The 57671-nt window shown below is 50.2% G+C and carries 53 protein-coding genes and 1 riboswitch (1 of these 54 running past the window's edge); of the genes, 34 read left to right on the top strand and 19 right to left on the bottom strand.

The window, feature by feature from the left end:
* The 3 genes in view from MD588_RS16115 to MD588_RS16105 are tightly spaced (each overlapping or abutting the next) and all read right to left on the bottom strand, a layout consistent with a single transcriptional unit that may run on beyond the window.
* Positions 1 to 1235, bottom strand: the start of a protein-coding gene (locus tag MD588_RS16115; protein ID WP_265698491.1) for an efflux RND transporter permease subunit. It extends 1888 nt beyond the left edge of the window; the window shows 1235 of its 3123 coding nt (coding positions 1-1235); the start codon lies at positions 1233 to 1235; the stop codon falls past the left edge of the window.
* Positions 1232 to 2599, bottom strand: coding sequence for an efflux RND transporter periplasmic adaptor subunit (locus MD588_RS16110; RefSeq protein ID WP_265698490.1), 1368 nt, complete (start codon positions 2597 to 2599; stop codon positions 1232 to 1234). Before MD588_RS16110 ends, MD588_RS16115 begins: the two co-directional genes overlap by 4 nt.
* Entirely contained in the window at positions 2586 to 3239 is a 654-nt protein-coding gene (locus MD588_RS16105; RefSeq protein WP_265698489.1) for a TetR/AcrR family transcriptional regulator, read from the bottom strand. The genes MD588_RS16110 and MD588_RS16105 overlap by 14 nt, the downstream gene beginning before the upstream one ends.
* A 576-nt stretch (positions 3240 to 3815) precedes the next feature.
* Here MD588_RS16105 and leuA point away from each other — a divergent pair.
* From leuA to thiQ, 8 genes are all read left to right on the top strand, one after another.
* A complete protein-coding gene (leuA, locus tag MD588_RS16100) occupies positions 3816 to 5366 on the top strand; it encodes a 2-isopropylmalate synthase (RefSeq protein ID WP_265698487.1) in 1551 nt (516 codons plus the stop codon).
* A gap of 2 nt (positions 5367 to 5368) precedes the next feature.
* Positions 5369 to 6457 (top strand): 3-isopropylmalate dehydrogenase, encoded by a 1089-nt coding sequence (gene leuB / locus MD588_RS16095; RefSeq protein ID WP_265698486.1) that lies wholly within the window; start codon positions 5369 to 5371, stop codon positions 6455 to 6457.
* Between the two features lie 25 nt (positions 6458 to 6482).
* Positions 6483 to 7922: a 3-isopropylmalate dehydratase large subunit gene (leuC, locus tag MD588_RS16090; RefSeq protein ID WP_265698485.1), complete on the top strand. Its 1440-nt coding sequence runs from the start codon at positions 6483 to 6485 to the stop codon at positions 7920 to 7922.
* 16 nt (positions 7923 to 7938) lie between these two features.
* Positions 7939 to 8541 (top strand): 3-isopropylmalate dehydratase small subunit, encoded by a 603-nt coding sequence (leuD, locus tag MD588_RS16085; protein WP_265698484.1) that lies wholly within the window; start codon positions 7939 to 7941, stop codon positions 8539 to 8541.
* 156 nt (positions 8542 to 8697) lie between these two features.
* Positions 8698 to 9480 (top strand): DUF547 domain-containing protein, encoded by a 783-nt coding sequence (locus tag MD588_RS16080; RefSeq protein WP_265698483.1) that lies wholly within the window; start codon positions 8698 to 8700, stop codon positions 9478 to 9480.
* Positions 9481 to 9553: 73 nt separating this feature from the next.
* A riboswitch (TPP riboswitch) is annotated at positions 9554 to 9658 on the top strand.
* Between the two features lie 141 nt (positions 9659 to 9799).
* Complete coding sequence (gene thiB, locus MD588_RS16075; protein WP_265698588.1) at positions 9800 to 10753, top strand: thiamine ABC transporter substrate binding subunit; 954 nt, start codon at positions 9800 to 9802, stop codon at positions 10751 to 10753.
* 13 nt (positions 10754 to 10766) lie between these two features.
* Positions 10767 to 12356: a thiamine/thiamine pyrophosphate ABC transporter permease ThiP gene (gene thiP, locus MD588_RS16070; RefSeq protein ID WP_265698482.1), complete on the top strand. Its 1590-nt coding sequence runs from the start codon at positions 10767 to 10769 to the stop codon at positions 12354 to 12356.
* Positions 12356 to 13081 (top strand): thiamine ABC transporter ATP-binding protein, encoded by a 726-nt coding sequence (gene thiQ, locus MD588_RS16065; RefSeq protein ID WP_265698481.1) that lies wholly within the window; start codon positions 12356 to 12358, stop codon positions 13079 to 13081. Before thiP ends, thiQ begins: the two co-directional genes overlap by 1 nt.
* A 62-nt stretch (positions 13082 to 13143) precedes the next feature.
* On the opposite strand, the gene MD588_RS16060 is transcribed toward thiQ, so the two are convergent.
* Positions 13144 to 14520 carry a PhoH family protein gene (locus MD588_RS16060; protein WP_265698480.1) on the bottom strand — a complete coding sequence of 459 codons (1377 nt, stop codon included), beginning with the start codon at positions 14518 to 14520 and terminating at the stop codon, positions 13144 to 13146.
* Between the two features lie 295 nt (positions 14521 to 14815).
* Here MD588_RS16060 and rapA point away from each other — a divergent pair, with 295 nt between their 5' ends.
* From rapA to MD588_RS16045, 3 genes are all read left to right on the top strand, one after another.
* Positions 14816 to 17734, top strand: coding sequence for an RNA polymerase-associated protein RapA (gene rapA / locus MD588_RS16055; protein WP_265698479.1), 2919 nt, complete (start codon positions 14816 to 14818; stop codon positions 17732 to 17734).
* Positions 17735 to 17888: 154 nt separating this feature from the next.
* Entirely contained in the window at positions 17889 to 18596 is a 708-nt protein-coding gene (gene rluA / locus MD588_RS16050) for a bifunctional tRNA pseudouridine(32) synthase/23S rRNA pseudouridine(746) synthase RluA (protein WP_265698477.1), read from the top strand.
* Between the two features lie 74 nt (positions 18597 to 18670).
* Entirely contained in the window at positions 18671 to 19624 is a 954-nt protein-coding gene (locus MD588_RS16045) for a D-2-hydroxyacid dehydrogenase (RefSeq protein ID WP_407676585.1), read from the top strand.
* A 56-nt stretch (positions 19625 to 19680) separates the two neighbouring features.
* Here MD588_RS16045 and djlA read toward each other — a convergent pair whose 3' ends face one another.
* Entirely contained in the window at positions 19681 to 20526 is an 846-nt protein-coding gene (gene djlA / locus MD588_RS16040) for a co-chaperone DjlA (RefSeq protein ID WP_265698475.1), read from the bottom strand.
* A 191-nt stretch (positions 20527 to 20717) separates the two neighbouring features.
* Between djlA and lptD the strand changes: the two genes are divergently transcribed.
* The 6 genes from lptD to apaH all read left to right on the top strand — a co-directional run bounded on the left by lptD (position 20718) and on the right by apaH (position 27561).
* A complete protein-coding gene (gene lptD / locus MD588_RS16035; protein ID WP_265698473.1) occupies positions 20718 to 23078 on the top strand; it encodes an LPS assembly protein LptD in 2361 nt (786 codons plus the stop codon).
* Positions 23079 to 23148: 70 nt separating this feature from the next.
* The gene (surA, locus tag MD588_RS16030) at positions 23149 to 24453 is read left to right on the top strand and encodes a peptidylprolyl isomerase SurA (protein ID WP_265698472.1); all 1305 of its coding nucleotides are present in this window, start codon (positions 23149 to 23151) and stop codon (positions 24451 to 24453) included.
* The gene (pdxA, locus tag MD588_RS16025) at positions 24440 to 25432 is read left to right on the top strand and encodes a 4-hydroxythreonine-4-phosphate dehydrogenase PdxA (protein ID WP_265698471.1); all 993 of its coding nucleotides are present in this window, start codon (positions 24440 to 24442) and stop codon (positions 25430 to 25432) included. Before surA ends, pdxA begins: the two co-directional genes overlap by 14 nt.
* Positions 25429 to 26247 carry a 16S rRNA (adenine(1518)-N(6)/adenine(1519)-N(6))-dimethyltransferase RsmA gene (gene rsmA, locus MD588_RS16020; RefSeq protein WP_265698470.1) on the top strand — a complete coding sequence of 273 codons (819 nt, stop codon included), beginning with the start codon at positions 25429 to 25431 and terminating at the stop codon, positions 26245 to 26247. Before pdxA ends, rsmA begins: the two co-directional genes overlap by 4 nt.
* Positions 26248 to 26353: 106 nt before the next feature.
* Positions 26354 to 26731 carry a Co2+/Mg2+ efflux protein ApaG gene (gene apaG / locus MD588_RS16015; protein ID WP_265698586.1) on the top strand — a complete coding sequence of 126 codons (378 nt, stop codon included), beginning with the start codon at positions 26354 to 26356 and terminating at the stop codon, positions 26729 to 26731.
* An 8-nt stretch (positions 26732 to 26739) separates the two neighbouring features.
* Positions 26740 to 27561: a bis(5'-nucleosyl)-tetraphosphatase (symmetrical) ApaH gene (gene apaH / locus MD588_RS16010; protein ID WP_265698468.1), complete on the top strand. Its 822-nt coding sequence runs from the start codon at positions 26740 to 26742 to the stop codon at positions 27559 to 27561.
* Positions 27562 to 27617: 56 nt separating this feature from the next.
* On the opposite strand, the gene folA is transcribed toward apaH, so the two are convergent.
* The 7 genes from folA to rplU form a co-directional block, all read right to left on the bottom strand.
* On the bottom strand, positions 27618 to 28100 hold the full coding sequence (folA, locus tag MD588_RS16005; protein WP_265698467.1) for a type 3 dihydrofolate reductase: 483 nt from the start codon (positions 28098 to 28100) through the stop codon (positions 27618 to 27620).
* A gap of 17 nt (positions 28101 to 28117) precedes the next feature.
* Complete coding sequence (locus tag MD588_RS16000) at positions 28118 to 28591, bottom strand: threonine/serine exporter family protein (protein WP_265698466.1); 474 nt, start codon at positions 28589 to 28591, stop codon at positions 28118 to 28120.
* Positions 28588 to 29379, bottom strand: coding sequence for a threonine/serine exporter family protein (locus MD588_RS15995; RefSeq protein ID WP_265698465.1), 792 nt, complete (start codon positions 29377 to 29379; stop codon positions 28588 to 28590). Before MD588_RS15995 ends, MD588_RS16000 begins: the two co-directional genes overlap by 4 nt.
* A gap of 170 nt (positions 29380 to 29549) precedes the next feature.
* Complete coding sequence (gene cgtA / locus MD588_RS15990) at positions 29550 to 30725, bottom strand: Obg family GTPase CgtA (RefSeq protein WP_265698464.1); 1176 nt, start codon at positions 30723 to 30725, stop codon at positions 29550 to 29552.
* Between the two features lie 90 nt (positions 30726 to 30815).
* On the bottom strand, positions 30816 to 31742 hold the full coding sequence (locus MD588_RS15985) for a DMT family transporter (RefSeq protein WP_265698463.1): 927 nt from the start codon (positions 31740 to 31742) through the stop codon (positions 30816 to 30818).
* Between the two features lie 64 nt (positions 31743 to 31806).
* Positions 31807 to 32064, bottom strand: coding sequence for a 50S ribosomal protein L27 (gene rpmA, locus MD588_RS15980; protein WP_007467532.1), 258 nt, complete (start codon positions 32062 to 32064; stop codon positions 31807 to 31809).
* Positions 32065 to 32082: 18 nt separating this feature from the next.
* On the bottom strand, positions 32083 to 32394 hold the full coding sequence (gene rplU, locus MD588_RS15975) for a 50S ribosomal protein L21 (protein WP_265698462.1): 312 nt from the start codon (positions 32392 to 32394) through the stop codon (positions 32083 to 32085).
* A gap of 457 nt (positions 32395 to 32851) precedes the next feature.
* Between rplU and ispB the strand changes: the two genes are divergently transcribed.
* Positions 32852 to 33823 (top strand): octaprenyl diphosphate synthase, encoded by a 972-nt coding sequence (ispB, locus tag MD588_RS15970; RefSeq protein ID WP_265698461.1) that lies wholly within the window; start codon positions 32852 to 32854, stop codon positions 33821 to 33823.
* A gap of 131 nt (positions 33824 to 33954) precedes the next feature.
* Positions 33955 to 34146, top strand: coding sequence for a hypothetical protein (locus MD588_RS15965; protein WP_265698460.1), 192 nt, complete (start codon positions 33955 to 33957; stop codon positions 34144 to 34146).
* Positions 34147 to 34224: 78 nt separating this feature from the next.
* Here MD588_RS15965 and mdh read toward each other — a convergent pair whose 3' ends face one another.
* A complete protein-coding gene (mdh, locus tag MD588_RS15960) occupies positions 34225 to 35163 on the bottom strand; it encodes a malate dehydrogenase (RefSeq protein WP_265698459.1) in 939 nt (312 codons plus the stop codon).
* A 375-nt stretch (positions 35164 to 35538) separates the two neighbouring features.
* Here mdh and argR point away from each other — a divergent pair, with 375 nt between their 5' ends.
* The 4 genes from argR (at position 35539) to MD588_RS15940 (ending at position 40485) form a co-directional block, all read left to right on the top strand.
* Positions 35539 to 36009 carry a transcriptional regulator ArgR gene (gene argR / locus MD588_RS15955; protein ID WP_265698458.1) on the top strand — a complete coding sequence of 157 codons (471 nt, stop codon included), beginning with the start codon at positions 35539 to 35541 and terminating at the stop codon, positions 36007 to 36009.
* A 292-nt stretch (positions 36010 to 36301) separates the two neighbouring features.
* A complete protein-coding gene (locus tag MD588_RS15950) occupies positions 36302 to 37270 on the top strand; it encodes a TAXI family TRAP transporter solute-binding subunit (protein ID WP_265698457.1) in 969 nt (322 codons plus the stop codon).
* Positions 37271 to 37405: 135 nt separating this feature from the next.
* On the top strand, positions 37406 to 39982 hold the full coding sequence (locus MD588_RS15945; protein WP_265698456.1) for a TRAP transporter permease: 2577 nt from the start codon (positions 37406 to 37408) through the stop codon (positions 39980 to 39982).
* Between the two features lie 50 nt (positions 39983 to 40032).
* Positions 40033 to 40485, top strand: coding sequence for a universal stress protein (locus tag MD588_RS15940; protein ID WP_265698454.1), 453 nt, complete (start codon positions 40033 to 40035; stop codon positions 40483 to 40485).
* A gap of 68 nt (positions 40486 to 40553) precedes the next feature.
* On the opposite strand, the gene MD588_RS15935 is transcribed toward MD588_RS15940, so the two are convergent.
* Entirely contained in the window at positions 40554 to 41168 is a 615-nt protein-coding gene (locus tag MD588_RS15935; RefSeq protein WP_265698453.1) for a flavin prenyltransferase UbiX, read from the bottom strand.
* A gap of 8 nt (positions 41169 to 41176) precedes the next feature.
* Positions 41177 to 42538, bottom strand: a complete 1362-nt coding sequence (gene mpl, locus MD588_RS15930; protein WP_265698452.1) for a UDP-N-acetylmuramate:L-alanyl-gamma-D-glutamyl-meso-diaminopimelate ligase — start codon at positions 42536 to 42538, stop codon at positions 41177 to 41179.
* A 200-nt stretch (positions 42539 to 42738) separates the two neighbouring features.
* Between mpl and fbp the strand changes: the two genes are divergently transcribed.
* From fbp to MD588_RS15915, 3 genes are all read left to right on the top strand, one after another.
* Positions 42739 to 43755: a class 1 fructose-bisphosphatase gene (gene fbp / locus MD588_RS15925; protein ID WP_265698450.1), complete on the top strand. Its 1017-nt coding sequence runs from the start codon at positions 42739 to 42741 to the stop codon at positions 43753 to 43755.
* Positions 43756 to 43931: 176 nt separating this feature from the next.
* Positions 43932 to 44462, top strand: coding sequence for an inorganic diphosphatase (ppa, locus tag MD588_RS15920; RefSeq protein WP_265698448.1), 531 nt, complete (start codon positions 43932 to 43934; stop codon positions 44460 to 44462).
* An 88-nt stretch (positions 44463 to 44550) separates the two neighbouring features.
* Positions 44551 to 44910 carry a rhodanese-like domain-containing protein gene (locus MD588_RS15915; protein ID WP_265698447.1) on the top strand — a complete coding sequence of 120 codons (360 nt, stop codon included), beginning with the start codon at positions 44551 to 44553 and terminating at the stop codon, positions 44908 to 44910.
* A 52-nt stretch (positions 44911 to 44962) separates the two neighbouring features.
* Here the strand turns inward: MD588_RS15915 and MD588_RS15910 are convergent, their stop codons facing one another.
* The 3 genes from MD588_RS15910 to tamA are packed head-to-tail and all read right to left on the bottom strand — an operon-like array spanning position 44963 to position 50757.
* The gene (locus MD588_RS15910) at positions 44963 to 45313 is read right to left on the bottom strand and encodes a gamma-glutamylcyclotransferase family protein (RefSeq protein ID WP_265698444.1); all 351 of its coding nucleotides are present in this window, start codon (positions 45311 to 45313) and stop codon (positions 44963 to 44965) included.
* 12 nt (positions 45314 to 45325) lie between these two features.
* Positions 45326 to 49078: an autotransporter assembly complex protein TamB gene (gene tamB, locus MD588_RS15905; protein WP_265698442.1), complete on the bottom strand. Its 3753-nt coding sequence runs from the start codon at positions 49076 to 49078 to the stop codon at positions 45326 to 45328.
* Positions 49075 to 50757, bottom strand: coding sequence for an autotransporter assembly complex protein TamA (tamA, locus tag MD588_RS15900; RefSeq protein ID WP_407676587.1), 1683 nt, complete (start codon positions 50755 to 50757; stop codon positions 49075 to 49077). The genes tamB and tamA overlap by 4 nt, the downstream gene beginning before the upstream one ends.
* Positions 50758 to 50967: 210 nt before the next feature.
* Between tamA and msrA the strand changes: the two genes are divergently transcribed.
* Positions 50968 to 51603, top strand: coding sequence for a peptide-methionine (S)-S-oxide reductase MsrA (gene msrA / locus MD588_RS15895; RefSeq protein ID WP_265698439.1), 636 nt, complete (start codon positions 50968 to 50970; stop codon positions 51601 to 51603).
* Positions 51604 to 51629: 26 nt separating this feature from the next.
* On the opposite strand, the gene MD588_RS15890 is transcribed toward msrA, so the two are convergent.
* Entirely contained in the window at positions 51630 to 51839 is a 210-nt protein-coding gene (locus tag MD588_RS15890; protein WP_265698438.1) for a DUF1107 domain-containing protein, read from the bottom strand.
* 320 nt (positions 51840 to 52159) lie between these two features.
* Between MD588_RS15890 and MD588_RS15885 the strand changes: the two genes are divergently transcribed.
* From MD588_RS15885 to MD588_RS15855, 7 genes are all read left to right on the top strand, one after another.
* Complete coding sequence (locus MD588_RS15885; protein ID WP_265698422.1) at positions 52160 to 52711, top strand: YtfJ family protein; 552 nt, start codon at positions 52160 to 52162, stop codon at positions 52709 to 52711.
* 171 nt (positions 52712 to 52882) lie between these two features.
* Positions 52883 to 53107, top strand: coding sequence for a hypothetical protein (locus tag MD588_RS15880; protein WP_265698421.1), 225 nt, complete (start codon positions 52883 to 52885; stop codon positions 53105 to 53107).
* A gap of 45 nt (positions 53108 to 53152) precedes the next feature.
* Positions 53153 to 53800 (top strand): zinc uptake protein ZrgA, encoded by a 648-nt coding sequence (gene zrgA, locus MD588_RS15875; protein WP_265698419.1) that lies wholly within the window; start codon positions 53153 to 53155, stop codon positions 53798 to 53800.
* Between the two features lie 63 nt (positions 53801 to 53863).
* Positions 53864 to 54556 (top strand): ATP-binding cassette domain-containing protein, encoded by a 693-nt coding sequence (locus MD588_RS15870; RefSeq protein ID WP_265698418.1) that lies wholly within the window; start codon positions 53864 to 53866, stop codon positions 54554 to 54556.
* Positions 54556 to 55815, top strand: a complete 1260-nt coding sequence (locus tag MD588_RS15865; RefSeq protein WP_265698417.1) for an ABC transporter permease — start codon at positions 54556 to 54558, stop codon at positions 55813 to 55815. Before MD588_RS15870 ends, MD588_RS15865 begins: the two co-directional genes overlap by 1 nt.
* A 9-nt stretch (positions 55816 to 55824) precedes the next feature.
* On the top strand, positions 55825 to 56307 hold the full coding sequence (locus tag MD588_RS15860; protein WP_265698415.1) for a DUF3299 domain-containing protein: 483 nt from the start codon (positions 55825 to 55827) through the stop codon (positions 56305 to 56307).
* A gap of 229 nt (positions 56308 to 56536) precedes the next feature.
* Positions 56537 to 57472 (top strand): TIGR03899 family protein, encoded by a 936-nt coding sequence (locus MD588_RS15855; RefSeq protein ID WP_265698414.1) that lies wholly within the window; start codon positions 56537 to 56539, stop codon positions 57470 to 57472.
* Positions 57473 to 57671: the final 199 nt, after the last annotated feature.

The following is a 57671-nucleotide window of genomic DNA, read 5'->3' as shown; positions in this document are numbered from 1 at the left end:
GACAGCCCCCGTTCGAGGTGGGCAGCGATTGACTCGGCAATCACGATGGCGTCATCCATCATGATACCGATGGCCATCAGCAACGCGACAAGCGACATAATATTGATCGACAACCCCAGCCCGGCCATCAGAAACAGGCTGCCAAGGAATGCTACTGGCAATCCTGCCGCAACCCAAAACGAATAACGGAAGGTAAAAAACAGCCACATGGTCGCAAACACCAGCACCACACCCTGCCAGCCGTTTTTCACCATCATGGTCAAACGATCCCACAGCACCGATGAGATATCATTGGTCAGGTTCAGCGTTACCCCAGTCGGCGCAACCTTGTTCTCGTCCTCAACAAACCGGACTACCCGCTCTTTGATCCGCAAGGCATCATCGGCCTTGTTCTTGCTGATCTTCAGCAATGCCGACGGCCTGCCGTCAAACAGTACTTTTTGCTCATCCAGTTCAAAGCGGTCAGTGATAGTTGCAATATCGCCCAGCCGCAACAAAGCACCTTCGCTGTCAGCGCCGATCACCGTCTTGGCCAATGTCTCCGGGGTGACCTTCTGCTCATCGAACCGGATCAGCAGGTTTTTCTCAGCCAATTCGATATTTCCGCTGGGTAGCTTGAGGTTCTGACGGGCAAGGCGATCGGCAATATCGCCGACACTCATCCCCAACTGCCGTAATGCCGCTTCTTTCAATTCCACTCGAAGCTGGTGCTCGGAAAAGCCGGCCACATCAACCAAGGACACGCCGTAATCCAGCTTCAGCTTACGTTTAAGCTGTTCAGCATAAGCTTTCAAATCCGGCCAGCTGGTATCGGCACTAATAGCTACATCCACCACTGGTTCGTTCCAGTCCAGCTCACGGACAATCGGAGCCTCGATTTCCGTCGGAAAGTCATTGATCGCATTAATCTGGGTCTGGACGTCCACTAGCATCCGCGACACCACATCACTGCTGGTTAGCTTGAGTACTAACGAGGCCGAGCCTTCCACAGCTTCGCAGCGGGTTTCTTCGATATTCGCCAGACCATCCACCGCATCTTCCATCCGCATACAAATGCTTTCTTCCACTTCCTGTGGCGAGGCACCGGGATAAACCACAGAGGCAATAATATAGGGTGGCGAAAATTCAGGAAAAGTTTCACGCTTGATCTGAGGTAGCGAGACCAAGCCAAAAATCAGCAAGGTCAGCATTAACAAATTGGCCGCTGTCGGGTGACGAGAGAAATACCGGATCATAACGCGGGTTCCTCAGCTACCTGTTGTGTCTTCTCGCCTGGCGCTGCTTGAGAATCCACTTTATTACCGTTTCGGGTCACCACCTGTAGCTCCATACCCGATACCGCAGGCAAAAGATCATTCACAACTAACAACTGCTCGGTGGTGAGTTCCCCGCTGATGGCAACCATCCCATCACGACGGAACAGCACTGTTACCGGCATAATATTCAAAGTGTTGCTATCACTTACCAGGTAAACTTTATCACCATGTAGTGCCCGCTCCGGGATCACCCAGTGCGCATTGGCCTGCCCGGACAAGCGGGCCTCGACAAACATGCCGTTGACCAGCGGTGGCGCACTTTCAGGCGACAGCTGACTATAGTCCTGCTCAACTTCGAGGATCACCCCGACCGTGGCCTGATTGGCACTGACGGTATCGCTGATCCTGGCTACCTTGGCAGGCCAGCTTTGTAAAAAACTGCCACTAGATAACTGGATAGTGGCGGTCAGATCCAGCTGGTCGGCCCGCGGACGCCCGTCGGCATGAGCGGTATACTGAGTCAGGCTTGAGGCCAATACCTGCATATCATGCAGGGCAACCTGAGCATCAATTTCAACCGCATCAATACCATGTGCGATTACCATCGCCTGTTGGCTATTCACCACCTGATTCTGCTCGATATCGACACTGGAGATCCGTGCATCGACCGGAAGAGTAATTACGGTTTTTTCCAGCGAACGCTTCGCCTCAGTCACCCGAGACTGGTTCACCTCCAGCTGCGCCAGCGTAACCTTGCGTTCATTGGGCAGGACAATCAGCTGATTCTCAATATCCTGAACCACTTTCTGGCTGGCAAGGGTATTTTGCTGCTCCAAGTCGACAGCAGATTGTGAGGTCAAGCCCTTGCGACGGAGTTCTTTCTTGCGGGTCAGTTCTTTCTGGCTGATCGCCAGGCGATTTTTTTCGATCTTTAGGGTGGTTTTCAGGTTCAGCTCTTCCTGCGCCAATTTAGCCAGCTGGGCCTGGCTGGAACTGACATCGGCCTCGGCTTGCGCCAGACGTAGCTCGTAATCAAGCGGATCGATCTTAAGCAAGACGGTACCGGCATCCAGCACCCGGCCTTTTTCCAGCCCAGGATGGCGGTAGACCACCTTGCCAGAAACTTCTGCGATAGCCTGCCACTCGACCTTAGGTTTGACCCGGCCAAATCCCGTGACCATAGGCGCCAGCAGCAGTTGCTGCAAACTGATCACATCCACCGGCCGCGCTTTGTTCAAAGCTGGCTTGATGCCAGGTGTCGAGCGTAAATTGACCGCCAGAGCCAGTATTGCAATACCTGCCAGTATGGCCGGAAAGATCAATAAGTTCCTAGTGAGCTTCATCGTTGCTATCGCCTCCCTGCGCTAAAATCCCACGGAGCAGCACATTAACATTGTGCTCGGCAAGCTCCATTAACCACTCTTCATTCAATTCAATGCCTTGAATCCCCAGCAGGGCTGGCGGGGCCAAGAAAGGAAAAACCATCATGCTGATAAATGTCATCCTGGCTTTCACTGGTGACACACCGTCGCGCAAGACGCCAACCTCTCGCATTTTATGGAACATCAGCTGTTCTGCCGGTAGGGAAATTTCACTGAATATCTTTTCCATGGCTCGGCGCTGCAAGTCCCCAGGCTCCATCATCATGGTACGGGCTATCAGCTTCGGCAGATCAGGGGTTGGCGCCATAATACGGTAGTAAGTGCGCATTAACTCCCCGACACTTTCAATATCACCAATATTGATCACCCGCTTAAGCTGAGCCCGGATTGGCTCCAGAGTTTCGCGCAGCATCGTCTCAAACAACCCCGCCTTATTACCAAAGTAATAGCGGATCAGGGCCACATTAACCCCTGCCCGGGTTGCAATCATCCGCGTCGATACCTTGCTATAGGGCAATGCGACAAATAACTTTTTTGCTTCTTTGATTAACCGCTCTCTGGCGTCAGACTCCCCAGCGGGACGTCCTGTTTTTCCAGCCATAACGTCTATCAACACCTTAATTAATCATGTGATTAATAATTTACTCCAGAATAGCGCCTGATCCGCACAATAATTATTCACACTAAATTAATCATTTGATTAATTTAGTCTCAGGTCAAATTTTCTTCGACCAACTGAGACGTACACTGCCACTGTTAACAAAATGGAGCTCAGTTTAATATTCCACCCGAATAATTTACCGCTAGCAATTCACCTCGACGATACCCAATTATCTTGGGGGCTGAATCTGGCAACTATATAAAATCATTTAAAATCAACACAATAACATAGAATGCAAAATAAATATTCAATTAGTGGTTGACGTTTAACCTGTCTATTTGGTATTCATTTGTTAATCAACTTTGTGGATATCATTTAAAAAATGCAAAATCGTTTCTCTCTACTCCTTAGCCTCCTCCTTATCGTGAATAATTCGCGCGGGTAGCTGATGGGTGAGAAACACCACCAAGAATTCAAAAAACCCGCGCAGTCAGCGCGGGTTTTTTCATATTACAGAGCCGGCGCAAGCGGATGCAGTCAACGCCAGAATAGGCAGGCCAACATAAGGAAGTAGCAATGAAAGATCAGGTTATTATTTTCGATACCACCTTGCGCGACGGCGAGCAGGCACTTTCTGCCAGCTTGACGGTAAAAGAAAAGCTGCAAATCGCCTACGCCCTGGAGCGCTTGGGCGTTGATGTGATTGAAGCCGGTTTCCCGGTCTCTTCCCCGGGTGATTTCGAATCGGTGCAGACCATTGCCAAGAACATCAAAAACAGTCGGGTCTGCGCTCTATCCCGTGCCGTTGCCAAAGATATCGATGTCGCTGCAGAATCCCTGAAAGTCGCCGAAGCCTTCCGAATCCACACCTTCATTTCTACTTCCACTATCCATGTTCAGGACAAGCTGCGTCGCAGCTATGATGATGTTATCGAAATGGGGGTCGCCGCCGTCAAACGCGCCCGCAACTACACCGATGATGTCGAGTTCTCTTGCGAAGATGCCGGCCGAACCCCGATTGACAACCTATGCCGGATGGTCGAAGCCGCCATCAATGCCGGTGCCAGTACTATCAATATCCCTGATACCGTAGGTTATACCTTGCCCAATGAATTTGGCGGCATCGTCGCCCAGCTGTTCGAGCGCGTTCCTAACATCGATAAGGCGATTATTTCTGTCCACTGCCATGATGATCTGGGGATGTCAGTTGCCAACTCCATGGCCGCGGTGCAGGCGGGTGCCCGCCAGGTGGAAGGGACGATAAATGGTATCGGCGAGCGGGCGGGTAACTGCTCGCTGGAAGAGATTGCGATGATCATCAAAACCCGGGCAGAGTTCCTGGGGGTACATACCAACATCAAGCACGACGAAATCCACCGCACCAGCAAAATGGTCAGCCAGCTGTGCAATATGCCAATCCAGGCCAACAAGGCCATTGTCGGCGCCAATGCCTTCAGCCACTCCTCGGGGATCCACCAAGATGGCATGCTGAAGAACAAGAACACCTACGAGATCATGACCCCAGAAACGATTGGTCTTAAGAACCAGGCACTAAACCTAACCAGCCGCTCGGGCCGCGCAGCTGTGAAAAGCCATATGGACGCGCTGGGGTATACCGAGAACGAGTACAACCTGGACGAATTATATGCCGACTTCCTGAAGTTGGCCGACCGCAAAGGCCAGGTTTTCGATTATGACCTTGAGGCTTTGATGCATTTTGCCAACCTGCGCGAAGAAGATGATTTCTTCAAGCTGAACTACTTAAGCGTGCAGTCCGGCAGCGTCATGGCGACCACCAGCATCAAGCTTCAGTGCGGTGACGAAGAAAAATGTGAAGCCGCTGTCGGCAACGGTCCGGTAGATGCCCTATACCAGTGCATCTACCGTCTGACAGGCTACGAAATCGTACTGGATAAGTTCGACCTGACCGCCAAGGGCGAAGGTGAAGACGGCCTGGGTCAGGCCGACATCATTGCCAACTACAAGGGCCGTAAGTATCACGGCACCGGCCTGGCGACAGACATCGTCGAAGCTTCCGGTCAGGCCCTGCTTCACGTCATCAACAGTATTTATCGCGCAGACCAAATTGCAGAAATTAAACAAAAATCCCATATGGAGACAGTATAACCATGGCAGGTACATATAAAATCGCCGTTCTACCGGGTGACGGTATTGGTCCGGAAGTCATGCAGCAGGCACACAAGGTGCTGGATGCGGTACAAGAAAAGTTTGGCTTCTCGTTAGCCTGTGAAGAGTTCGATGTCGGTGGCATTGCCATCGACAACCATGGTTGTCCGCTACCTGACTCAACATTGAAAGGATGTGAAGACTCGGATGCGATCCTGTTCGGTTCGGTCGGTGGGCCTAAATGGGAACACCTGCCACCCAACGATCAGCCTGAGCGTGGTGCCCTGCTACCGCTTCGCAAGCACTTCCAGCTGTTCTGCAACCTGCGCCCGGCACAGATCCACAATGGTCTTGAGAGCTTCTCGCCACTACGTGCCGATATCTCCGAGCGCGGCTTCGATATTGTCGTTGTGCGAGAGCTAACTGGCGGGATCTACTTTGGTCAGCCCAAAGGCCGCGAAGGTGAAGGCCCGCAGGAAAAAGCCTACGACACCGAAATCTACCACCGCTATGAAATAGAGCGTATCGCCCGTATTGCGTTTGAATCGGCTCAGCTACGTAACAAAAATGTCTATTCAATTGACAAGGCAAACGTTCTGCAAAGCTCAATCCTGTGGCGCGCAGTCGTTGAAGAAGTCGCGAAAGACTATCCGGATGTCACCCTGAGCCACATGTATATCGACAACGCGACCATGCAGCTAATCAAAGACCCGTCGCAGTTCGACGTCATGCTGTGCTCAAACATCTTCGGCGACATTATCTCCGATGAGTGCGCAATGATCACCGGCTCAATGGGGATGCTACCGTCAGCTAGTCTGAACCAGGATAAATTCGGTATGTATGAACCAGCCGGGGGCTCGGCACCGGATATTGCCGGCAAGAACATCGCCAATCCGGTTGCCCAAATCCTCTCTGCAGCACTGATGCTGCGTTATAGCCTGGGCGAAGAACAAGCCGCCCGCGCGATTGAGCGAGCTGTATCACAGGCACTGGAAGCCGGCGAACTAACGGCCGATCTAGCCGGTGATGCCCCGGCACTAAGCACCAGCGAAATGGGCGACAAAATTGCCGCCTACATCCGCCAAGCATAAGAACGTAACGAGGAGCAATCGAGCAATGTCAAATACCGAGAAAAAAGCGCCCAAGACGCTATATGAAAAAGTATACGATGCCCACGTTGCCGTCGCGGCGGAAGGCGAGACCCCAATACTGTATATCGACCGCCATCTGGTCCACGAGGTAACCTCGCCGCAGGCTTTTGACGGTCTGCGCGAGAAAGGCCGCAAGGTGCGTCAGGTCGGCAAGACCTTCGCTACCATGGATCACAACGTCTCAACCCAAACCAAAGACATCAAGGCCTCTGGCGAGATGGCACGGATCCAGATGGAAACGCTGGCCAAGAACTGTAAAGAGTTCGGTGTCACCCTCTACGATCTGAACCACAAATACCAAGGTATTGTCCACGTCATGGGCCCAGAGCTGGGCATTACCCTACCAGGTATGACTATCGTCTGCGGCGACTCGCACACTGCAACTCACGGTGCCTTTGGCTCGCTGGCCTTTGGTATCGGCACTTCAGAGGTCGAGCATGTACTGGCTACCCAGACTCTGAAGCAGGCCCGTGCCAAAAAGATGAAAATTGAAGTCAAAGGCAAGGTCGCAGAAGGCATTACCGCCAAAGATATCGTTCTGGCCATCATCGGCAAAACCACCGCCGCAGGCGGTACCGGCTATGTGGTCGAGTTCTGCGGTGAAGCCATCACCGACCTGTCGATGGAAGGACGGATGACGGTCTGTAACATGGCGATTGAACTGGGTGCCAAAGCGGGCCTGATTGCGCCGGACCAGACCACCTTCGACTACATCAAAGATCGCAACTTCTCACCGACTGGCGACAACTTCGAGGCCGCTGTTGAATACTGGAAGACCTTGAAAACCGATGATGATGCCGCATTTGATGCGGTCGTGACCCTGGAGGCCAGAGACATCAAACCTCAGGTGACCTGGGGCACCAACCCGGGTCAGGTGATTGCCGTCGATGAGTGCATTCCGTCACCGGATGACTTCAGTGATCCGGTAGAAAAAGCCTCTGCCGAAAAGGCCCTGGCCTACATGGGTCTTGAGGCGGGCAAAAAACTGGCAGACTTCAGTATCGATAAAGTCTTTATTGGCTCTTGCACCAACTCGCGTATCGAGGACATGCGCGCCGCCGCTGCAATTGCCAAAGGGCGCCAGGTGGCACCGAATATCCAGGCATTAGTGGTGCCGGGCTCTGAGCAGGTGAAAGCCCAGGCCGAACTGGAAGGGCTGGATAAGATTTTTATCGATGCCGGTTTTGAATGGCGCCTGCCGGGCTGCTCGATGTGCCTGGCAATGAACAACGACCGCCTGGGGCCTGGAGAGCGCTGCGCTTCCACCAGCAACCGTAACTTCGAAGGCCGCCAGGGCCGTGATGGCCGTACCCACCTAGTCAGCCCGGCAATGGCCGCAGCGGCGGCGTGTGCCGGACACTTTGTTGATATCCGTGAGCTGGATAAAGAAACCGCAACCGCTTAACAGAAGGAACAGAACAATGACAGGTTTTAAACAACATACAGGTTTGGTGGTTCCTTTGGACGCGGCAAATGTCGATACGGACGCAATCATTCCTAAACAGTTTTTACAAAAAGTGACCCGGACAGGGTTTGGCAAACACCTGTTCCATGACTGGCGTTTTCTGGATGATGCCGGCAAGCAGCCCAACCCTGAGTTTGTGATGAACGCTCCGCGCTATCAGGGCGCGAGCATCCTGCTGGCGCGCGAAAACTTCGGCTGCGGCTCATCGCGCGAGCATGCCCCCTGGGCGCTGGCGGATTACGGTATCCAGGTAATGATTGCCCCGAGTTTTGCCGATATTTTTTATGGCAACTCGATCAATAACCAGATGGTACCGGTTCGCCTGACCGAGCAGGAGGTCGATGAGATTTTCCAGTTCGTCGAAGCCAATGATGGCGCAGAAGTCACCGTTGATTTAGAAGCCATGACGGTGACTGCCAACGGCAAGCAGTATCGCTTTGAAATTGATGAATTCCGCCGTCACTGCCTGCTGAACGGACTGGATAACATCGGCCTGACTCTGCAGCACGAAGACAAAATTGCAGAGTATGAGAGCAAGATCCCGGCCTTCCTTGCCTAATACGAAATCAGATAAGTAAGCAAAGACTAACTCACGCCCCGGCCCCGCCGGGGCGTTTTCATTTGCGCTATTACTGCAAGGTTTCCTGAAAGAAAAACTGACAATACAAGGTCATATCACCTAGCCATGACCCACCGAACGCCGCAAGGATTTATGATGCGCATTATATTCACTCTCTTATTACTGTTGGCTTCCGCTCCCGGCAGCACCGCGCCCAAAGCCGACCTCTGGCCCTATTGGCAACAGAGCAATGAAGCCAATACCGCGACCATTGATCACGCACGCTGGCAACGCACGCTGGACAACTACTTGGTTCAACAGCCACAACAAACCCTGTTTCGCTATCGCGCCGTCTCCGACAATGACAAGTGGGAACTGGATCGCTATATCCGCACTCTCACCGCCATCGACCCTCGCCGCTACCGCCAGGATGAGCAGTTCGCCTATTGGGTCAATCTCTATAATGCCCTAACGGTTCAGCTGATCCTGGACAACTACCCAGTGAAATCCATTACCAAGCTCGGGGGCATCTTCAGTTTCGGTCCGTGGGATGGCAAGCTTGTTCGTATCAACGGCCAGCAACTGTCACTCAATGATATCGAGCACCGGATCCTGCGCCCTATCTGGCAGGACGCCCGTATCCACTACGTGGTCAACTGCGCCAGCCTCGGCTGTCCGGACCTGCAGCCGCAAGCCTTTACCGCTTCCAATAGTGAACACTTACTTGAACAAGGGGCCAAGAGGTTCATCAACAGCACTAAAGGCGTGAGAGAGAGAGGCAATAAAGTCCAGCTATCCTCGATCTATGATTGGTATAGCGTGGATTTTGGCACGCAGAGTGATCTGCAACGCCATCTTAATCAATACCGAGTCGGGAAGCCGATACTGCTCAACAAGATCAGCTATGACTACAACTGGACGTTAAATGAAGCAAAATAAGACAGCCACAGCCATCAAACCAGCAGAGGAGTATTACGCTGGCAACCAGCAGCTTAGGAGATTACAATAGCACTCGTTCTCATTGGGGAGCCCTGATACATGGGCTGAGATTGCAACCGCAAGACCCACAGAACCTGAACCAGGTCATGCTGGCGTAGGAATTGAGATAATCTGACCATCACTAACTGTCAATGTTACAGCACGATGCTGAACGCCTTTCTCAACCCTGTGCCGCTCATACGATTATTTTGACTCTTGCAGGAAGCAAGAGTATCAGGAGCGCATAGTGAAAAAATTACTTCCAGTCCTCACACTGTCAATGGCAGCCGGCTCGGCATGGGCTGCAACAGACACACTTACCGTTTATACCTACAGCTCTTTTGCCTCTGACTGGGGGCCGGGGCCGGCAATCGAAAAGGCCTTTGAAGCCCAATGCGACTGTAACCTTGAATTTGTGGCACTGGATGACGGCGTATCAATCCTCAACCGTCTTCGCCTGGAAGGCCGCAGTACCAAAGCCGATATCCTGCTGGGCCTGGACAATAATCTGATTGCCGAAGCCAAGAAAACCGGCCTGCTGGCGACACACAATGTCGATACCAGCAGCGTTGAGCTGCCGAATGGCTGGGCTGACACCACTTTTGTCCCGTACGACTACGGTTACTTCGCCTTTGTTTATGATTCAGAGAAACTTGCCAATCCACCCAAAAGCCTAGCCGAATTGGTCGAGCGTGATGACCTGAGTGTCATCTATCAGGATCCACGGACCTCAACACCGGGCCAGGGCCTGATGCTATGGATGAAGTCGGTCTATGGCGGCAAGACCGATACTGCCTGGCAGCAACTGGCGAAAAAGACAGTCACCGTCACCAAAGGCTGGTCCGAAGCCTACAATATGTTCCTCAAGGGCGAATCCGATCTGGTGCTGTCATACACCACGTCACCAGCCTACCACCTGATTGCCGAGGGTGAGGGAAAATATAAAGCCGCTGACTTTAGCGAAGGCCACTACATGCAGGTTGAAGTTGCGGCCAAGCTGAAAAACAGCGCCAACCAGAAACTGGCCAATCAGTTCATGGACTTCATCTTAACACCTGAATTCCAATCGGTGATCCCAACAGGTAACTGGATGTATCCTGTCACCAAACAAGACCTGCCAAAGGGCTTCGAACAACTAACCCTGCCAGCCAAAGCGCTGGAATTCAGTGCCGAGGAAGTGGCATCGCAGCGTCGAGGATGGATCCGTGAATGGCAGAATGCCCTGACTCAATAATGGCCTCCGACTCTTGAATAACCGCGTTACCCCATTATTGCCCGGCGTTCTTTCTGCCGGGCTGATTGCCGCCCTGGTACTGAGTGCCATTAGCGCACTGATAAGCCAGGCTACAGAGCTCAGTCCACTGCAGATCTGGCGCGATCCATACCTACGCCATGTCACGGGATTTAGTTTCTATCAGGCACTGCTGTCGACCCTGCTCAGCATTATTCCGGCTATACCCACCGCTTATGCGTTATCCCGACGCCGGTTTCCCGGTCGGGAGCTGCTGCTGCGCCTGTTCGCCATGACCTTGGTTCTCCCGGTGTTGGTAGCCGTGTTTGGGCTGCTGACCATTTATGGAAAGAGTGGATTGCTCGCCGAGCTTTTCAAGGCCGCTGATCAATCGTTGCCTTTTTCCATCTATGGCCTCAACGGTATTTTGCTCGCGCATGTTTTTCTCAATTTCCCGCTGGCCACCCGACTGCTATTACAGAGCCTGGAAGGGATCCCTTTCGAACAGCATAAACTGGCCACCCATCTAGGGATCCGCGGCTGGAACAAGTTTCGTTTCATCGCCTGGCCACGATTACGCCAGCAACTACCGCATGTGGTAGGCCTGATCTTCATGCTGTGCTTTACCAGCTTTGCCGTCATTATGTCACTCGGCGGCGGCCCCAAAGCCACCACGATCGAGCTGGCGATCTATCAGGCTCTGCGCTATGACTTCGATCTGGCGGGCGGGGCTATTCTCGCTTTATGGCAAATGCTGATCTGTAGTGGCCTGGTACTGTTTACCCAGCGTTTTGCCAAGCCACTATCCACCTTGAGTGGCTCGACCTCCCAGCAGCAACAGGATCAGTTTGACCACTGGCACGCGAAAGCCTGGGACTGGTTGTGGATCAGCTTTGCCTTATTACTGGTTTTACCGCCGTTACTGGCCGTTGTCGGAGCGGGGTTAAATAGCAAACTGCCAACACTGCTCACCGAACCTGCGCTATGGCAAGCCATTGCGAATTCATTAAAGATTGCCTCACTTTCCTGTATGGCCGCGCTGATTGGCGGGGTGAGCATTCTGCTGACCAGCCGTCATTGGCGTTTGCAGCAAAAGAAATTACCGGCAGATGGTATTGAGCTGCTCGGAACTATCATTCTGGTAACACCCGGCTTGGTGCTTAGTACCGGGATCTTCCTGCTTCTGCGACAATACACCGATGTGTTTGCCGCTGCATTCTGGGTGATCGTTGGCGTCAATGCCCTGATGGCTCTTCCCTACGTGATCAAAACCCTGAGCCAGCCAATGCTACATGTCGCCCAACAGTACAATCCGTTATGCCAGAGTCTCGGCATGTATGGGCTATCCCGCCTGCGCCTCGTTGAATGGCGGGCACTACGCAAACCCATCGCCCAGGCATTGGCCATTGGTTTTGTCCTGTCGCTGGGCGACTTAGGGGCCATCGCCTTGTTTGGCAGCCAGGACTTCCAGACCCTGCCTCTATACCTGTTTCAGTTACTGGGCAGCTACCAGATGGATGCCGCTGCTGTTGCCGCCCTGCTACTGTTACTCCTCAGCCTGGGATTATTTACCCTGGTTGAAAAAATCCTGATCCGGACTCCATGATGCTGACACTGAAACAACTTAGTCACCGTTACGTTCAACCGGGCCATTCGCGCCAGGTTGATAGTATGCAACTCACCTTTGATCTTGAGGTCGATAAAGGCGAAATTGTCGCTCTGATCGGCCCGAGTGGCGCAGGTAAAAGTACCCTGCTCTCGCTGATCGCAGGCTTCCTTCCACCAGATAGCGGTGAGCTTACTATTGCCGGTAAACGCATTGAGCGTCAGCTTCCGGCAGAGCGCCCATTATCGGTATTGTTTCAGGATCACAACCTGTTTCCCCATCTCACCGTATTCGAAAATATCGGCTTGGGTCTCCATCCAGGACTTAAGCTCAGCCGTGAGGACAAAGAAAATATCGTGGTAGCTGCCTCACGGGTCGGGATCCAAAAATATCTCGACCGCTTACCGGAACAATTGTCCGGCGGGCAGAAGCAACGGGTCGCTTTGGCCCGTTGCCTGATCCGAAAAAGACCGCTACTGCTGCTCGACGAACCCTTCTCTGCCCTGGATCCGGCCTTACGCAATGACATGTTGAAACTGGTAAAAAGTCTGGCTAGGGAGCAGCAAACCACCGTCTTGATGGTCACCCACAGCCCGGAAGATGCGCTAAAAATTGCCAGCAAATGTGCCTTTATCGCCGAGGGGAAGATCAAGGTGTTTGGTGATACCAAACAATTGCTGACGGAGCCGGAAGATGAGGCGCTGAAAAGCTATCTGGGATATTAATACCTATCAGTATCAGGAATAACGAGAAACGAGTCTCTAGGAGCTCGTTTCTCAAAGCTAAATTATAGATTCTCTTCCGCAAATTCTGCCAAACGGCTGCGGACCACACCGTTGAGATAAATATTGGCACTGCCCTCGAAGTTCTTAAAACGCTCAACAATATACGTTAAGCCCGAGGTCACCGGAGATAAGTAGCTGGAGTCTATCTGCGCCAGGTTGCCAGAACAGACAATTTTGGTGCCTTCCCCACAGCGGGTAATAATAGTCTTAATCTGTGAAGCGGTTAAATTCTGACACTCATCGAGCAGAACAAAGGCATTCTGGATTGAGCGTCCGCGCATAAAGTTAATTGATTTGAATTGGATATTGGCTTTATCGTAGATATATTTCATCGAGCCGTCAGTACAGACGTCATGTTTGTGTAGCGCTTCCATGGTATCGGTGACCGCCGCTAACCATGGCATCATTTTCTCTTCCTCGGTACCCGGTAAATAACCAATCGATTCGGCAATTTCCGGGGTATTACGGGTAACCAGGATCTTGTCATACATTCCTTTCTCAATCACCTGCTCAAGTGCAGCTGCCATTGCCAGGATAGTTTTACCGCAGCCCGCCGGACCGGTCAGGATCACCAGATCAATGGTCGGATCCATCATGGCATCCAGCGCCATCCCCTGATAGACATTTTTCGGGTGGATCCCCCAGGCCTGCCGATGCATAAGACGTTCCTGACCAATATCCTTCAAGGTCACTGTGCCGCTATCGATAGACTGAACCCTGGCGGCAAAATCCTCGCCCTCGTCCAACAGGTACTGATTAATAAACGGACTATCAAACAGCTCTGACGGCAGGGTATGCAAAGTGGAACGACCGCGATTTTCCGAATGGCACTCTCCCACCCGCTCCCAGAAGTTGCCAGGGAATTTATAGAACCCCTTGGTCAGCAGTTTTACATCATCAATCAATTGATCCGAGCGATAGTCATCGACATGGTAGACCCCAGCACCTTTGGCCCGCAGGCGCATGTTGATGTCTTTGGTGACCAGTACCACCTCCCTGGGTGAATAATGTTTTTGCAGATAGAGCACACCGTTGAGGATCCGGTTATCTCCCGCCTTATCAGCAAAAGCGTGCACGGTTTCGGTGACTTCATAATCGGCAAAAATGGCAATAGTTCCCTGCTCTTTGCCTTGTTTGGCAAATGGGATCCCGGCAGATATTTGTTCAGGAGTCGCATCATGGAAGATATCTTCCAGGGCTCGGATAGCGACACGGGCATCTCTTGCAACATCGCGCTTGCTATCTTTGATGCGGTCTAGCTCTTCAAGCACCGTCATCGGAATGATGACATCGTGCTCTTTAAAGGAATAAATGGCGAGGGGTTCGTGAAGCAGAATATTTGTATCCAGGACAAAAACTTTCCGTTCAACGTCATCCATAGGTACCTCCTTGGTAACAATCAGGTGACAACATGGCTGCCACCTTCCTTTAAGCGTATGCCAATTTACTGTGGTTACTATTAAATACCGGAGATTATTAAATAATTGTGACAAAAATACTTTGACGCATTCCTCTCACTTTCGCCGTGACCTTAATCACAGCATGCAGTAACATTACTCCCCTTTTTACCGGTGCGGATTCTGGCTTACACTTAACTTCAGTGTAGTTCAAAAATGTTAAGGCATCGGCTTAACATTCTCATCAATATCAAATAATTAGAAGGTTTTAACCACTATGCCATTTGCTTTGGGTCAACGTTGGATCAGTGATACTGAAAGTGATCTAGGTTTAGGAACAGTTGTCGCGGCTGACGCCCGTACTGTCACCTTGATGTTCTCTGCCAGTGAAGAGAACCGCCTGTACGCACGAAATGATGCTCCCGTTACCCGCGTAATGTTTAATGTCGGAGATGTGGTTGAAAGCCATGATGGCTGGTCACTGAAAGTCGAACAGGTCGTAGAAGATGGCGGCGTGTTCACCTATGTGGGGACGCGTACGGATACCGAAGAAGAAAATGTTCAGCTACGTGAAATTTTCCTCAGCAACCAAATCCGTTTCAACAAACCGCAAGATAAGCTCTTCGCAGGCCAGATCGATCGCATGGATCGCTTTGCGCTACGCTATCGTGCGCTGAAAAACCAGTACGAACAGCACAAGAGCCCACTGCGTGGTTTGTGCGGCATGCGTGCCGGCCTGATCCCGCACCAGCTATACATCGCCCATGAAGTCGGCCGTCGCTATGCGCCGCGCGTACTGCTGGCTGACGAGGTGGGTCTGGGTAAAACTATTGAAGCCGGTATGATCATCCACCAGCAGGTGTTGTCTGGCCGTGCCGAACGTATTCTGATCCTGGTCCCGGAAACACTCCAGCACCAGTGGCTGGTCGAAATGATGCGCCGCTTCAACCTACACTTCTCAATTTTTGACGAAGAGCGCTGCGTCGAAGCCTACGCCGATTCTGCCAACCCGTTTGATACCGCACAATATGTATTGTGTTCACTGGACTTCCTGCGCAAGAGCCGCCGCCGTTTCGAACAGGCGCTAGATGCCGACTGGGATCTACTGGTTGTTGATGAAGCACACCACCTGGAATGGAGCGAGGACAAGCCGAGCCGTCAGTACCAAGTGGTAGAGGGACTGGCAGAAAAGAGCCCGGGTGTCCTGCTACTGACAGCAACCCCTGAACAGCTTGGCCACGAAAGTCACTTTGCCCGCCTGCGCCTACTGGATCCAGACCGTTTCTACGACTACGAAGCCTTCGTGGAAGAAGAGCGTCAGTACGCACCGGTTGCCGACGCGGTGTCCCGCCTGCTATCAGGTGAAACACTGGACAACGAGGCCAAGAATAGCCTGACCGAACTGTTGCCAGAGCAAGATATCGAGCCAATGCTGCGCATTATTGAATCGCAGAATATTGATGATGAGCAACAGGAAACAGCACGCCATGAGCTGATCGACAACCTGATGGACCGCCACGGTACCGGCCGCGTGCTATTTCGTAACACCCGTGCCGCCATCAAAGGTTTCCCACAGCGTCACCTGAACATGTATCCACTAGCGTTGCCAAGCCAATACCAGACCGCAATGCGGGTGGCCGGCATGATGGGTGGCAAGATGTCAGAAGAACAGAAAGCTATCAAGCTGCTGTACCCGGAAGATATCTACCAGGAATTCGAAGGCGACTCGGCAACGTGGTGGAACTTCGATCCACGCGTTAACTGGCTGCTAGATACGTTGATGGCCAACCGCAACGAAAAAGTGCTGGTGATCTGTTCACGAGCACAGACAGCCCTGACCCTGGAACAGGCGCTGCGTGAGCGCGAGGGGATCCGTGCCACCGTGTTCCATGAAGGCATGTCGATCATCGAGCGCGACAAGGCCGCAGCCTACTTTGCCCAGGATGAAGACGGCGCCCAGGTCCTGCTGTGTTCCGAAATTGGCTCGGAAGGCCGTAACTTCCAGTTTGCCAACCAATTGGTGATGTTCGATCTACCGAACAACCCGGATCTGCTGGAACAGCGTATCGGTCGTCTTGACCGAATTGGTCAACAGCGTGATATCGAGATCCATGTACCGCACCTGCAAGGAACATCTCAGGCGCTACTAGCCCGCTGGTACAATGAAGGCCTGAACGCATTCGAAGAAACCTGCCCAACTGGCCGTGCCGTCTATGATGCCTTCAGTGGTGAACTGATCAGCCTGCTGGCCAGCGACAAACACGATAATGAAGCATTAGACCAGCTGATTGAAAACAGTGCCGACATGCACCGCGAGCTGAAAAGCAAGCTGGAGCAGGGCCGGGACCGCCTACTGGAAATCCACTCCAACGGCGGCGAAAAAGCCCGTGAACTGGTTGAGCAAATTGCTGCCAAGGACGGTGATACCAACCTGGTGACATTCGCGCTTGGCCTGTTTGATACCATCGGCCTAAACCAGGACGATAAAGGCGAGAATGCGATTGTGGTTACCCCGTCAGAACACATGATGGTTGCCAGCTACCCTGGCTTGCCTTATGACGGCTGCACCATTACCTTCGAGCGTGAAACGGCACTGTCGCGGGAAGACCTGCACTTTATCAGCTGGGAACACCCGATGATCCAGGGCGGTATAGACTTGCTGCTGTCTGAAGGTGTGGGAACCACTGCGGTATCGTTACTGAAGAACAAGGCACTGCCTGCGGGTACCCTGTTGCTTGAGCTGGTTTATGTCGTTGATGCCCAGGCTCCTAAACAATCGGGGATCGGCCGCTTCCTGCCACAGACTCCGATTCGTATCTTATTGGATGCCAAAGGCAACAACCTGTCGGCTAACGTTGAGTTTGAAGGTTTTAACCGCCAGCTAAGCCCGGTTAACCGTCACCTGGCCAGCAAGCTGGTTAACTCGGTACAGAAAGACATCCATGTTCTGATCGAACATGCCGAGCAGGCCGTCGCCAAAGAGCTAATCACGGTTCGTGATAACGCTCAAGCCGAAATGGAGACCAACCTGCGTGCAGAACTAGACCGCCTGCAGGCCCTGAAGGCGGTGAACCCGAATATCCGTGACGACGAGCTGGAGCTGATTGAAAACCAAATCCGTGATTTGACAGGCTATATCGCCAAGGCTCAAGTACAACTCGATTCCTTGCGTCTGATTGTCGTCAGCCACGGCTAACCACCGATATTTCTGACATGCGTTCAGAACATTCTCAAGCCGCCGAACAGCCCAGCGCTGTCCGGCGGCTTTTCCATTCTTGTTCCCTATAACCTATAAAAAGCGCTTAATGTGATACTATCGCCCGCTCGATCCCTGTCAGCCAGAACAAAACATGAAACCATTGCCTTTGCTGGACTATAATCCGCCCACAGACCCGTGGCTGGATATTCTCCATCTCGACAACGATATTATTGCGATCAACAAACCGTCCGGGCTGCTATCAAACCCCGGCCGGGATCCTATCCACCATGACAGTGTGTACAGCCGCGTACACAGGGATCACCCTGAAGCGCACCTTGTACATCGCTTGGACATGGCCACATCGGGGTTAATTATGCTGGCTACCAACAAGGACTCGGAGCGCCACCTTCACAAGCAGTTCAGAGAGCGTATGACTGAAAAAGTCTACTACGCCCGGGTATGGGGACACCTTGCACAGGACAGCGGCACGGTTGATCTGCCGCTAATCTGCGACTGGCCGAACCGCCCGATGCAAAAAGTCTGCTTTGAAGACGGCAAGCCCTCGGTCACCCACTACCAGGTGATCCGCCGTGACAACAACAGTACTCTGGTTCGCCTGCGTCCGGTTACCGGACGATCCCACCAGCTCAGGGTTCATATGCTGGCACTTGGCCATCCGATCCTGGGCGACCGTTTCTATGCCCATGATGAGGCAAGAGAAGCGGCGCCAAGACTTCAGCTCCACGCTGCCGAGCTAACCTTTACCCAGCCGACCACCGAGCAGCCGATGCATTTATTCGCCCCGTGTGACTTTTACCCCGATGCACCGACCAAGACACTGCCAGATCAAGAAATGTAATCACCAAGGTTGAGTCCAGTACCAGAGTTAGTGTTAACTTCAGTAACACTAACTCTGGAAGCGAATGCCTGCATATGGAAACTATTGTCTTTCTGGATCGAGATACGATTCCCGACCACATCCAGCTCCCTCAGCCTGATTTTTCCCACCAATGGTACGAATACCCGTCAACGACACCTGAGCAGGTCATCGAGCGTTTACAACACGCAACGATCGCCATCAGCAATAAAGTGGTTCTGGATGCAGGTACGCTAAGCCAACTACCTAAGCTTAAAATGATCGCCATCGCCGCAACGGGCACCAACAATGTTGATCTGAACTACTGCCACCAGCACGGTATTATCGTCAGCAACATCCAGGGGTACGCCGTTGACTCCGTTCCCGAACACGCAGTTGCGATGATGTTTGCCCTACGTCGCAACCTAATGGGGTACCACCAAGATATTCAGGCCGGTGTTTGGCAACAAAAGCAACAGTTTTGCTTTTTTACCCATCCGATTGGCGATATCAAAGGCTCGACGCTAGGGATCATCGGCAGTGGTAGCCTTGGGCAGGCGATGGCGAAGCTAGCCAAGGCATTGGGAATGAAGGTTCTGTTTGCCGAACATAAAAACCAACGGCAATGTCGGGAGGGGTACACGCCATTTACCGACGTTCTGGTACAAGCCGACATCCTGACCTTGCACTGCCCTTTGACGGCGCAGACAACCGACTTGATCGGTAAAGCCGAACTGGCACAGATGAAACCATCCAGCTTGCTGATTAATACTGGCCGGGGGGGCTTGGTTGACGAGGCCGCACTGGTTGAGGCACTCAAATCAGGGCAAATCGCTGGAGCCGGTGTCGATGTGTTTACCGAGGAGCCGGCAGATACCAGCAACCCGCTTGTTGCCCATGCCGGTTTGCCCAACTTACTGCTGACCCCGCATGTCGCATGGGGCTCAGACTCGGCAATCAAGGCTCTGACCAATCAGCTTATCGACAACGTAAATAAATACGTTGAGGGGAAACCACAGAGTTTGGTCTAAGGGGCCTGGGCCCTGTTCTTCCAAGAACCAAGGGCCTGCTTTTCCTTTGGTCTAGATTATTTAAACCCTTTTTCCTTGCGGATCAGATCGTAGGCCGCCTGCAGCTCCTGGGTTTTCTGCTTGGCCAGTTCCATCATTTCAGGCGGTAGGCCTTTGGCGGCAAGTTTGTCAGGGTGGTGTTCATTCATCTGTTTTCGATAAGCCCTTTTCAGCTCCTGCGCCGTTGCCGACTCTTTGATCCCCAGCGACTCATAGGCATCCGCTAGCTGATCTTTGGTCGGAGCCTGACGAAATGCTCCCTGCTGCTGATATTGCTGATTGAACCCCCCCTGCTGAAAACGAAATGCCGCTTCCTGCATATGCAGGCGCTGCTCCAGCTGACGTTCGGAAAAGCCAAGGCTGCGGGCAATCACATACAGCAACTGACGCTCAATCGGGTGCAGGCTACCATCGGCAAACGCTGCTTGAATTTGCAGCTCAAGAAAAAACTGCAACAAATCAGAACGGCCAGCACAGCTCATACGCACTTTTGTCAGAGTGTCTTCCAGAGGAAAATCTTCTTCCTTGCCTTCCCGAAATGCATTCTGAGCTTGTCGGCGTGATTCCCCCTGCAAGCCCATACGATCCATAATGGCACTGGCTACCCGAATTTCCTCTTCCGTCACCCGTCCCTTGGCTTTCGCCATATGCCCCATAACGGCAAAGCCAGCATAGAAAAATTCCGCCTGACGCTCTGCACTGCTGGCTCGATTGGCACCAAATTGACCAAATCCGCCACCGCGATAAATATTTGTTCTGGCCTTGTCGAACTTATGTCCCAAAAAGAGGCCTAATAACAAACCAAATGGCCCCCCGAGAAGGAAACCAAAAAATGCGCCTAAAATCTTACCCCAAACCTGCATTCGCTACTCTCTGGTAATTTGCTAAATTTAGAAATATTTATACTGGTATTAACCCGATACAATAACGTGAAATGATGCCGTCGGGTAGAATTTGCATTATGATAGCTGTCATTTATTGGGAATGCTTGTAAAAGCGACTCCAATCAGTTTCTAAATTGCGCTGAAAATCGAATACAGGAAAGTTTATTTAGATGTCATTAACCTCCCGCAGCTTACTGGCCACCATGATTAGCCTTGCGCTTTATGGTCCCGCGATGGCTTACGAGAATCCTGCACCAAGCGAAGATGTCAATGATGAGTCTGCGGCTGTCAATGATACGAAAAGCGAACTTGAATTGGTTCGGGGAGTGTGTATTGCTCCTCAGGACATGCCGGAAGATCCTAATAACGAGCCAATTAAAGTCACCGCCGACCAAGCAGAAGCCAAAACCAATCAAAAGGTCACCTACTCTGGCGATGTTGTTTTACAGCAAGGAAACCGAACGGTTGCCGCTGACGTTGCAACGTTGCACCAACCGGAAAATGTCGTCACGGCCGAAGGTAACGTCTATTTCCACGACGGTACCATTGAGGTCTACTCCGACCGCATCCAGAGTAACTTAGATACCGAAGCCTCAGAAATGGACAATGCGGTCTATAGTATGACCTGCGAGCCGGGCCGTGGCGAAGCGAAACGCATTACCAAAAACGGCCTGTCCTACTACCGCCTGAAAGACGGTACCTATACCACCTGTCCCCCTGGAGACAGAAGCTGGCAATTTTCGGCCACCAGCATAGAACGAGAGAACGACTCGCCCTTTGCCGATTTGTATAACGCCCGTTTTGAAGTTGCGGATGTACCGGTCTTATATCTGCCGTACCTGCGTGTGCCCGTCGGCAAAGAACGCCTGACTGGTTTCCTTTACCCATCAGTGAGCTATGGCTCCCGTGATGGTTTCGAGCTGGAAACGCCGTTCTACTGGAATATTGCGCCAAATTACGACATGACAATCACCCCGAAATACATGAGTAACCGGGGCTTGCAGCTTAACTCTGAATTTCGTTATTTAACCGAGCTAGGTAGTGGTAGCCTGACCGGTGAATACCTTGGCAATGATCAAGAAGCCACTGATGATGACGATGCTCGCTGGGGCTTCAACTGGTCACACAATGGTCAGTACAACGAGCACTGGTTGTTTGAGATTGACTACAGCAAGGTCAGCGATGTTACCTATTTTTCCGATATCGACTCCAGTATCGGTGAACGTGAAGACAACAACCTGCTGCAGACCGGAGAAATCTCCTACAGAGAGCAATACTGGGACTCGACCCTGCGGGTACGTGACTTCCAGCCGCTCACGCTCGGCGTCTCCTCCAACTATCGCCTGATGCCGCAGGTGGAGTTCAACTATTACCGTCCGGATATGCCATACGGGCTGGATTTCAACCTCCTCAGCCATATTAGCCGTTTCGAGAACGATGCGGATGATAAGCCCTCCGCCGACCGGGTACACCTTGAGCCAACGTTGACCTTGCCGTATTCCACACCTTGGTGGTCCATCACCTCCGAGGCGAAACTAATGTATACCTATTACAATCAAGAGTTTGACTCAAGTATAGATGAACTGCAGGAACTAGCAGAGACTACATCACGTACCGTACCGAGCATCCGGATCCACAGTGGCCTGTACCTAGAGCGAGATACCTTGTTGTGGGGTGAGGACTATACCCAGAGCCTGGAGCCACAGGTACAGTACCTGTATGTCAAAGATGTCGAACAACAAGAGATTTTCAGCAGCTACGATACCACGCTGTTGCAAACGGACTACTACGGCTTGTTCCGTGACAAACGATACTCCAGCGTCGACCGGATTGCTGCAGCCAATCAGTTTACCGTCGGGGCAACGACCCGCTATTTTGACAGCGACTTTGTCGAGCGTTTTAACCTGTCCTTCGGCCAGATTTTCTATCTCAATGAGTCCGGCCGCAACTTAGACGAAGCCGGCGAGTCAACCCCGAACTATTCCGCTTCAGCCTTTGAGTCAGACTTTAATTACGATGACTGGCTGTTCTTCCATGGCGGATTGCAATATGACGCCAGTAAGAAAGAAATGCAGTTTGCCAATGCGGCGGTGGAATACCGTGAAGGCAGCCTGTTTAGCCAGCTAAACTATCGCTATGTATCAAAGGACTACATCAAGCAGAGCCTACCTGATAATGACCAGATCGATAACTATACCGAAGACGGGATCTCACAGCTTGGCTTCTCGACTGGGTTCCCGGTCTACGGCGGCCTGAGCCTGCGCGGTGACTATTACCATGACCTGACCGAGAACCAGATGCTGGAAGGCCAGATCTCCCTGAACTACCGCTCGGCCTGTTGGATGATCAGTCTCGGCTACAACGAGTACCTGAAGTCCCGCAGTAATGTAAATACCCAAGCCGGTGAGTATGAGCAGAACTTCAGTATCTCCTTCAGCCTGCTCGGACTCGCAGGGGTGGCGCCAATCGGCGCATCAACAACAAGCGGCAATGCGATAGGGTACGGTCGCCCGTTCTATCTCAACAACTAACCTGTAGCCGCGGTTCTCCTGCCGCGGCTCAGCCTGATTTAACGCGCTACGGCGCATAATGGAAAGATGTATGAAAAAGTGGAAGTCTTCTCTGCTAGGCCTGACATTATGGAGCCTAGCTGCTGGCAGCATCGCTGCCCCGCAAGAACTCGATAAGATCGTAACTATCGTCAATGACAGTGTGATCCTGCAAAGCGATGTCAATGCGATGCTGAAAACAGTGCGGATGAATGCCGCCAGCCAGAACCAGCCGCTTCCCTCGAACGAGGTACTCACCGAGCAGGTTATGGAAAAGCTGATCATCGAAACTCTTCAGCTTCAGCAGGCCGAACAGTTCGGGATCCGAATTGATGATACCCGCCTTGATCAGGCCATAGCCCAAATTGCCAAAGAGCGCCAGATGTCGGTCGCCCAGCTGCAGCAACTGCTAGCTGACAACGGTATCAGCTTTACCATGTTCCGTGAGCAGATGCGCCGCGATATTACCGCCAGCGAAGCACGAACCATTCAGGTTCGCCGCCGTATCAATATATTGCCGCAAGAAGTCGAAACCCTCGCAGAGCAACTCAACAAGCAGAGCCAGCAGAGTGTCAGTTTTAACATCAGCCATATCCAACTTCGTGTCGATGAAGGTGCCAGCGCCGCCCAACGGGAAAAAATTGCGGCACAGGCTCAACAACTGGTCGATGAATTAAAACAGGGGGCTGATTTCGCCAACCTGGCCTATAGCTATTCGAAAGGCCCGAAAGCCTTGCAAGGGGGGGACTGGGGCTGGATGCGTCCGGAAGAAATGCCAACCATTTTTGCTGATCAGCTCAAATCTAGCGGCAAAGGTGCTATTGTCGGTCCATTCCGTAGCGGTGTTGGCTACCACATCCTAAAAATTAATGATGTACAGGGCTTGGAAACGATTTCCGTCACCGAAGTCAACGCCCGTCATATTTTGGTCAAGACCTCTGTGATCATGAGTGATGAGGGGGCCCAGCGCCAACTGGAAAAAGTACGACAGGCCATCATGGCTAGCGAGCAAAGCTTTGCTGATGCTGCCCAGGCGCTAAGTGCCGATCCTGGCTCTGCAGCCAACGGCGGTGAGCTGGGCTGGCAAACTCCGGATCTCTACGTACCGGAGTTCAAGGACAAGGTAGAAAACCTACCTGCAGGCACAATCAGCGAACCGTTCAAGACCGTACACGGCTGGCATATTGTTGAGGTGCTTGAACGCCGTAATGTGGATCGTACTGACGCGGCGGTGAAGAACCGCGCCTATCGTATCCTATTTAGCCGCAAGTTTAATGAAGAAGCCCAGGCATGGCTGCAAGAACTCCGTGCCGGCGCCTATATCGAACAGCCGGAAGACGATAATGACCAAGGTTAAACGCATCGCAGTCACCCCCGGAGAGCCTGCCGGGATCGGCCCCGACTTGGTGCTGTCTCTGGCTCAACAAAACTGGCCACATGAACTGGTTATTTGTGCAAACTCTCAGCTTATGGTAGAACGTGCAGCCCAGCTTGGATTGCCAGTGACGATCATCAACTATGATCCGGCCCAACCCGCCCAGCCACACCAGGCCGGGACGCTCGTTGTCGCCGATCATTCATTGAGAGCACCTGTCACCGCAGGCGAGCTGAATGAGCAAAACGGCCACTATGTCCTCGACACCCTGACACGGGCAGCTGAAGGCTGTATGAGTGGCGAGTTTGCAGCCGTTGTTACTGGCCCGGTACATAAAGGGGTCATTAACCGTGCGGGGGTCTCGTTCAGTGGCCATACAGAGTTTTTTGCCCAGCAATCAAGCACCGCGCAGGTTGTAATGATGCTGGCGACAGAAGGATTGCGGGTGGCATTAGTGACCACTCACATTCCGCTGGCCTATGTTTCCCAAGCGGTAACGGCAGAGCGATTACAGCAGGTGATCCGTATCTTGCATGCTGATCTCGTCAGTAAGTTTGGTATCGAACAACCCAAAATATATGTCTGTGGGCTTAATCCGCATGCAGGAGAAGATGGTTGCCTAGGTATGGAGGAGATTGAAGTGATCTCCCCGGCCTTGGACCAACTTCGCCAACAGGAAGGTATGGATCTGATTGGCCCGTTGCCAGCAGATACTATTTTCCAGGAAAAATATCTGGCCGATGCCGATACGGTATTGGCCATGTATCACGATCAGGGGCTGCCAGTGCTTAAATTCAAAGGCTTTGGCAAATCAGTCAACATTACGTTAGGCCTGCCCTTTATCAGAACTTCAGTAGATCATGGTACCGCATTGGAACTTGCAGGTACCGGACAGGCGGACACCGGTAGCCTTTGGACAGCGCTATCGCACGCCCTTGAATTGGTAGAAAAACAAACATGAGCAGCGATCAGGTCCATCTAGGCCACCGCGCACGTAAGCGCTTTGGTCAGAACTTTTTGAATGACCCATACATCATTGACGGCATTGTATCGTCAATTAACCCAAGACCAGGTCAGAACCTGGTTGAAATCGGTCCGGGCCTGGGGGCTATCACCGAGCCAGTAGGTAAGTTAGTAGATAAGTTTTCGGTTATCGAACTCGATCGCGATCTTGCTGAGCGTCTGCGTAACCACCCGGATCTGGCTGACAAGCTGACGATCCACGAAGGCGATGCCATGCGCTTCGACTTCACACAGCTTATCAAAGAAAACAATAAGCTGCGTATTTTCGGCAACTTGCCATACAACATTTCAACACCACTGATTTTCCACTTGCTATCATTCCACCAGCACGTAGAAGACATGCACTTCATGCTTCAAAAAGAAGTGGTAAACCGTCTTGCTGCAGGCCCGGGCAGCAAAGCTTACGGTCGTTTGACGGTAATGACGCAATACTACTGCCGTGTGATGCCAGTGCTAGAAGTGCCGCCAGAGTCATTCACTCCAGCGCCAAAAGTGGATTCTGCCGTTGTACGCTTAACGCCATATGAAACACTACCGCACCCATGTACTAACCTTAAATGGCTAGACCGTGTTTGCCGAGAAGGTTTCAACCAGCGCCGTAAGACTATCCGCAACTGCTACAAGGCATTGTTGACAGCTGAACAACTGGAAGAGCTAGGTATTAACCCGACTTTACGCCCGGAAAACCTGACTTTAGAGCAGTTTGTTGCGATGGCTAATTGGCTGGATGCCAACCACAAGGCATCAAAATAAATGTTCATAGCCATTGTCACTAAAAGGCTATAACATCTGTTTATCAGGGCTCAGCTCGCTCTGCGCCCTGACAAACAGCTAACGAAAGGAAGCGAAAACATTGACGATGCACGCGACCCCCACCATAAGATGCAGAGTGGTCACCCACTATATTGAAGACCAGTCTGAGCCTGAAAATCAGCGCTATGTGTTCTCGTATACGATTACAATCTGTAACTTAGGGAATGGCGAGGCGCAGCTGCTAAGCCGTCACTGGCTCATCACCGACGCCAACGGTAAGAAACTGGTTATTGATGGTGAAGGTGTCGTTGGCGAGCAACCCAAGATTGCAGCCAACGAAGAGTACACCTATACCAGTGGTACAATTATCGAAACCCCACTCGGTGTAATGCAGGGCCACTACGTTATGGTGAATGAACAAGGAGATGAGTTCATGGCCGAAATATCTCCATTTAGGTTATCTATTCCCAATATTCTGCACTGAGGCTCCGCATGTCGACTTACCTTGTCGGTGATATTCAAGGCTGCTTTGACGATCTCTGCTTTCTACTTGAACAAGCCGACTTTAACCCGCAATACGACGAACTCTGGTTATCCGGCGATCTTGTCGCTCGCGGACCTAAATCATTAGAAACTCTGCGCTTTGTCAAAGGCTTGGGTAGTAATGCGACTACCGTGCTGGGCAACCACGATCTTCATCTATTGGCGGTAGCCAATGGTATTGCCAAAGTCAAAAGCAAAGATAAAATCCAGCCAATCCTCGATGCCCCTGACCGTGAAGAGCTACTCGAATGGTTGCGTCATCAACCTTTGCTGGCTGCGCACCCTCGGCACCCCTTTGTCATGGCACATGCCGGTATTTCGCCGCAATGGGATCTTGCGACAGCACACCAGCAAGCGAAAGAAGTCGAGGCATGCCTGCGCAGCGACGACTTCCTGTGGCTGCTACAAAACATGTATGGCAATGGCCCGGCTCATTGGGACCCTCAGCTGACGGGAATCGAACAATATCGCTATACCATCAACGCATTCACCCGCATGCGCTTTTGCTACCCTGATGGCCGGCTTGATATGGACTGCAAGCTATCCCCAGCTCAAGCAGAAAGTGAAGCGCTCAAGCCCTGGTTTGATCTGCCTCGGCTACAACCATTAGGAAAAAAAGTCATTTTTGGCCACTGGGCGGCTCTGATGGGACATGAAGATCAGCATGTAATTGGTCTAGACACCGGCTGCGTCTGGGGTAACAGTATGACCCTGCTTCGCTGGGAAGACGGAGCTCGGTTTGAGAAAGCATGTCCAGTTTACGCCGCGTAAACAAGACTTGAAAACATAGGCTTAGCTATATTAACCAAATCGCTAAGCCTCTTTTCTTATTGGCGTTCGAGGATCACAAAACGCATGTTGTGGGCATTCTTTTCATCGGCGACATAGGTTTCGCAATGTGTTTCATGCCAACCTGTGCCCCAATCAGGGAAGCAAGTATCTCCCTCAACAGTGAAATCAATGAAAGTAAGATATAAACGGTCAGCTTCTGGCAGACACGCGGCGTAAATACTACCGCCACCGATGATCATCAGCTCTTCGACCTCGCCGGCAGCGACTTTGGCTGCATTAATATCGGCCACAACCGTTACTCCCTCGGCTTGGTACTCGGGGTTACGGCTAATCACAATATTATGCCGACCGGGCAGTGGACGACCAATAGACTCAAACGTCTTGCGCCCCATTACAATCGGTTTACCCAGCGTAGATTGCTTAAACCAAGCAAAGTCGGCCGGTAGGTGCCATGGCATCGCGTTATCTTTGCCGATTACACGATCCTTTGCCATCGCCGCGATCATACTGATCTTCATCTTGTCCCCTCGAAAAACTAAACCACTGGACGGCGACGATAAAACAATAGACCCGGCATTGCCAGCCCAATTGCCAGTGCAGCAACAATAAATACGGCCTTGATAACGTTCTCTATCATCAAGGTCCATAACTCAATGCTGTAACCTGAGTGATTAATTTCAACCAGTGCAATCATCGCCTTGAAGGCAAAAACACCCGGCACCATAGGGATCATCGCAGCGACCGTAAAGACTTTCGGGTGAGCAAGAAAACGGTGCGACCAGTGGACACCAATCATCCCTACCAAGGTTGCTGCGCCAAGTGTCGCCCACTCGATAGGTACCCCCCACTGCATCAGCACAAACCGGCTACCATGGCCCAATGCCCCGCCAATCGCACAATACTTCAGGGCTTTTTGCGGCACATTAAACACCAGGGCAAAGCCAACCGCCGGGATCATGGCAAAAAACATATCATTAAGCAGGGCCAGCAAGAAATCGAGATAGATCATGATAACCACCCCCATACACCAAGCACATTCATCGCGGCAACAATCCCCATACTGGTCGAGAGTGTAAGCAGGCTAGCCATCGTCCAGCGGGCGATCCCCATATTCGCATAGCCTTTCACCATATCTGAAATGGCATTAATCAGCGGAAAACCGGGAACCAACATCAAAACTGACGAGGCCATCGCTAGGAACGGCGTCTCACCAATCTGATATACCTGGCCAAACCCAGAAATTAATGTCGTCACAAATGCCGTAACACCAAAGTTTACCAAGGGATTAAAGTGGCAATGGGCGATTTCTTGTCGTACAAACATCCCCACGGACGAGGCAACAAAAGTCAGGAAAAAGACAGGCCAGTCGCCGCCAGCCAAACGGCTAAAAGAAGCGCAGGATAGCCCAATCATCAGGATAACCAGGAAACGGTTATAGCGAAGCGGTTTGATCTTTTCTAACCGCTGGTGAACGGCCTCCACGTCCAGCAACCCACGCTCGGCCATGATGCATACCCGCTGGATCTCGGTAACCACCTGCATGTTGATCCCGCGGTCCTGGCAACGACGAGTTGTTGTAATACAACGGCCATGATTCAAGGTGGTGATCACCATCGAGCTCGCCGACAGTGACACCTCGACGCTCTCAACCCCCAAAGCAAGCCCCAGCCGACAGGTCACATCGGTTACCAATGTGCTTTCAGCCCCATGTTGAAGCAGTTTCTGCCCAGCGGCCACGGCTAACCGCGATACCTCTCGTTGCTCCGGCTCAGATAACGGCCTCGCCCCAGTTGTCATTCTATTCCCTCAGTTGCTTTTTCAGCTCACTTTATAGCAAGCCATATATTAGACACGCCGACGAATTATCAGACAAGTTCTAATTTCAGGTGTTGATTAGACACAAAAAAGCCGCTCATAAGAGCGGCCTTCATTAACGTAACAGGGTTGATTAACCGTATACCGGAAAATTACGGCTTGTAGATGATCTCAACATCGTAATCATCCTCGTTCCAGTCATCCCAGTCATCGTCGTCATCATCAGAACTTTCAGCTTTCTTGATCTGCTGCTCGTGATAATCATCCCACTTAAACTCAACCTTCTCTTCCGTCTCATCTTCATCTTCAAAGACTTCAGCCGGCATTTGTTCAATCTGGTGCATCAGATCATAGGTCAGCTCTTTGGTGCCCATGCGGTTCAGCGCAGAGATACAATAGTAGTCTCCTTCCCAAGCCAACGCCTCCAGGATCTCATCGATCTTCGCCTGAGCCTCTTCTTCCGGCAGCAGATCGACTTTGTTGAACACGATCCAGCGAGGCTTGCTCGTCAGCTTCTCGCTGTACTGATCCAGCTCATTGATGATCGTGAACGCATTATCGATCGGATCAGAACCGTCAACTGGCAGCAAGTCAATCATATGAAGCAATACACGACAACGCTCTAGGTGCTTCAGGAAGCGAATACCTAGACCAGCGCCGTCGGCTGCACCTTCGATAAGTCCCGGAATATCCGCAACCACAAAGCTGCGCTCACTATCGACACGTACGACACCCAGACTTGGTACCAAGGTCGTAAATGGGTAGTCAGCCACTTTAGGCTTCGCCGCAGAAACTGAACGGATGAAGGTTGATTTACCGGCATTCGGCAAGCCCAGCATACCCACATCGGCCAACAACAACAGCTCTAGGCGCAAATGACGAACTTCACCTTTGGTACCCATTGTCTTTTGACGCGGGGCACGGTTAACCGATGACTTAAAGCGTGTATTACCCAGGCCGTGGAAGCCACCTTTCGCAACCATGATCTTCATGCCATGCTGCGTCAAATCCGCAATCACCTCACCGGTTTCTTCATCAACAGCACGTGTGCCGACAGGAACCGTTAAGACTTTGTCTCCACCACGCTTACCGGTACAGTTACCACCACGGCCATTTTCACCACGATCAGCGGCATAGAATCGTACAAAGCGATAATCGATCAACGTATTGACGTTTTCATCAGCTAATAGGTAAACGTCACCGCCGTCACCACCATCACCACCGTCAGGGCCCCCTTTCGGTACATACTTTTCAGTACGGAAACTAACGGTACCATTGCCACCGTCACCAGCATCAGCTCGAATTACCGCTTCATCTACAAACTTCATCTCTTTCTCCGCACTGTGGCGTTAAATTTCTCGACCAGGTTACATCAAGCATTCACCCGGGAGCTATTAACCTATTGTAATGGACCTTGACTATTTATGCTGCCTGATTAGCTTATGGCCAATGGCACAGAACATGGCACCACTTACCACAACAACAGCGCCGACATAACCCAAAGCATTCAGGGCTGTCGCAGCAAAATGCTGTGGCCAGATCAAGCTGGCAAGGTCGACAAATATAATTGTAAACAAGGGAGCGAGGGTGATCACCGCACTCACTTGCGAGGCCTGCCAACGTGCCAGTGCTTCCGCAAAAGCGCCATAGCCGACCAAGGTATTAATACAGCAGAACATCAACATGCCCAACTGTCTTGAATCCATCAGCAGGAGCTGCTCAGGCGATGCCAGTGGCGTCAGCATCAACGCACAGGTCACATAGATCATCAGCAGGATCTGAGGTGAGCTGTAGTGCTTGAGCATGACTTTCTGTGCCAGGCCGTAGATCACCCAAACCAATGCAGCCAGTATCGCCAGTATGACGCCCAGGGTATAACCGGTAAAGCTGCTAAACAACTCGACCAGACGCTCATTAAAGAATAGGAGCAGTCCGAGCATCAGGCCCGACACACCCAAAATTTGGTGCAAGCCTAACTTTTCTTTAAACAGCCAGACACTGCCTAGCAGTAACATAACTGGTGCCAGTTGAATGATCACCTGCACAACAGATGGATTCAGGTACGCTAGCGCACTGTTATACAGTACGAAGTTACCAGCCAGGCCAAGACTGGCGAGCAGCAAAATGCCACTTCCGCCCAAGCCTGCAGCCCGGGCCTGAGGTAACTGCTTACGCCAGTACAGCCATCCCCCCAAGCCGATCGAGGCCGTTAGAAAGCGATACCACACGATCGTGAACGGATCCATCACCTCTACGGCTTGCTTCATTGCAATGGGCAATGCGCCCCAGAACAGTGCGGTAATCAGTGCCAGCACCATTCCTGCAGTCGGGTTTTGATTTGGCATAAACCCTTCCATAACAAAAAGCCCCGCCAGTAGGCAGGGCTTTATAATTCGTTACGAGACTGAATTATTCAGCTTCGATAGATACGAATTTACGGTTCTTAGGACCTTTAACTTCAAACTTCACTTTACCGTCAGATAGAGCGAATAGAGTGTGGTCTTTACCTAGGCCTACGTTGTTACCAGCGTGGAATTTAGTACCACGTTGACGAACGATGATGTTACCTGCTAGTACAGATTCGCCACCGAAACGCTTAACACCTAGACGTTTGCTTTCTGAATCGCGGCCGTTACGAGTAGAACCGCCAGCTTTTTTGTGTGCCATCTTTAAATTCTCCTGTTATTAAGCGCTGATGCCAGTGATTTTGACTTCAGTGAACCACTGACGGTGGCCCGCTTGCTTACGAGAGTGCTTACGACGACGGAACTTAACGATTTTAACTTTATCGCCACGACCGTGAGTAACAACTTCAGCAGTTACTTTACCGCCAGCTACGAAAGGTGCACCTACAGTAACTTCTTCGCCGTTAGCGATTAGAAGAACTGAATCAAATTCAACGTTAGCGCCAGTTTCAGCGTCTAGTTTTTCTAAGCGTAGGGTTTGGCCTTCGCTTACACGGTGTTGTTTACCACCACTTTGGAAAACAGCGTACATGTCTTACTCCGCTTGTCCGCATAGGCCATTAGCCACGTAAAATTTGGGCTATGGGTATGCGCTTAATCTTGTCATCAATAGGGCGCGAATGTTACGCGAAAACGGTGCTTCTGGCAACCCATTAAACAAAGAAAATTGGCGAAAAGCTAGACAGCAATAAAAGTCACTGATTTAAACGTAAACGAGGTTATGAAGATGCCAATATTTTAGTGTAATATTCGATAATTATTTTTGATACCAATTCACAAAACTAGCTAAATAATTCAAAGCCTGGTGGGATGATTTATACGCTATACGCACATTATCTCATCGTAGCAGTTAATCGATAAGCATCGCGTATAATAAGGGCTAACCCTTGGCATATGCCCTATCGACAGTGCTTATCGTCAGTTATTAATGTAAATTGGTACACTTATCATTTCCGCCTGGTGCGGCAAACAATATTGCTGGATGTACAATGGATTTCAAAGCTATCCAAGCGCTCACCGCCAATGACATGGCGGAGGTTGACGCGAAGATACTGGCCCAACTGAACTCGGATGTGGCCCTAATCAATCAACTCGGTTTTTACATTGTCAGTGGTGGCGGAAAACGCCTGCGTCCAATGCTGGCTGTACTGGCAGCCCGTGCCCTAGGCTACGAAGGTGAAAAACATAGCACCGCAGCTGCTTTTATCGAATTCACCCATACCGCTACCCTGCTTCATGACGACGTGGTGGATGAATCTGATATGCGACGCGGCAAGGCAACGGCCAATGCCATGTTCGGCAATGCGGCCAGCGTCTTGGTCGGCGATTATATCTACACCCGCTCTTTCCAAATGATGACCAGCCTACGATCCCTGCGGATCCTCGATATCATGAGTGAAGCGGTGAATGTCATTGCCGAAGGTGAAGTGCAGCAGCTAATGAACTGCAATGACCCAGATACCACAGAAGACAACTATATGCAGGTCATCTACTCGAAGACCGCGCGCCTGTTTGAAGCCGCGACCCAGGTTGCCGCCATCCTAGCCGAAGCACCGGCTGACACCGAAGCGGCACTCCAGGATTATGGACGTTACCTGGGTACAGCATTCCAGTTAATTGACGATGTACTGGATTACAATGCCGATGGCGAGGAAATGGGGAAAAATGTAGGGGATGACCTTGCTGAAGGCAAGCCGACCCTGCCATTGCTGCATGCCATGCACCATGGCAATGACGAGCAAGCGGCAATGATCCGTACAGCTATCGAGCAAGGAAATGGCCTCGACAAGCTAGAACCGATTCTAGCCTGTATGAACGAAGTCGGTTCACTGGAATACACCCAGCAACGTGCTGAGGAAGAAGCAGAAAAAGCCATTGCCAGTTTGGCCGTCATCCCTGATTCGGATTACAAAGAGGCACTGGTAGCCCTTGCCCACCTGGCAGTTAAGCGCACCAAGTAACAATCGCGCTATTAGCCCTATAAAAAGCCTGCCCTGAGCAGGCTTTTTTGCTCTTAGGCCCTGGCCGTAGGGGATCCCGCGGATGTTCTATAGTTAAAAAAGATCCTGACGATCCTGATAGGAGGTCAATCATGCAAGCCAAAGATCTAAAACCGGGGATGTGGGTAGAATGTCAACAAGGCATTGCTGAAGTGATCGACGTTGATCAAGCGCATAATACCGCCATCATAGAAAACATGAACGATCACAAGCGTATCAACATTAACTGTGATGACATTCAAGACCAGCCCCAGCTTCATAGCGGATGTGATCGCTACTATTAACAAGCCAGCTCAGAGAAACGGAATTTCAGACATGAAAAAAGCGGCCTTTGGCCGCTTTTTTCATTATAAACGAGCAACTTATTGCGCAGCGAACTCTTCGCCTTTAGCAATATCGCCCTGTAGCGTCTCTAGCATGCTTTCCAACGCATCTTTTTCGAACGTACTTAGCTTGCCGTAATCCATCACTTCTTCAACGCCTTCTTTACCTAGTAGTACAGGCTGCGCGAAGAAACGGGCGTGCTCGCCAGCCCCTTCAACATAAGCACACTCAACAACGTTTTCTTCACCCTGAAGGGCACGTACCAGTGCCAGGCCGAAGCGGCATGCCGCCTGACCCATAGAGAGTGTCGCAGAGCCGCCACCCGCTTTCGCTTCAACAACCTCTGTCCCCGCATTCTGAATACGTGGAGTTAGCGCTTGGATCTCTTCCTCGCTGAACTCAACGCCTTCAACCTGAGAAAGTAGAGGAAGAATCGTCACGCCAGAGTGACCGCCAATCACAGGTACGCGTACCTGACCCGGATCTACGTTCTTCAGTTCTGCCACGAAAGTTTCAGAACGGATCACATCCAGAGTCGTCACACCGAATAATTTGCGCTTGTCATACACGCCGGCTTTTTTCAGCACGTCTGCAGCAATGGCCACAGTAGTGTTCACTGGGTTAGTAATAATACCGACACAGGCTTTAGGGCATACTACCGCAATTTTTTCTGCCAGCGACTTAACGATACCCGCATTAACATTAAACAGATCCGCACGATCCATACCAGGCTTACGTGCAACACCAGCAGAAATAAGGACAACATCAGCACCTTCTAGTGCAGGAGTCGGATCTTCACCGCCATAGCCTTTAATCGATACCGGTGTCGGGATGTGACTTAGATCAGCCGCAACGCCCGGGGTGACCGGAGCAATATCATACAGTGCCAGATCAGAACCAGCAGGCAGACGGTTTTTAAGAAGCAGAGCCAGAGCCTGGCCGATACCGCCAGCAGCACCAATTACAGCAACTTTCATGTTCGTTCTCCTTTACGATAGAAGTATATTTTTCAGACCTAATACCAATCAAATGAAATCAAAACTAAGCTAACCCAATGATTTCATTTGATTGGTGTTGAAAACGTTATAGCAACAAATACTGAAATACAATCAAACCCAATCAGCTTTGCGATGTCACGCATAAGCCAGAATAAAATGTGCTACATATGTATAACATTTCTCTAAATGTGTTGCAGCTCTTGCATGCACACAACGCATATTTACCGTAAATAATTATTCAGCCAGAACCACTATAATGGTGATTAATACATCAGTTTACATGAACACTGTTTGCTACCAACCTGAGGGTTATGCCAGAATACAGCACCTCGTCCCTGTACATGAAATTTACTTATGCGAAATTCAGATAAACAAGAGCGCTTAGTCAAAGCATTCAAAGCCATTCTAAAAGAAGAAAAATTCAGCTCCCAGGGTGAAATCGTTGACGCTCTGAAAGCTCAGGGGTTCGACAATATCAACCAGTCTAAAGTCTCCCGCATGCTAACCAAGTTTGGCGCGGTTCGTACCCGAAATGCGAAGATGGAGATGGTGTACTGCCTCCCTGTAGAGCTTGGTGTGCCTACCACCAGCAGCCCGCTCAAAGAGTTGGTGATGGAGATCGGACATAACAGTGCGCTGGTTGTTATCCATACCGGTCCAGGCGCCGCTCAAGTCATTGCCCGCCTGCTAGATTCACTGGGTAAGGCCGAGGGTATTTTGGGCGTAGTCGCAGGTGACGACACCATTTTTATCACCCCAACGAACACGATCTCAACCGAAGAGCTGTACGAGTCCGTCTGCGAACTTTTTGACTACAGCAATTAAGAAATCTTCCCGATCCTCTCTCTCTGCTAATGAGAGAGAGATCACAATCAGACAAACTTGCACAAACTGTACAAAATTAACGCAAACATCTGATTGATATAAATAATTATTCTATTTTATTTATTCCGCCCAAGCCTTCCACAGCATAAAACAGCAAACAACCATTAACATAATTTTAAATTTCATGGTCTCTTTTGCTATCATCTACCTGATTTGCTTACGCAATTATGCCTTTTCCACCGATGGAAAACATTTCCATACTGGAGATAACAACAATTAGGAAGGGACAAACATGGCATTAAAACAACTTATTAAGACCAGCGCTTTAGCTGCCGCAGTCGTCACTGCAGGTATGGCCAATGCCCAGGACTTCATCACAATCGGTACCGGCTCTGTAACAGGTGTTTACTACCCGACTGGTGGAGCTATCTGTAAGTTAGTCAACAAAGATCGCAAGCAGCATAATATTCGCTGCTCAGTCGAGTCTACGGGTGGTTCAATCTATAACGTCAATACCATGCGTGCCGGCGAACTGGACTTTGGTATTGTTCAATCAGACTGGCAGTACCATGGCTATAACGGTACCAGCAAATTTGAGCAACAAGGGCCATACAAAAAGCTCCGCGCAGTATTCTCTCTTCACACCGAACCATTCAATATCATCGCCCGTACAGATGCTGGTATTAACGGCGTTGAAGATCTAAAAGGCAAGCGTGTCAACATCGGTAACCCAGGCTCTGGTGACCGAGCCACCATGGGTGTTGTCATGGATGCGATGGGTTGGACCAACGCCGACTTCAAACTGACCTCCGAGCTTAAAGGATCCGAGCGTTCTCAAGCACTGTGCGATAACAAAATCGATGCCTTCGTTTATGTTGTCGGCCATCCAAACGGTTCTATCAAAGAAGCAACAACCTCTTGTGATGCCAAGCTGGTTTCAGCTAACGGGCCGGCTATCGACAAGATCGTTGCCGGTAACCCTTACTATGCCAAGAGCAAGGTACCGGGCGGCATGTACAAAGGTACCCCTGATGACGTAAACAGCTTTGGTGTAGCTGCAACCTTGGTATCTTCGACTGAAGTATCTGACGATGTTGTCTATGCTCTAGTGAAGTCGGTATTTGAGAACTTTGATACCTTTAAACGTCTGCATCCAGCCTTCGCTAACCTGAAGCCAGAAAACATGGTCAAAGATGGCCTGTCGATACCGCTGCACCCAGGTGCGGTACGTTATTACAAGGAAGCGGGTTACCTGAAGTAACCCACCATTGACAACCTGACTTAGGGCACTGGTTGCCACTCATGCGCCGCAAAAGCGGCGCATGCTATTTCACCTACCTATAAAAACTACAACATTCTCACTATTATTACCTAGTCCATCGAAAAAGGATTATGCATGACTAAGACAACCCAAGCGTCGTCAGATGTGCAAGATATGGTGGCTCAGGCAGACACAGGGGCAAGGAGTCCAGCTGGAATGCCTGGACGCATCCTATGGTTCGTTCCACTTTGCTGGTCATTGTTCCAGCTCTGGTATGCCTCACCACTACCGTTTGTTTTCGACTTTGGTGTCCTGAATGACACAGAAGCCCGCTCCATCCACCTGGCGTTTGCTATCTTCCTGGCTTTCACGGCCTACCCGGCGTTAAAACACTCACCCCGCGACCGCATTCCCGTTGTCGACTGGGTATTGGCGTTTGCCGGCAGCTTATCCGCCGCCTATATTTATCTATTCTATACTGACCTAGCGGGTCGTTCTGGCGCCCCGACCCAGATTGATATCGTCATTGCCGTGGTCGGCATGGTACTGCTATTAGAAGCCACTCGCCGGGCTCTCGGCCCGCCTTTGATGGTGGTCGCCGCCGTCTTCTTGCTATACACCTTTGGCGGCCCTCACATGCCGGATGTTATCGCCCATAAAGGTGCCAGCCTCAACAAGGCTATGTCGCATCTTTGGCTGACAACCGAAGGGGTTTTTGGTATCGCCCTCGGGGTTTCGACCTCGTTTGTCTTCCTGTTTGTTTTGTTCGGCGCCATGCTGGAACGAGCTGGTGCCGGAGCCTACTTTATCAAGGTAGCTTTCTCGCTGCTCGGCCACATGCGGGGCGGCCCAGCCAAAGCCGCCGTTGTTGCATCCGGCCTATCGGGCTTGGTTTCAGGCTCTTCGATCGCCAACGTAGTCACTACCGGCACGTTCACCATTCCACTCATGAAAAAGGTCGGCTTCCCCGGTACCAAAGCCGGTGCTGTCGAAGTTGCCGCCTCCACCAACGGCCAGCTAACTCCGCCTATCATGGGGGCTGCGGCCTTCCTGATGGTCGAATATGTCGGTATTTCATATGTAGAAGTGATCAAAGCAGCATTACTACCAGCCCTGATCTCTTACATTGCCCTGCTGTATATTGTTCACCTGGAAGCCTGTAAGGCCGGAATGACCGGTTTGAAGCGTCACTACAAGCCAACACTGGCGCAGAGCCTGCTATCTTTCTGCGGTACGATTCTGGGTCTGGTTGTTCTAAGTGCAGCAGTGTATTACGGCATCGGTTGGACCAAAGATGTCTTTGGTGCCGCAGCAACGCCAATGATTGCAGTACTGATCCTGGCCGCTTATGTTGCCCTCATCAAGGTGTCGGCCCGCTATCAGGATCACCTACTGGAAGACCCTAATGCAGAGCTTACAGAGGTTCCCGACCCGGGACCGACCATCAAATCCGGCCTCTACTTCCTGCTACCTATTGTAGTATTGGTATGGTGCCTGACCGTTGAGCGTTTCTCCCCGGGGTTATCAGCCTTTTGGGCGACCGTCTTTATGATCTTTATCCTACTGACCCAACGCCCGCTGCTGGCAATGTTCAATAAGGAGAAGACATTCTCTGAGGCCTCGGCCGAAGGGGTAGTCGATCTATTGGAAAGTCTGGTTTCCGGCGCGCGAAATATGATCGGTATCGGGGTGGCGACAGCCGCAGCCGGTATTGTCGTCGGGGTGGTAACCCTGACTGGGATCGGGCTGGTAATGACCGAGTTCGTCGAGTTTATCTCCGGCGGCAACATTATGCTAATGCTGCTATTTACGGCAGTTATCAGCCTTATCCTCGGCATGGGTCTGCCCACCACCGCGAACTACATTGTTGTCTCAACACTGATGGCACCAGTTATTGTCACCCTAGGCGCACAAAGCGGTCTGATCATTCCCTTGATCGCTGTCCACCTCTTTGTATTCTACTTCGGTATTTTGGCCGATGATACGCCGCCAGTTGGCCTCGCAGCCTTTGCCGCGGCGGCAATAGCAAAAAGTGATCCCATCCGTACCGGTATTCAGGGCTTTACCTACGATATCCGTACCGCGATTTTGCCGTTCATGTTTATCTTCAATACTCAGCTACTGTTGATGGACATTGATTCCTGGTGGCACCTGTTTTTGACAGTAAGTTCCGCTGTGATAGCCATGCTTACCTTCTCGGCAGCTACCCAGGGATGGTGGTTTACCAAGACAAAATGGTGGGAGGTAGCCGCACTGCTACTCATTACCTTTAGCCTGTTCCGCCCTGGTTTCTGGTGGGATATGGTCTATCCGGCAAAGCATGAAATGCCGGGGACTCTAATTATGGATGCTGCCGACAAACTGGCAATAGGCCAACCGCTTGAGCTTCAGGTAACGGGTGAAAACCTCGAAGGCAAACTGGTCAGCAAACATGTACTACTACCATTTGATGAAGATGCCATAAGCCCAGAAGACCGTATTGCATCTACCGGTCTGATGCTGCGCCAAGAAGAGAACAAAATGCTAGTCGACTTAGTCGAGTTTGGCAGCCCGGCCGAAGCATCCGGCATTGACTTCGACTGGGAGATCACCAAAGTCAGCCTGCCCGCGGTTAGACCTATGAAAGAGTGGGTCTTTATCCCCACCTTAATGTTGCTGGGAGCCTTGGGATGGAACCAACGCCGCCGAGCTAAGCAACAATCATCGGTCTAGACTATAGGGAGAGCTTACTTCTCCCTTCTTCTTCAGCTAAAGAGAATAATATGTATAAACAAATATTGGTTCCCGTTGATTTAAATGAGCAGGGGTTTGCGGATAAAGCCGTCGAGCAGGCCGTCTGGCATGCTAAACACTCCAATGCCACCATTCACTTACTGAATGTACTGCCCGGCATCCATATGTCGATGGTGTCGAGCTATTTCCCGAAAGATGCAGCCAGAAAAATGATGCAAGACTCTCAGAATCAGCTGAAAGTCTTTGCCGAAAAATATATCCCTGATGAAATTGTCCATCACCAGTATATTTCGGAAGGAAAGACATGGACCACAATCTTGGAGCATGCCGAACGCATAGGGGCCGATCTGATTATTCTACCAAGCCACAAGCGCTCAAAGATCGATAAGGTTATGCTGGGCTCTGTTGCCTCAAAAGTGGTCGAAAATTCACCGATTAACGTCCTTATCGTCAAACCTCAGGCATACCTTAGCGATAATTGATTGTTATAGTTATTGGTATTAAAAAGCCCGCTGCAGCGGGCTTTTTCTAGTAATAAACAAGATCACGACTAACGCTGATCATAGCCCCACCTTGGCACCAAGCCCTGCTCAACCCCAAGATGGTCCAGGATCCGGGCCACCATAAAATCAACCAAATCCTCAATACTCTCTGGCTGGTGATAAAAGCCAGGCGCCGCCGGCATAATCGTCACACCCATTTTTGACAATTTCAGCATATTTTCCAGGTGCAACGTCGAGAACGGTGTTTCGCGTACTACCATCAATAACTGGCCCCGCTCTTTCAGCACCACATCTGCCGCCCGCTCCAACAGATTATCGGACATCCCGTGCGCGACCGAGGCCAGCGTACCTGCCGAGCAAGGACAAACCACCATTTTCTTCGGTGCAGCAGAACCAGAAGCAACCGGCGAAAACCAATCCTCCTTACCGCAAACGTCCAACTTACTGGCATCACAATTTAAGTGGGCTATCAATGCTTGTTTCGCCGCATCCGGTCCAGAAGGCAACTTCAGGCCATGCTCCGTCGCCAGAACAACCCGGGCAGCCGAAGAAATCAATAGATACACCTGGTAGTCTGCCGCCAGCAAGCATTCGAGCAAACGCAATCCATAAGGTGCGCCGGAAGCCCCCGTCCAGGCAAGGGTAATACGCTTATCTTGCATGTTGATCCTTACTGTTCCTGTGCTGCTAAGGCGGTCAGCAATTTATCGTGGATCCCGCCGAAGCCACCATTGCTCATCACCAGAATATTATCGCCCGGACGAGCAGCAGCAACAATTTTCACCACCAGCTGATCGAGATCAGCATCGGTCGTTGCCGGTTGGGTACACGCCCCGGCAATCTCATCCACCGACCATGGAATATTGTCCGGCTGGAAGATAAAGACCTCATCGGCAGCCTGCAATGCCGGGGCCAAATCCAACTTGTGTACCCCTAACTTCATGGTATTTGAACGCGGTTCCAGTACGGCCAAAATTCGCTCGTTGCCAACCTTTGCCCGCAAACCACCGAGCGTCAGCTCGACTGCGGTCGGGTGGTGGGCAAAATCATCATAGACCTTAATGCCACCCTGCTCGCCTTTAAGTTCTAGGCGGCGCTTGGTATTAATAAATTTGCCTAGAGATTCACAAGCCAGATCGACCGTTACCCCAACATGACGGGCGGCAGCAATCGCCATCAGGGCATTGCTGACATTGTGATCCCCTACCAAATCCCAGCTCACGACGCCTGCCAGCTCACCATCAAGGAACACTTCAAACTGGCTGCCATCGGCAACAAGCTTGTTTGCCCGCCAATGGCCATCTTCACCGGTATATTCCAGCTCACTCCAGCACCCCATATCCAGGGTCTGCTGAATATTGTCGACACCTTTGGGTGCCAGGATCCGGCCATTACCCGGAACAGTACGCACTAAATGATGAAACTGACGCTGGATTGCTTTCAAATCATCGAAAATATCTGCGTGATCGAACTCCAGATTGTTCATTATCAGTGTACGTGGTCGATAATGAACAAACTTAGAACGTTTATCGAAAAAAGCACTATCGTATTCGTCCGCTTCCACGACAAAGAACATACTTTCGCCTAACCGCGCGGAAACACCGAAGTTTCCGAGTACCCCGCCAACCAGAAAGCCGGGCTGGTAGCCACAATCTTCCAGGATCCATGCCAGCATACTGGCTGTTGTCGTCTTACCGTGAGTACCTGCGACTGCCAACACCCAGCGATCATGCAGCAATATTTCCTGTAACCACTGCGGACCAGAGGTGTAACGCAGGTTGTTGTTCAGAACATATTCCACACAAGGGTTACCACGGCTCATGGCGTTGCCGACAACCACCAGATCCGGTGCAGGCTTTAACTGTAACGGGTCATAACCCTGAATAATTTCAATACCTTGAGATTCAAGCAAGGTGCTCATTGGCGGATAAACGTTGGCATCACAACCGGTCACTTTATGGCCCAATTGGCGGGCCAGAATCGCTGCACCGCCCATAAATGTGCCGCAAATTCCTAAAATATGGATATGCATAACTATCGGCTCACTGGATTAGCTATTGGTAATTTCACGCTTAGGCGTTACTTCAGTACCATAAAAAAGATCTTTATATACAATTCTTTATACACAAATAGAGTGTAGGCGATAAGCCTAAACAGGGTACTTGAACTGTCCGTTAGAGACATTGTACCTGACTTAACTGCCCCCATGACAACATGATGCAAGGATTGTATATGTCCGATATTAGAACCCTTGGTGAGTTCATTGTCGAGAAACAAACTGACTTCCCCCACGCCAGCGGTGAGCTATCTTCACTACTCGGTTCGATAAAGCTTGCAGCGAAAATCGTTAACCGTGAAATCAACAAAGCAGGACTTGTTGATATCACCGGTTCGGTTGGCGGCGAGAATATTCAAGGCGAAGATCAGCAAAAGCTCGACGTCTACGCCAATGATAAGTTTAAAGCAGCCTTAGAAGCCCGAGATCAGGTCTGCGGTGTCGCCAGTGAAGAAGAAGACGAAGCCGTTGCCTTCAACAAGGAGCTGAACCGCAACTCGAAATACGTCGTGTTGATGGATCCACTAGATGGTTCTTCGAATATTGACGTAAACGTTTCCGTTGGTACGATCTTCTCCATTTACCAACGAGTTTCCCCTGTCGGCACCCCTCCGACCCAGGAAGACTTCCTCCAGCCAGGCAATCGTCAGGTTGCGGCAGGCTATATAATTTATGGCTCTTCAACCATGCTGGTTTACACCACGGGTAACGGCATGCATGGCTTCACCTACGACCCGTCACTAGGTGTATTCTGCCTGTCCCACGAAAACATGCGGATCCCGGAAGATGGCCGGATCTATTCGATCAATGAAGGCAATTATATCCGCTTCCCAATGGGCGTGAAGAAGTACATCAAACATTGCCAGGAAGATGTACCTGAAGATAACCGTCCTTATACATCTCGCTATATCGGCTCTCTGGTTGCAGACTTCCACCGTAACCTGCTAAAAGGCGGGATTTATATGTACCCGAGCACGGCAACCCACCCCAACGGTAAACTGCGCCTGCTCTATGAGTGCAACCCTATGGCGTTTCTGATTGAACAAGCTGGTGGTATTGCATCCGACGGCAAGACCCGGATCATGGATCTCAAACCGACAGAGCTCCACCAGCGAGTACCATTCTTTGTTGGCTCGACCAATATGGTACGTAAAGTAGAAGCCTTCCTGGAAGAGTATCCTGAACAGCAATAACCTCCTCACTCACAGGCTGCTTCGGCAGCCTGATTTTTATCACCTGCTACACATTCACTTTCCTTTGCTCTCGATATCCCCCTTCCACCTTGGTCAAATAGACAACTAATTAACGAAGTTGGTATTATAATTCTTACATCGTCAACAATTAGTTAACTCACAATAAGGAATACATCATGAGCCTTAACCAGGTGCCCGCAGGAAAGGACATTCCTGAAGATATCTATGTTGTTATCGAGATCCCGGCCAACGCCGACCCCATCAAATACGAAGTAGACAAAGATACCGGTGCTGTATTCGTAGACCGTTTTATGTCGACACCAATGTTCTATCCATGTAACTACGGTTACGTAAACCATACCTTGTCGCTAGATGGTGATCCGGTGGATGTGCTAGTGCCTACTCCGTATCCTTTAGTGCCTGGTGCCGTGATTCGCTGCCGCCCAGTTGGCGTTCTTAAGATGACGGACGAGTCCGGAGAAGATGCCAAAGTCGTCGCCGTTCCGCACAGCAAGCTGACCAAAGAGTATGATCACATCCAAGATGTGGATGATCTTCCCGAGCTATTAAAAGCACAGATCACCCACTTCTTTGAGCGCTACAAAGAACTGGAAGCCGGCAAGTGGGTTAAAGTCGATGGCTGGGCGGATGCAGCCGCCGCAAAAGAGGAAATCATAGAATCTTTCAAGCGCGCACAAGAAAAATAACCTGTAGACACTATTTAGAGGCGCTCCTAAGTATAATACTTTACCTAGGGGCGTTTAATCATATTAATCAACATAGATGATTGGCAAAATGCGAAGCAAAATACCCTCACTCTTGCTGTTAGCCTTCCTGTTTATCTCCTCCGCGCGGGCGGAAGTGGTAACCCCGGAAAAATTCTGGCAACTCCACCAGCAAGGCAATCCGCTGATCGTGGATGTACGTACCAATGAGGAGTTCATTGCGGGTCATTTACCAAACTCGATCAATATTCCCTACGACCAGATCGACAGACTACCTTCGATCGCCAAAGACATCACCCAACCGATCTTTCTATATTGCCGATCCGGCCGGCGTTCAGGCATCGCCGAACAAGCCATCAAGCAACAGGGTTACCAGTATGTCTACAACGGCGAAAGCTACGAACTCCTCCTCGAGGCAATACCCAAATAACTAAATATCGCTCCCCTAGCAACAGCACAACAGTTTACGGCATCAGTCCAAGCTACCTTTGACACCAGTCGCCACTAGGGATCAAAGGCAGCAGGTCAGTGGAAAGACGATACAAATAAACCCAGGCTAAGCCGTAGTGGGTTTCGATCCTCTCGCGAGTATATACCTCGGGATACTCTTCCAAACGGTCTAGCACCGCCAAGGTATCATCATCTATACAATAGACCTCACCGACCAGAGGCAGATTGACCGCCTCGCTTTTTTTCGCAGCTGGATAACAGCCTAAATCATACAGCTGATAGCCATAAACTAACTGATAGGCCCCCACTCTGGTTGCCTGCCTCAGTAGATGATGATTTGACTGGCCTGCTCGCAGCGTGCCATACACAAACACCTTAACCACAGGTGCTCCCCCTTAGTCGAACTCAAACTGGTACAGTAAATCGGCAGCGAACGCTCCCTCCATACCAGAGACCGCTTCCACATAGAGATCTTTCATCAGGCGGTAACGCACAGTGAACTCGCCGATAGAGTCAAAGATCCCGACCCCGTATTTTACCTGCAGTCCCGGTGCGATATAGCCACTGATAGTCACCTGTGAGTCCTGACCCGATCCTGTGGTATCCAGAGCCAAATCCTGAACCCCAAACGCTTCGCCGACAGCCCCCACCAGCTTGCCACTTTTCGCCAACCCCATACTGATCAGTGCCGTTGTCATTGCATCGCCACTATTGGCCGATTCGCTATCAAGATCTTTACCTCGCAAGATATAAGACAGCGCATTTTGCTGCGGCATCGCCGGATCTGAAAAGATTTCGACAGTCGGTTCATCCGCAGGCCCGCTGACCCGGATCCCCGCAATGACATCATCCTCGACATTGTCTGGGTCTCGAATTGCTTCAATCGCCAAGTAAGGCTGATCCGCAGGACCATTAAACAGAATCTGGCCTTTTCGGATCACCAGTTCTTGCGCAAACGAACGATAGGTACCATCACGTAGGTTCACTTCACCATACACCAGCGGTCCTTTATCTTTCTGACGGACATTCAGCTCGCCAACCAAGTTCGCATTAAGGCCAAATGCCGAAAGCTTTACGTCATTGCCAATCTTCACCAAAATATTGGTTTTCACTTCGAAAGGAATAACCGGCTCAGCCTCAATCGGCTGCAAGTCCTCAGTTAACAGCACTTCATCATCAGATACTGACACTGCGGACTCCGGTAGCTGATCAACCTTGATCCGTCCCCAGGGAATCGCTATATTTCCGGTAATTTCGGCATACTTAGGAGACGCTTTGATCGTTAAATCGGGCGACACTTTCATTGCCAACATCGGCGGCACACTGACTTCCAGCTCTCGGCCGTTGACATGCAACTGGGTTTTCCAGTTATCCAGCTCCTGCCAATCACCATCACCACTCAGCGCCAACTTACCATCAGGAGTAATGACATCACCGCGCACCGTCGCCTGATAACCATTAAAACTTGCAGTAATATCAGCCTGCTCGACATCCAGCGGTACTTTTCGTCCTAACGCCTTAACCTTCGAGACCTTGAGCAAACCGTTAACGGCAGGGTGCATTGCAGGGCCAGATACGGTCAAATTGGCATCAACTTGGCCGTCAAAATAATGATATTCCTTAATTAACGGCTCCAAGAACCCCAGCATAAAGCGATCAATGTTAAGTTTCGCCTCCAGCTGTTGCTCGCCGGTCAATTGAGAAACCTTCGCTCGACCTGAAATATCCCCATTGTCCTTCACCGCAATCAACCAATCCGCATTTAGCGTATCCTGCTTCATCTCGGCATTGAGCGTAATTTCATCCCATCCTACGCTGAGAGCCGGGACATCTTCAGCCTCTTGCTGAGTCACACCACCTGACGACAGAAGGATCTGAGCCTTAACATACGGAGAGGCCTCTGGCGCCCAGGTAGCCTCCATATTGGCTCCAACCTCGCCTTTCAGGGTGATTGAGTCAGGGATAAATGGCTTCATCAGCTCAAAGTCAAAGCGATTAATCGCGAGCTTGGCATGTCCCGATGTACCGGCATCCAAGGCTTCAGTCAGGCAAAGCGAAGCCTGCTTCTGCTGCCAGCAATGCGGAGCCACATTCACGAGCTGGGTCTTGAAGTTATAGCCCAATGCAGTGGGACGGTTGAGACGCCACGGGCCGATTTCCGTATTGAATTCGCCCTGCTGCAATATCCCCTGCCAGCCTGATTTGCGGTCGAGTTTACCCGATAGGCTGATATCACTACTGACGGGTTCAGCATCCAAGTTGAGGGTTAATAGGTGCTTAGCTTCCGTTCCCTTAAACACCAACGCCAAATTATCAAGTTTGAACGTATCGAACGCGCCCTCTTCAGCCATCAAACGTACATCCGCTTTTAGTGCCGGCATTGGGCTAACTCGCCCTTGCAGGGAAAAATGCTTGAGTGCAGCCTGTTCTTGCCAGCCGAGAGCTTCACCGACAAGCTGAAGGTCAATATCCGGCTCGACCATCTTGCCACTCAGCGTAACATCCCCCTGGATCCTGCCTCGTAATCCCGGGAGAGACTGAGCCAAATCAGGGGCATCTACACGCGCTGACATCGCCCACGTTTTGCTTAATTTGCCTTTTGCCGTCAGTCCATTCGGGCCGTGCTTCAAACGCAGTGCTTTTGTTACCAGCTGAATATCGCCTTTTCCTGCCACATCCTTCACATCGAGCTGACCATCCAGAACAAACGGCTGATCCAGTACCACGCCATCTACGCTCAGCTCCGGCAATTTAACAAACCAACCACCTTGCTGAGTTAGACCGCCTGATGTCCGTAGTGTCCCGCTCAAATCCCCTTTGGCCTCAGGCCATTCCAGTCCAGGCTGGATATGACTAAAGTCGAGCTCACCCTGCCACTTTACCAGTTCTTTCCAGCTTGCCTTGGCATTGCCGGAGATGGTTCCACCCAGCGTATCAACATACAATTTGTCCACAGCAACCTGGTTAAGATCCCCGCTGCCGGTAAGATCAGCAACAACAGCTGGCATCGGAGTACCATCAACCTTGGTTTTCACCTTGAATGTGAAGCCATCAAGGCCACCAGCCGCCTTCACGGTTGTATCTGTTACTTCAAACTCAGGATCTTTTTCAATCGGCCACTGTATTTGCTGGCTCGATAGGTTGATATCAAAGGGAAGTTGGGGATCTAGAGGAGATAGCTCTCCCTTTAGCAAAGCATCTAGTGTTCCTTTCAGACTGGCATCTAGCGACAGCCGTGCTAATGTTCCTGACGCTTTCAGGCTTAGCTGGTGCCCCTGAAGTGGCTCCATGGCGATATCCAAATCAGCATTCAGTGACAATGGGTAATCGCCCGATAATGATACACCGGCTAGCGCGTCCAGCTTAGCCAGGGGAACATCCAAGTGCAATTTGCTGATTGAGATATCACTGCCGTTTGCTGTAGCAGCCAGATCAAGCAAGTTCACCTGCTGTGGCGTCTCTCCATGCAGCAGGAAATCCTTTACCGTGATGCGCTGAATATCAACCGACAAAGGAAGAACAACCTCAGGCAGCACAATTGGCTCACTGCTTTGCTCGGGTTCTTGGGTTGGACTACTCGGTTCTTCAGCCGTGGTGTCGGCCAGCGTAAGCTCGATCCCCTGCCAGTCCGTCGGTTTTAGTACCAAATGACTGCCCGTAATTTCAGCGGCCGTCGAAAACTGCTGCCAAGCCACTTTATAACCCAGAATATCCAACGCGATATCATCAAGGTGCACTCGATCAACCCGGATCGGCAGCGGCATGACAACCTCGGTAAAAGGCTCTGCGACAGGCTCTTCCGGCTCAGGTTGTGACGGGGGGAGCTCTGGCAGAGTTAAGCGAACACCAGATACGCCAAGTTCAGTCACACAAATAGCCGGTGTCAGCAAGCAACTATCATCAACGATTAATGACAAGTTATCGGCAGCCAAATCAACCTGATCATCGTTATAGCGAACCTGAACGAGGGTAAACCCTTTTAGCAAGCTCCCCGAACTATTCGCTACCGACAGGGCCGGCAGGGCTTTCTGGGCTCCCCAGACGACAACCTTGACCCCTACAGGTGTATAGAGAAGCGCTGCAATAGCAATGACCAGCACCAGAAGCAGGGCCAGTAGTCCCAGCGTAATACGTTTTACCCAAATCATATTTCAGGCCCCAGAATAAAGTGGATCTGGAACTTGTCTTTTGTCTTATCAAGTCCCCATGCAAAGTCTAGGCGGATAGGCCCAACAGGTGATGCCCACCGAACACCGACACCGGTGCCGCGCTGCCACTCTGGGCTGTCAATCCAGGCAGAACCATAGTCATAGAACGCGGCTCCCCACCAGTCTCCATAGACTCGGTACTGATATTCAAGTGTTGATGTCAGCATATACTGGCCACCACGGAGTTTATTCGCGCTGTCTCGAGGTGCAATCGACTCGTAGCTATAACCACGAAGACTGCTGTCGCCCCCAACAAAGAAGCGCATAGATGGCGGTACGTCCTCAATGCGCTCGGCAGCAATTGCGCCACCATCAATACGCAGCAGGCCACGATGATCCTCTCCGGCACTTCGGATCCAGGATGTTCGTCCCCTAAGATAGACTACCCGCGTATCAGAGCCTAAAACGGGGTCAGAATATTCGACGGATATCAGCTGCTTATCTCCCCACATTGGCATGGAGCCACCCCGCATCCGTGTTTTGTCATAACGAATCCCTGGGAGTACCATAAACAAGGCACTATCTTTTTCGTCCTGTCCCTGGTTGAAGTTTTCATACAGCAAACGCAGCGATGCTACCCGTTTCCACCCCGATTCCAGGCGCCAGTGACGTTCAAGGCCGAGACTATTTTCAATGCTGGTAGTATCATGGTTATCCACGTAACGGATCCCACCAACCACCTGATAGTAATCATTCAGCACATCATCAAGGGGAATTTTATAGGTCGCTTCTATCTTTGGCTGGATCTTTGAAATTTCGGTCTTCACATTCAGGCTATGACCAGCACTATTGAGCCAAGGTTTTCTCCAGTTGAGTTTCAACCTCATCCCTACATCGGTAGAGTAACCAATACCGGTCTCAACCTGATTTCTGACCTGTGGCTCAAGACTAACCTGAACCGGCACACTATCCCCCTCCAGATTCGCCAAATCGCCACCCACAAAGATCGATGAGAACCAACCGACGTTGGATAACCGCTGGTTAAATTCACCTAGGTTAGAGGCTAAATAAGGGTCGCCCTTTTCATAGGGGATCAAAGACTGTAAGCGATCTTCTTCAATTTGACTCCCGGTAAACAACGTCTCACCAAAGCTATAGCGCTTACCGGCAGAAAATTCGATGGTAATAAAAGCTTCGTTGCGTGTTGGGGCAACCTCCAACACGCTTTTCTTAAGCTCGGCATCAAAATAGCCTTTACGCAATGCGAGGCTACTCAGAGAGGACTTAAAGGACTCATATTTACCGTGATTCAGCGTTTTGCCAAACCCTAAGCCACTCTGGCGAACCAAGTCCAGAAAGTCGGGATCGTCCTTGGCCATCCCTGTAATTCGGATATCACTTCTGGCAATGGTTGTTTTCGGGCCTGCATTGACAGTAACAATCAGCTCATCATCGTCACCGTCTTGATCAACTTGATAAGAAAATGTGGGCTGATAACGCCCTAACGCTTTAAGCGCATCTTTTACCTCACCTTCTAGCTGCTCACGAAAACGTATCGAGATGCTGTAGTCATCTTCAGGAATCGCAGAAACGTATGCGTCGACATTATCTTTCAGGCTTCCTTTTAACCCCTTAATGGCTAAGGATGTTTCGGCCGCTATAGGCATAGAAACAACCATCGCTACTGCAGCAAGGCTAATCCTCTTTAAATATTCAGTCATTCTTATTTTACTTCACCAATAAGAGTTTTATTTTTAGTATGAGCATCAATAATTTTGACAAAGGGCAGCCCTAACTGCCACCACTAAATGTAGGAAAATCAATCTATATTGATTGTCAGCCCGTAATCCTCTACTTTCTTTGTAAAGGCAGCGTAAAAGGAAATAACAATGTCAGTAGAGAGACAAAACAACACGACCTCTGATGTCGCCCTGATTGGTAGGGCCACACCTTACTTCCCCTCTCAGGTTCATGCAGTGAATGGTACACTTCTTGATGACAACAAACCCGAGGGACTAGAAGAGATTTTTGTTGGAATGGGCTGCTTTTGGGGAGCAGAACGACTATTTTGGCAACAAGCTGGGGTATATAGCACTTCCGTTGGCTATAGCGGCGGTTTTACCCCCAACCCGACTTACAAGGAAGTATGCACGGGTAAAACAGGTCATGCAGAAGTCGTACGAGTCCTCTATGATCCCACTCTTATTACTTTACAACAGTTACTTACACTATTTTGGGAAAACCATGACCCGACTCAGGGCATGCAACAGGGCAATGACATCGGTACCCAATATCGTTCGGTTATTTTTACCACCTCTCAAGCCCAACTAGACATGGCAAACCAGAGTAAAACTCGTTACCAAGCTGCCCTAGACCAACAACAAAAGCCACAGCTGATCACAACTGAGATAGAGCCTGCCGGCATCTTCTATTTTGCAGAAGATTATCACCAACAATACCTGGCGAAGAACCCCGATGGTTATTGCGCCCTCGGTGGAATCGGAGTTTGCCTACCACCTCAATAAATGCATAGCCAGGGTATCGACTCTGGCTATAGCATATCTTCCGCGAGTAACTGGATCTCCTTATTCACCTCAGAAAGAACACCAAGTGCTTTTAAATCTTCATTCTTCGGCGGTAATAAGCGACCATAATCGAACTCAAAGGCTCCGATCCCCATAATAAATAGACGTCCACGAAAATAGCTCTTCACATAACGGGCAATCTGGTTTGGGCGATAATGTTTAAAAACTCTTAACATACATCCCTCACTATACTGATAATCCAATAGACCTTGAGATATCGCAGATGTTTCACTCTTTCGCTTATAATCAAAGCAAAGTATTTGCCAATTTAGTCACAGCTCCCGTATCGCCTCGGGATAAAGGGCAAATTTTTAATGTAGAACATAATCCCCACCCAACTTGCCTTAATTTCTGATTTATTGCCTCCACCTCTTCCTAGGTTCGCAAATTCAAAAAAAAACAGGTGATGCAGATCGACTATTTCCAACTGGTTTAACCAGTATCTGAACTCTGATCTAAGATAATGAATCGTCTAACAATAAATGGAATAAATACAATGAATAAGAAGCCAATGATTGCTTTACTTGCTGCATTATTACCAAGCCTTGCTGCAGCTCACACAATTCAGGTTGGCGAGCCGATTCCTGCTGCCTCAGTAGCAGAGAAAGGTGAAATCACCTTACAAGGTGATGATATTGTTTATCAAAACTGGAACAGTTCACAGCTCACCGGCAAGGTTCGAGTGATCCAGGCCATCGCTGGACGTAGCTCAGCCAAAGAAATGAATGCCGCTCTCATGCAGGCGATAACTGCCGCTAGCTTCCCCGAAGCAAACTACCAGACCACCACCATCATCAACCAAGATGATGCAATTTGGGGAACAGGTGGCTTTGTTAAGTCCAATGCAGAAGACAGTAAACGTGAGTTTTCCTGGTCTTCGATGGTACTCGATGCCGATGGCAAAGTGCATTCAACCTGGGAACTGCAAAATGAAAGCTCAGCGATCATTGTCCTAGACAAAGAAAGTCACGTACTGTTTGTTAAAGAGGGCAAACTCAGCCCAGCGGAAGTAGAGCAAGCCATTGCTCTTGTTCAGGAAAACTTGTAACTGCCTCAGGTTAATTCAGCCAACCTGACAACAAAGCCATGACCGACACCAAAAAGTAATGTTATATTATTACAATTATGGTTTGGTGGTGGCTTTCCTGTTTCTATAGTGTCTCATTTCAACTCTCGGTGGATACACCTTTATATAGCAATTGGCATCAGCTTAATCTTCATGATTGGGCCGATTGCGGTATTGCATAAAATTGAAATAGCCAGCAGCGACCACCATGTTCAAGAGTGCAGTATCTGCCATCTGGCCCATGACGCCACAACACCACCAGCAGTCCATACATTACCGGCTCAATCTCCTGAACAACATACACCCATTATGGTGGTTCAGGCCGGATATCACCTTCCGTCTTCACCGTTGGCCAGGGCCCCGCCGTTAACTGCCTGAAATTAATGTATCCATATTCACAATTACTTTTAGACAGGAGCTATCATGCCTTTTCCTTACCGTCTTTCATCATGTGCACTAATGTTAAGCACACTGACAATAACTGCCACTGCAACAGCGGAAGAAAATTTTCGCCAACATGACGCCCATGTACATGGGGTAGTTGAATTCAATATTGCTCAAGACGGCAAAGACTTACTGATGGAGATCACAGCCCCAGGTGCGGATGTTGTTGGCTTTGAACATGCACCAGCCAACAAGCAACAACAACAACAACTAGAAGGGGCAATTGCGCAACTTAACAACGCTGAAGAGCTATTTGCTTTCTCCTCAGCTTCAAACTGCCAACTAACTGATGCCCATGTCACAGAAACATTAACGGCTGAGGATGACCATGATAGTCATTCAGAACACGATCATGACAGCCATACGGAACACGAGCACGACGAGCATGACCATAACAGCCATGCGGGACACGAGCACGACAAACATGATCATGACAGCCATGCGGGACATGGTGAATTCTCGGCTCAGTATGTCTTCCGCTGCGATAACATTAAACAGCTAAGTTCTCTGCAGGTTAACTGGTTCCATCATTTCCCGACCACGGAAAAAATCACCGTTCAGACGATTACAGAAGCGAATCAAAGCGCTGCACAGCTAACGCCGAGTAACACGGTATTTAAATTCTAACCTTTGGCTTATAGCGAAAATCTATTCACGATGGGGGGCTTCCCCCCCATTTCAGGGAAAACTATGAACGTTATAGAACTCACCGACATAACATTCCGATGGCCCAAACAAACAGAAAACCTGCTTGAGATTCCGGCTTTAACAATACAGAAAGGTGAAAAGGTCTTTCTAAAAGGGCCTAGTGGCAGTGGTAAATCAAGTCTGCTAAGCCTACTTGCCGGGATCTCACAACCAACCTCAGGAGAGATAAATCTCCTACAGCAACCTTTCAGCCAGCTAAAACCGACTCAGAGAGATAAATTCCGAGCAAATCATATCGGATATATATTCCAAATGTTCAACCTGCTGCCTTATCTGTCCGTCATCGATAATGTCTTACTTCCTTGTCGCTTTTCTCCACAGCGAAAAAGCCGACTATCAAAAGAGATGGAAGTAGAAGCAAAACGTCTATTGGAACAACTCCACTTACCTCAAGAATGCCTAGAGCGGCCAATCAGCGAACTGAGTATTGGCCAACAGCAGCGTGTCGCGGCAGCCAGAGCACTCATTGGCCAGCCAGAACTACTTATAGCCGACGAACCAACCTCCGCACTGGATCATAACAATCGGGAAGCCTTCATTCAGCTCCTAATGGCCGAATGTGATAAAGCCGAAACAACCCTACTCTTTGTTAGTCATGACGAGACTCTAGAAACACTTTTTGATCGCAGCATCGCACTTAACGAGCTAAACCAGGCGCCAAGGAGGAACGGCTAATGAGAGCTATCTTTCGACTGGCCTGGCAAAGCCTCGCCAACCGAAAAACAACAGCGTTACTCACCCTGCTAACGGTGGCTATTTCAGTTACCTTATTACTTGGCGTTGAACGGGTACGTACTCAGGCAAAGTCCAGCTTTGCCAATACGATCTCAGGCACGGACTTGATTGTTGGATCCCGATCTGGTCAGGTAAACCTACTATTGTATTCGGTATTTCGTATCGGTAATGCCACCAATAACATTGACTGGAAAAGCTATCAAGAAATCACCCAACATCGCTCGGTAAAGTGGGCGATTCCGATCTCTCTTGGTGATTCACATCAAGGCTACCGAGTTATCGGAACCAATGGTTCCTACTTCACCCATTATCAATATGGCCAAAAACAACCACTCCAATTTTCTGCTGGCCGAGAGTTTACTGGTTTATTTGAAACCGTCCTCGGGGCTGAAGTCGCGAAAAAGCTAAACTATAAGCTCAATGACGAAATCATCATTGCTCATGGCATTAGCGATAAGTCCTTCAACCGTCATGACAATCTGCCTTTCAAGGTGGTTGGTATACTCGAACCCACTGGAACTCCGGTTGATCGCAGCGTGCATGTATCATTAGGTGCAATCGAAGCGATTCATGTCGGCTGGGAGTCGGGGGCGAAACTCGGTAACACTCCGGATGCACAAACACTGGAAAATTATCAATTCGAACCGAAACAAATCACCGCCTTCATGCTTGGCCTGAATTCCAAAATTCAAACATTTGCTCTGCAGCGCTATATTAATACTTACTCGAAAGAACCATTGAGTGCCATCATGCCCGGTATTGCTCTACATGAACTCTGGGGAATGATGTCTATTGCTGAACAAGCTTTGCTGATCGTCTCAGGCTTTGTCGTTATCGCCGGTCTCTTAGGAATGCTGACAAGCCTTCTCACCAGTTTGAATGAGAGACGAAGGGAAATGGCCATTCTAAGAGCAATGGGTGCAAGGCCAAACCATATATTTTTCCTATTGATCAGTGAAGCAACAGTATTAACCGCAACAGGGATCGCTCTCGGAGTTTCTATTCTTTACGGTCTGATGGCCGTTGCACAACCAATCATCCAACAGCAATTTGGACTGTATATCGAAGTCAGTGCACCAACATCATATGAACTGCTCTTACTCGGTATAGTGCAAGTTGCAGGGATTATCGTAGGAGTGATTCCAGCGCTTCGGGCATATCAGCATTCACTTGCCGATGGCATGACAATTAAGGTTTAAGGATACAATATGAAAAAATGGTTAATCGCACTCTGCTGCTGGCTACCTTTAATCAGTTACGCCGAAGAAGTATTAACGCTGGACTGGCTTGATCTAGTTCCGGAAAAAGAACGTCAACAGTTCAACCAAAACCAATTACCAATTACCAACCACGATACTAATGCGGCCCGACAAACAACAATTGGCTCGGTTCGTGAGGAACTTAATGGCAGCCAGGTTAAAATTCCGGGGTTTGTGATCCCACTGGAAGGAGATGTTGAAGCCATTACTGAGTTTTTACTCGTTCCCTATTTTGGTGCCTGTATCCATGTTCCACCACCACCTCCAAACCAAATTATCTATGTTAAGTACCCCAATGGAGCACCAATTCAGCAATTATGGGACGTGGTATATGTAATAGGTAAATTAAAAACCCAACACATTAGTCATGACATGGCAGAAGTTGGCTACCTACTAGAAGGAACCGCTCTAGAAGAATACGATGATATGTAGCACTTAAGTGCCACACCAAATTAATATCTTTTACTGGCTTATCTGATTGTTACGCCTATAAATGCGCAGCTAGATAAGCCAGTATCATGACATAGCCAAGTACTAATAACACATCGGCCAACCGCTTTCCTTGGTTATTCATCAACGCCCCTCCTAACATGCTCCCCCAACCGACACTTTAACAAGTTTAACCACCCATTAACACCAAGAGCTCATGTATTGCCAAATTATGCGATCAACTGGTAAAACTATAATCAGACTTACCAACTCTGAGCCAATTATGAGCAATGACAACCAGGACGCAGCGAGATCTCCCGAAAAACACTCCAAAGGCGAGAATAATAGCCATATAAAAAGCTGCCAGGCTCGAACCAAAGAGCTAGCAAGCCAGTATGCGATAGATCACCTTATATCTGGCGATCAAGAAAAAGATATTACAGAAAGAACTCTGCTAAGGAATAAGCGAGAAACACAACGTCAGCAAGAAAACTTAGAACGTATATTCAAATTAGCTTATGACAGCAGCAATGATAAAACAGCAGGAGATCCCGATCCTGATTGGCTCTATCACTTTATCTCAATAGCAAAAAATATTCATGGTGCTGCAATGCAAAGGCTATGGAGCCAGATACTTAAACAGGAAGTATCGACCCCAGGTTCTACCTCTCTAAAAGCACTAGACACCCTCAAAAACATGACCAACAGAGAGGCACAAACCTTCCACCGTGCTTGTATGTTGGCTTGCCACTTTGGCAACGATCATAATAAAAAGCTACTTACCAGTATTAAGGTCCGCCATGGCATCCTCTCGCTACTCCGCTCGCCATCAAACGATAAACTCGCTCTTGGTAACTACCAACTGCCATACTCCAACTTATTGGTGCTGATGGACTTGGGTTTATTACTCCGTAGTGAACTTGAGTCAGGAGAAATTACGCTTGAGTCTTCACTTGCATTTGGTTACCAAGGGACACATTACTTATTAAAACCAGTTAAGAAAGGGATAACTTTAACCTACTACCGCTTATCACCTACGGGACAGGAGATAGCAAAACTGCTTGGTATGAAAAACCATGAGCCCTATAAAGAGAGCTTACTTGAACTACTGAGCAAACATTTTATTGTCGAGAAAAGTGACAGCTCTCAAGTAAAAGTAAGTGCTTAATTAGTCACTGAATAATCGAAGCTAGCAGCTAAGGGCAAGTAAGGTATTCTAGAATACTAAATGAATAAGCCTTTCAAGGTACACGCTAGTTTGGACTTATTAATAAGTGGCGGAGGGCTGGGGTTGCACACAATCGGGACTCAAGGTGCAGGCTCGTGAGAGTCCTTTTTTCATACGGCAGATAGCAAAAAACCCCAGC

Origin of the sequence: Photobacterium obscurum (genome assembly GCF_026191635.1) — a bacterium.
GTDB lineage: Bacteria > Pseudomonadota > Gammaproteobacteria > Enterobacterales > Vibrionaceae > Photobacterium > Photobacterium obscurum.
The sequence above is the reverse complement of the archived record's forward strand: the minus strand, read 5'-3'. Positions and strand labels throughout refer to the sequence as shown.

Bases quoted from the DNA above. Each gene is read 5' to 3' on its own strand.
- cgtA (WP_265698464.1), bottom strand. From the start codon at position 30,725: ATGAAGTTTGTAGATGAAGCGGTAATTCGAGCTGATGCTGGTGACGGT.
- tamB (WP_265698442.1), bottom strand. From the start codon at position 49,078: ATGATTTGGGTAAAACGTATTACGCTGGGACTACTGGCCCTGCTTCTG.
- MD588_RS15995 (WP_265698465.1), bottom strand. From the start codon at position 29,379: ATGACAACTGGGGCGAGGCCGTTATCTGAGCCGGAGCAACGAGAGGTA.
- surA (WP_265698472.1), top strand. From the start codon at position 23,149: ATGAAAAAGTGGAAGTCTTCTCTGCTAGGCCTGACATTATGGAGCCTA.
- thiQ (WP_265698481.1), top strand. From the start codon at position 12,356: ATGCTGACACTGAAACAACTTAGTCACCGTTACGTTCAACCGGGCCAT.
- lptD (WP_265698473.1), top strand. From the start codon at position 20,718: ATGTCATTAACCTCCCGCAGCTTACTGGCCACCATGATTAGCCTTGCG.
- MD588_RS16080 (WP_265698483.1), top strand. From the start codon at position 8,698: ATGCGCATTATATTCACTCTCTTATTACTGTTGGCTTCCGCTCCCGGC.
- ispB (WP_265698461.1), top strand. From the start codon at position 32,852: ATGGATTTCAAAGCTATCCAAGCGCTCACCGCCAATGACATGGCGGAG.
- rplU (WP_265698462.1), bottom strand. From the start codon at position 32,394: ATGTACGCTGTTTTCCAAAGTGGTGGTAAACAACACCGTGTAAGCGAA.
- argR (WP_265698458.1), top strand. From the start codon at position 35,539: ATGCGAAATTCAGATAAACAAGAGCGCTTAGTCAAAGCATTCAAAGCC.
- MD588_RS16045 (WP_407676585.1), top strand. From the start codon at position 18,671: ATGGAAACTATTGTCTTTCTGGATCGAGATACGATTCCCGACCACATC.
- MD588_RS15985 (WP_265698463.1), bottom strand. From the start codon at position 31,742: ATGCCAAATCAAAACCCGACTGCAGGAATGGTGCTGGCACTGATTACC.
- pdxA (WP_265698471.1), top strand. From the start codon at position 24,440: ATGACCAAGGTTAAACGCATCGCAGTCACCCCCGGAGAGCCTGCCGGG.
- mdh (WP_265698459.1), bottom strand. From the start codon at position 35,163: ATGAAAGTTGCTGTAATTGGTGCTGCTGGCGGTATCGGCCAGGCTCTG.
- MD588_RS15855 (WP_265698414.1), top strand. From the start codon at position 56,537: ATGCGATCAACTGGTAAAACTATAATCAGACTTACCAACTCTGAGCCA.
- MD588_RS15950 (WP_265698457.1), top strand. From the start codon at position 36,302: ATGGCATTAAAACAACTTATTAAGACCAGCGCTTTAGCTGCCGCAGTC.
- rsmA (WP_265698470.1), top strand. From the start codon at position 25,429: ATGAGCAGCGATCAGGTCCATCTAGGCCACCGCGCACGTAAGCGCTTT.
- MD588_RS15860 (WP_265698415.1), top strand. From the start codon at position 55,825: ATGAAAAAATGGTTAATCGCACTCTGCTGCTGGCTACCTTTAATCAGT.
- MD588_RS15890 (WP_265698438.1), bottom strand. From the start codon at position 51,839: ATGTTAAGAGTTTTTAAACATTATCGCCCAAACCAGATTGCCCGTTAT.
- rpmA (WP_007467532.1), bottom strand. From the start codon at position 32,064: ATGGCACACAAAAAAGCTGGCGGTTCTACTCGTAACGGCCGCGATTCA.
- MD588_RS15915 (WP_265698447.1), top strand. From the start codon at position 44,551: ATGCGAAGCAAAATACCCTCACTCTTGCTGTTAGCCTTCCTGTTTATC.
- thiB (WP_265698588.1), top strand. From the start codon at position 9,800: ATGGCAGCCGGCTCGGCATGGGCTGCAACAGACACACTTACCGTTTAT.
- apaG (WP_265698586.1), top strand. From the start codon at position 26,354: ATGCACGCGACCCCCACCATAAGATGCAGAGTGGTCACCCACTATATT.
- MD588_RS15945 (WP_265698456.1), top strand. From the start codon at position 37,406: ATGACTAAGACAACCCAAGCGTCGTCAGATGTGCAAGATATGGTGGCT.
- MD588_RS15865 (WP_265698417.1), top strand. From the start codon at position 54,556: ATGAGAGCTATCTTTCGACTGGCCTGGCAAAGCCTCGCCAACCGAAAA.
- rluA (WP_265698477.1), top strand. From the start codon at position 17,889: ATGAAACCATTGCCTTTGCTGGACTATAATCCGCCCACAGACCCGTGG.
- folA (WP_265698467.1), bottom strand. From the start codon at position 28,100: ATGAAGATCAGTATGATCGCGGCGATGGCAAAGGATCGTGTAATCGGC.
- MD588_RS16110 (WP_265698490.1), bottom strand. From the start codon at position 2,599: ATGAAGCTCACTAGGAACTTATTGATCTTTCCGGCCATACTGGCAGGT.
- mpl (WP_265698452.1), bottom strand. From the start codon at position 42,538: ATGCATATCCATATTTTAGGAATTTGCGGCACATTTATGGGCGGTGCA.
- MD588_RS16000 (WP_265698466.1), bottom strand. From the start codon at position 28,591: ATGATCTATCTCGATTTCTTGCTGGCCCTGCTTAATGATATGTTTTTT.
- zrgA (WP_265698419.1), top strand. From the start codon at position 53,153: ATGCCTTTTCCTTACCGTCTTTCATCATGTGCACTAATGTTAAGCACA.
- leuB (WP_265698486.1), top strand. From the start codon at position 5,369: ATGGCAGGTACATATAAAATCGCCGTTCTACCGGGTGACGGTATTGGT.
- tamA (WP_407676587.1), bottom strand. From the start codon at position 50,757: ATGGTTGTTTCTATGCCTATAGCGGCCGAAACATCCTTAGCCATTAAG.
- MD588_RS15965 (WP_265698460.1), top strand. From the start codon at position 33,955: ATGCAAGCCAAAGATCTAAAACCGGGGATGTGGGTAGAATGTCAACAA.
- MD588_RS16060 (WP_265698480.1), bottom strand. From the start codon at position 14,520: ATGGATGACGTTGAACGGAAAGTTTTTGTCCTGGATACAAATATTCTG.
- MD588_RS15880 (WP_265698421.1), top strand. From the start codon at position 52,883: ATGATTGGGCCGATTGCGGTATTGCATAAAATTGAAATAGCCAGCAGC.
- msrA (WP_265698439.1), top strand. From the start codon at position 50,968: ATGTCAGTAGAGAGACAAAACAACACGACCTCTGATGTCGCCCTGATT.
- leuA (WP_265698487.1), top strand. From the start codon at position 3,816: ATGAAAGATCAGGTTATTATTTTCGATACCACCTTGCGCGACGGCGAG.
- leuC (WP_265698485.1), top strand. From the start codon at position 6,483: ATGTCAAATACCGAGAAAAAAGCGCCCAAGACGCTATATGAAAAAGTA.
- djlA (WP_265698475.1), bottom strand. From the start codon at position 20,526: ATGCAGGTTTGGGGTAAGATTTTAGGCGCATTTTTTGGTTTCCTTCTC.
- fbp (WP_265698450.1), top strand. From the start codon at position 42,739: ATGTCCGATATTAGAACCCTTGGTGAGTTCATTGTCGAGAAACAAACT.
- MD588_RS16105 (WP_265698489.1), bottom strand. From the start codon at position 3,239: ATGGCTGGAAAAACAGGACGTCCCGCTGGGGAGTCTGACGCCAGAGAG.
- MD588_RS15935 (WP_265698453.1), bottom strand. From the start codon at position 41,168: ATGCAAGATAAGCGTATTACCCTTGCCTGGACGGGGGCTTCCGGCGCA.
- MD588_RS15940 (WP_265698454.1), top strand. From the start codon at position 40,033: ATGTATAAACAAATATTGGTTCCCGTTGATTTAAATGAGCAGGGGTTT.
- MD588_RS15870 (WP_265698418.1), top strand. From the start codon at position 53,864: ATGAACGTTATAGAACTCACCGACATAACATTCCGATGGCCCAAACAA.
- MD588_RS15885 (WP_265698422.1), top strand. From the start codon at position 52,160: ATGAATAAGAAGCCAATGATTGCTTTACTTGCTGCATTATTACCAAGC.
- rapA (WP_265698479.1), top strand. From the start codon at position 14,816: ATGCCATTTGCTTTGGGTCAACGTTGGATCAGTGATACTGAAAGTGAT.
- apaH (WP_265698468.1), top strand. From the start codon at position 26,740: ATGTCGACTTACCTTGTCGGTGATATTCAAGGCTGCTTTGACGATCTC.
- ppa (WP_265698448.1), top strand. From the start codon at position 43,932: ATGAGCCTTAACCAGGTGCCCGCAGGAAAGGACATTCCTGAAGATATC.
- leuD (WP_265698484.1), top strand. From the start codon at position 7,939: ATGACAGGTTTTAAACAACATACAGGTTTGGTGGTTCCTTTGGACGCG.